General features: G+C 64.0%; 49 protein-coding genes (2 of these 49 cut by a window edge). 34 read left to right on the top strand and 15 right to left on the bottom strand.

Features of this window, described 5'->3' with window-relative positions; all coding sequences use genetic code 11:
• On the bottom strand, positions 1–1011 hold the 5' portion of the coding sequence (locus IGS58_RS16500) for a carbohydrate binding domain-containing protein (RefSeq protein WP_230522069.1). The gene continues 798 nt to the left of window position 1, outside the view; the window shows 1011 of its 1809 coding nt (coding positions 1–1011); its start codon is at positions 1009–1011; the stop codon falls past the left edge of the window.
• A 182-nt stretch (positions 1012–1193) separates the two neighbouring features.
• Positions 1194–3428: a TonB-dependent siderophore receptor gene (locus tag IGS58_RS16495; RefSeq protein ID WP_230522068.1), complete on the bottom strand. Its 2235-nt coding sequence runs from the start codon at positions 3426–3428 to the stop codon at positions 1194–1196.
• Positions 3429–3765: 337 nt separating this feature from the next.
• Here IGS58_RS16495 and IGS58_RS16490 point away from each other — a divergent pair, with 337 nt between their 5' ends.
• Complete coding sequence (locus IGS58_RS16490) at positions 3766–4635, top strand: hypothetical protein (RefSeq protein WP_230522067.1); 870 nt, start codon at positions 3766–3768, stop codon at positions 4633–4635.
• A 3-nt stretch (positions 4636–4638) separates the two neighbouring features.
• Here IGS58_RS16490 and IGS58_RS16485 read toward each other — a convergent pair whose 3' ends face one another.
• The 4 genes from IGS58_RS16485 to IGS58_RS16470 all read right to left on the bottom strand — a co-directional run bounded on the left by IGS58_RS16485 (position 4639) and on the right by IGS58_RS16470 (position 8511).
• Entirely contained in the window at positions 4639–5037 is a 399-nt protein-coding gene (locus tag IGS58_RS16485) for a bacteriohemerythrin (RefSeq protein ID WP_034786005.1), read from the bottom strand.
• Between the two features lie 298 nt (positions 5038–5335).
• Entirely contained in the window at positions 5336–5491 is a 156-nt protein-coding gene (locus tag IGS58_RS16480) for a hypothetical protein (protein WP_161789600.1), read from the bottom strand.
• A gap of 162 nt (positions 5492–5653) precedes the next feature.
• Positions 5654–5839, bottom strand: coding sequence for a hypothetical protein (locus IGS58_RS16475; protein ID WP_099387374.1), 186 nt, complete (start codon positions 5837–5839; stop codon positions 5654–5656).
• A gap of 137 nt (positions 5840–5976) precedes the next feature.
• Complete coding sequence (locus IGS58_RS16470; protein ID WP_230522066.1) at positions 5977–8511, bottom strand: PepSY domain-containing protein; 2535 nt, start codon at positions 8509–8511, stop codon at positions 5977–5979.
• A 217-nt stretch (positions 8512–8728) separates the two neighbouring features.
• Between IGS58_RS16470 and IGS58_RS16465 the strand changes: the two genes are divergently transcribed.
• From IGS58_RS16465 to IGS58_RS16430, 8 genes are all read left to right on the top strand, one after another.
• Positions 8729–9292: a sigma-70 family RNA polymerase sigma factor gene (locus IGS58_RS16465; RefSeq protein ID WP_230522065.1), complete on the top strand. Its 564-nt coding sequence runs from the start codon at positions 8729–8731 to the stop codon at positions 9290–9292.
• Positions 9282–10295, top strand: coding sequence for a FecR domain-containing protein (locus IGS58_RS16460; RefSeq protein ID WP_230522064.1), 1014 nt, complete (start codon positions 9282–9284; stop codon positions 10293–10295). The genes IGS58_RS16465 and IGS58_RS16460 overlap by 11 nt, the downstream gene beginning before the upstream one ends.
• 83 nt (positions 10296–10378) lie before the next feature.
• Positions 10379–12775 (top strand): TonB-dependent siderophore receptor, encoded by a 2397-nt coding sequence (locus IGS58_RS16455; protein WP_230522063.1) that lies wholly within the window; start codon positions 10379–10381, stop codon positions 12773–12775.
• Positions 12776–12881: 106 nt separating this feature from the next.
• Entirely contained in the window at positions 12882–15218 is a 2337-nt protein-coding gene (locus IGS58_RS16450; protein WP_230522062.1) for a TonB-dependent receptor, read from the top strand.
• Positions 15219–15352: 134 nt separating this feature from the next.
• Positions 15353–15817 carry a Fur family transcriptional regulator gene (locus IGS58_RS16445; RefSeq protein WP_230522061.1) on the top strand — a complete coding sequence of 155 codons (465 nt, stop codon included), beginning with the start codon at positions 15353–15355 and terminating at the stop codon, positions 15815–15817.
• Between the two features lie 151 nt (positions 15818–15968).
• Positions 15969–17069, top strand: a complete 1101-nt coding sequence (locus IGS58_RS16440; protein WP_092610671.1) for a branched-chain amino acid aminotransferase — start codon at positions 15969–15971, stop codon at positions 17067–17069.
• A 70-nt stretch (positions 17070–17139) separates the two neighbouring features.
• The gene (locus IGS58_RS16435; RefSeq protein ID WP_230522060.1) at positions 17140–17856 is read left to right on the top strand and encodes a ribonuclease T2 family protein; all 717 of its coding nucleotides are present in this window, start codon (positions 17140–17142) and stop codon (positions 17854–17856) included.
• 73 nt (positions 17857–17929) lie between these two features.
• Entirely contained in the window at positions 17930–19345 is a 1416-nt protein-coding gene (locus tag IGS58_RS16430; protein ID WP_230522059.1) for an MFS transporter, read from the top strand.
• Positions 19346–19355: 10 nt separating this feature from the next.
• Here the strand turns inward: IGS58_RS16430 and IGS58_RS16425 are convergent, their stop codons facing one another.
• On the bottom strand, positions 19356–20990 hold the full coding sequence (locus IGS58_RS16425; RefSeq protein ID WP_230522058.1) for an acyl-CoA synthetase: 1635 nt from the start codon (positions 20988–20990) through the stop codon (positions 19356–19358).
• A gap of 112 nt (positions 20991–21102) precedes the next feature.
• Between IGS58_RS16425 and IGS58_RS16420 the strand changes: the two genes are divergently transcribed.
• The 12 genes from IGS58_RS16420 (at position 21103) to bla (ending at position 32337) form a co-directional block, all read left to right on the top strand.
• A complete protein-coding gene (locus IGS58_RS16420; RefSeq protein ID WP_230522057.1) occupies positions 21103–21804 on the top strand; it encodes a Crp/Fnr family transcriptional regulator in 702 nt (233 codons plus the stop codon).
• Positions 21805–21866: 62 nt separating this feature from the next.
• The gene (locus IGS58_RS16415) at positions 21867–22490 is read left to right on the top strand and encodes a hypothetical protein (RefSeq protein WP_070258971.1); all 624 of its coding nucleotides are present in this window, start codon (positions 21867–21869) and stop codon (positions 22488–22490) included.
• Positions 22491–22510: 20 nt separating this feature from the next.
• Complete coding sequence (locus tag IGS58_RS16410; protein ID WP_230522056.1) at positions 22511–22897, top strand: DUF2946 domain-containing protein; 387 nt, start codon at positions 22511–22513, stop codon at positions 22895–22897.
• 62 nt (positions 22898–22959) lie between these two features.
• Complete coding sequence (locus tag IGS58_RS16405) at positions 22960–23556, top strand: SCO family protein (RefSeq protein ID WP_070279155.1); 597 nt, start codon at positions 22960–22962, stop codon at positions 23554–23556.
• A gap of 18 nt (positions 23557–23574) precedes the next feature.
• The gene (locus tag IGS58_RS16400; protein WP_230522055.1) at positions 23575–24057 is read left to right on the top strand and encodes a copper chaperone PCu(A)C; all 483 of its coding nucleotides are present in this window, start codon (positions 23575–23577) and stop codon (positions 24055–24057) included.
• Between the two features lie 122 nt (positions 24058–24179).
• Positions 24180–24836 carry a CerR family C-terminal domain-containing protein gene (locus IGS58_RS16395; RefSeq protein WP_099387382.1) on the top strand — a complete coding sequence of 219 codons (657 nt, stop codon included), beginning with the start codon at positions 24180–24182 and terminating at the stop codon, positions 24834–24836.
• Entirely contained in the window at positions 24833–26041 is a 1209-nt protein-coding gene (locus IGS58_RS16390) for a multidrug effflux MFS transporter (RefSeq protein ID WP_151094513.1), read from the top strand. Before IGS58_RS16395 ends, IGS58_RS16390 begins: the two co-directional genes overlap by 4 nt.
• Positions 26042–26163: 122 nt before the next feature.
• The gene (locus tag IGS58_RS16385) at positions 26164–27510 is read left to right on the top strand and encodes a DUF3422 family protein (protein WP_230522054.1); all 1347 of its coding nucleotides are present in this window, start codon (positions 26164–26166) and stop codon (positions 27508–27510) included.
• A 104-nt stretch (positions 27511–27614) separates the two neighbouring features.
• Positions 27615–29105, top strand: a complete 1491-nt coding sequence (locus tag IGS58_RS16380; RefSeq protein ID WP_230522053.1) for a hypothetical protein — start codon at positions 27615–27617, stop codon at positions 29103–29105.
• 64 nt (positions 29106–29169) lie between these two features.
• Positions 29170–29562: a BlaI/MecI/CopY family transcriptional regulator gene (locus tag IGS58_RS16375; RefSeq protein WP_034757543.1), complete on the top strand. Its 393-nt coding sequence runs from the start codon at positions 29170–29172 to the stop codon at positions 29560–29562.
• Positions 29559–31316, top strand: coding sequence for a M56 family metallopeptidase (locus IGS58_RS16370; protein ID WP_230522052.1), 1758 nt, complete (start codon positions 29559–29561; stop codon positions 31314–31316). The genes IGS58_RS16375 and IGS58_RS16370 overlap by 4 nt, the downstream gene beginning before the upstream one ends.
• 79 nt (positions 31317–31395) lie before the next feature.
• The gene (gene bla, locus IGS58_RS16365; protein ID WP_230522051.1) at positions 31396–32337 is read left to right on the top strand and encodes a subclass B3 metallo-beta-lactamase; all 942 of its coding nucleotides are present in this window, start codon (positions 31396–31398) and stop codon (positions 32335–32337) included.
• Between the two features lie 24 nt (positions 32338–32361).
• On the opposite strand, the gene IGS58_RS16360 is transcribed toward bla, so the two are convergent.
• Complete coding sequence (locus IGS58_RS16360) at positions 32362–32667, bottom strand: tetratricopeptide repeat protein (RefSeq protein ID WP_230522050.1); 306 nt, start codon at positions 32665–32667, stop codon at positions 32362–32364.
• A 71-nt stretch (positions 32668–32738) separates the two neighbouring features.
• Positions 32739–33725: a zinc-dependent alcohol dehydrogenase family protein gene (locus IGS58_RS16355; RefSeq protein WP_230522049.1), complete on the bottom strand. Its 987-nt coding sequence runs from the start codon at positions 33723–33725 to the stop codon at positions 32739–32741.
• 126 nt (positions 33726–33851) lie between these two features.
• On the opposite strand from IGS58_RS16355, the gene IGS58_RS16350 reads away from it, so the two are divergent.
• From IGS58_RS16350 to IGS58_RS16340, 3 genes are read left to right on the top strand one after another with little or no spacing between them, the layout of a single operon-like run.
• Positions 33852–34763, top strand: a complete 912-nt coding sequence (locus IGS58_RS16350; RefSeq protein ID WP_070258952.1) for a LysR family transcriptional regulator — start codon at positions 33852–33854, stop codon at positions 34761–34763.
• Between the two features lie 54 nt (positions 34764–34817).
• Entirely contained in the window at positions 34818–36920 is a 2103-nt protein-coding gene (locus IGS58_RS16345) for a TonB-dependent siderophore receptor (protein WP_230522048.1), read from the top strand.
• 9 nt (positions 36921–36929) lie between these two features.
• The gene (locus IGS58_RS16340) at positions 36930–38087 is read left to right on the top strand and encodes a DUF1624 domain-containing protein (RefSeq protein ID WP_230522047.1); all 1158 of its coding nucleotides are present in this window, start codon (positions 36930–36932) and stop codon (positions 38085–38087) included.
• Between the two features lie 123 nt (positions 38088–38210).
• Here IGS58_RS16340 and IGS58_RS16335 read toward each other — a convergent pair whose 3' ends face one another.
• From IGS58_RS16335 to IGS58_RS16325, 3 genes are all read right to left on the bottom strand, one after another.
• Positions 38211–40082, bottom strand: coding sequence for a carboxypeptidase-like regulatory domain-containing protein (locus IGS58_RS16335; protein WP_230522046.1), 1872 nt, complete (start codon positions 40080–40082; stop codon positions 38211–38213).
• A gap of 106 nt (positions 40083–40188) precedes the next feature.
• Positions 40189–40719, bottom strand: a complete 531-nt coding sequence (locus IGS58_RS16330) for an isochorismatase family protein (protein WP_230522045.1) — start codon at positions 40717–40719, stop codon at positions 40189–40191.
• Positions 40720–40769: 50 nt separating this feature from the next.
• A complete protein-coding gene (locus IGS58_RS16325; RefSeq protein ID WP_034788899.1) occupies positions 40770–41687 on the bottom strand; it encodes a LysR family transcriptional regulator in 918 nt (305 codons plus the stop codon).
• 121 nt (positions 41688–41808) lie between these two features.
• On the opposite strand from IGS58_RS16325, the gene IGS58_RS16320 reads away from it, so the two are divergent.
• The 3 genes from IGS58_RS16320 to mmsB are packed head-to-tail and all read left to right on the top strand — an operon-like array spanning position 41809 to position 45483.
• Positions 41809–43026 (top strand): ABC transporter substrate-binding protein, encoded by a 1218-nt coding sequence (locus IGS58_RS16320; RefSeq protein ID WP_070258944.1) that lies wholly within the window; start codon positions 41809–41811, stop codon positions 43024–43026.
• A 26-nt stretch (positions 43027–43052) separates the two neighbouring features.
• Complete coding sequence (locus tag IGS58_RS16315; protein WP_230522044.1) at positions 43053–44579, top strand: CoA-acylating methylmalonate-semialdehyde dehydrogenase; 1527 nt, start codon at positions 43053–43055, stop codon at positions 44577–44579.
• Positions 44580–44589: 10 nt separating this feature from the next.
• On the top strand, positions 44590–45483 hold the full coding sequence (gene mmsB, locus IGS58_RS16310) for a 3-hydroxyisobutyrate dehydrogenase (protein WP_230522043.1): 894 nt from the start codon (positions 44590–44592) through the stop codon (positions 45481–45483).
• Here the strand turns inward: mmsB and IGS58_RS16305 are convergent.
• The gene (locus IGS58_RS16305; RefSeq protein WP_230522042.1) at positions 45480–45869 is read right to left on the bottom strand and encodes a DUF1090 family protein; all 390 of its coding nucleotides are present in this window, start codon (positions 45867–45869) and stop codon (positions 45480–45482) included. The two genes, mmsB and IGS58_RS16305, sit on opposite strands and share 4 nt — an antisense overlap.
• Before the next feature lie 134 nt (positions 45870–46003).
• Here IGS58_RS16305 and IGS58_RS16300 point away from each other — a divergent pair, with 134 nt between their 5' ends.
• The 4 genes from IGS58_RS16300 to IGS58_RS16285 all read left to right on the top strand — a co-directional run bounded on the left by IGS58_RS16300 (position 46004) and on the right by IGS58_RS16285 (position 50056).
• Positions 46004–46846, top strand: coding sequence for a tetratricopeptide repeat protein (locus IGS58_RS16300; RefSeq protein WP_230522041.1), 843 nt, complete (start codon positions 46004–46006; stop codon positions 46844–46846).
• Positions 46843–47844 carry a tetratricopeptide repeat protein gene (locus tag IGS58_RS16295; protein WP_230522040.1) on the top strand — a complete coding sequence of 334 codons (1002 nt, stop codon included), beginning with the start codon at positions 46843–46845 and terminating at the stop codon, positions 47842–47844. The genes IGS58_RS16300 and IGS58_RS16295 overlap by 4 nt, the downstream gene beginning before the upstream one ends.
• Before the next feature lie 68 nt (positions 47845–47912).
• A complete protein-coding gene (locus tag IGS58_RS16290; RefSeq protein WP_230522039.1) occupies positions 47913–49127 on the top strand; it encodes an AGE family epimerase/isomerase in 1215 nt (404 codons plus the stop codon).
• Positions 49124–50056 carry a carbohydrate kinase family protein gene (locus IGS58_RS16285; RefSeq protein WP_070253666.1) on the top strand — a complete coding sequence of 311 codons (933 nt, stop codon included), beginning with the start codon at positions 49124–49126 and terminating at the stop codon, positions 50054–50056. The genes IGS58_RS16290 and IGS58_RS16285 overlap by 4 nt, the downstream gene beginning before the upstream one ends.
• A gap of 29 nt (positions 50057–50085) precedes the next feature.
• On the opposite strand, the gene IGS58_RS16280 is transcribed toward IGS58_RS16285, so the two are convergent.
• Both IGS58_RS16280 and IGS58_RS16275 read right to left on the bottom strand, forming a co-directional pair.
• Positions 50086–51165, bottom strand: coding sequence for a LacI family DNA-binding transcriptional regulator (locus tag IGS58_RS16280; RefSeq protein ID WP_230522038.1), 1080 nt, complete (start codon positions 51163–51165; stop codon positions 50086–50088).
• Positions 51149–53062: a glucokinase gene (locus tag IGS58_RS16275; protein WP_230522037.1), complete on the bottom strand. Its 1914-nt coding sequence runs from the start codon at positions 53060–53062 to the stop codon at positions 51149–51151. The genes IGS58_RS16280 and IGS58_RS16275 overlap by 17 nt, the downstream gene beginning before the upstream one ends.
• Before the next feature lie 346 nt (positions 53063–53408).
• Between IGS58_RS16275 and IGS58_RS16270 the strand changes: the two genes are divergently transcribed.
• The 3 genes from IGS58_RS16270 to IGS58_RS16260 form a co-directional block, all read left to right on the top strand.
• Positions 53409–54707: a maltoporin gene (locus IGS58_RS16270; protein ID WP_081345412.1), complete on the top strand. Its 1299-nt coding sequence runs from the start codon at positions 53409–53411 to the stop codon at positions 54705–54707.
• A gap of 244 nt (positions 54708–54951) precedes the next feature.
• Positions 54952–56205, top strand: coding sequence for an ABC transporter substrate-binding protein (locus IGS58_RS16265; protein WP_230522036.1), 1254 nt, complete (start codon positions 54952–54954; stop codon positions 56203–56205).
• A gap of 115 nt (positions 56206–56320) precedes the next feature.
• Positions 56321–56766, top strand: partial view of a carbohydrate ABC transporter permease gene (locus IGS58_RS16260; protein WP_034777935.1) — the 5' portion only. 439 nt of this gene lie beyond the right edge of the window; only the first 446 of its 885 coding nucleotides appear in the window; it begins with the start codon at positions 56321–56323; its stop codon lies beyond the right edge, outside the window.

Genomic DNA, 56766 nt, shown 5'->3' with positions numbered 1-56766 from the left:
CGCGGGATTGCGCCGTATCGTATGGGCCAGGCCGATCTGTTTGATGTCCAGATCATCGAGCCAGACGGCGCCAGCCTGCAGCAGATTCACTTTCCAGCTGCCAATATACAAATACGTCAGGGGATTATTCCCTGTATTGAAGTCCAGATTATATTGTTTCCAATCCTGCGTGCCAGCCAGTGTGTTGCCGCTGCCATTCCAGGCGCCATTTTGCGTACCCCAGCCCAGCCCGGCGTTGGCATTCGAATACATTGGCGCCTTTGCCGTGGGATCGGTAATCTGTATCCTGAATGCGGCGTCGGGATGGTAGTTTTCAGTCTTGATCCAGAACGATGCGCGGTAAGCGGTGTTCGGGCGCAGGTTGCTTAACTTGCGGTGCAGCCGGGCCATATTGCTGTCTCCAGCCTTGCTGAATTTAATCGAGCGCTGGCCCGTGTGCGCGACCGTATTGTCGACAACGCTGTTGCCTGCCGTTTTTTCAAACAATTCCCATGCCGGGCTGCTGTTTTCAAAACCGGGATCGTCAATGGCAGACAGGCCAACAGGCACCGCGCGCCTGCCTTGTACGATAAACGGCGTATCGATGGCCGGCAAGGCCTCGATCAAGTCCGGCGCGGCACTGACGGGGACTTCCGGGCCGCCGCCGACCGGTATCAATTCGATGCCGTTATCCTTGGCCGCCTGCACCACTAGGGCGAAATTGGGGAAGTAATTGGGATATTTTGCCGCCGTGGCGGGATTGAGCATGGCCACATAGGAACCGCTGCCGCCCGCATTGAGGGCGATGCCGTTATAGCCCTCCGCCTTGGCGACATGAATCAGCTCGATGACCTTGTTGAAACTGGCATCGGCCGTGGAGGCTGCTGCCGTAATATTGCCGCCGTAATAAATCCAGCGTTTTTCAAAGCAGTTCGTGCAAGCTGGCGCTGCCGCGTTTGCGGAAAGCACCGGCAGCACGCCGGCGCATAACAGCACCAGTGCCGTCCAGACAGCCGTCTTTTTCATTTCCATCAGATATCCCTGTTTTAAATTTTTGATAATATCAAAAAATCATTAACGCAAGGACGTGTTCATGGCTGATTGTTGCCTATTTCAATTCCATATCAATGAATGCGCTATCGCGCAGATCATTGCCATTCACGGCACGGCGGACAGGGCTTCGTCCGCCGTGCTGGCGCCCGCGATGCGCTTATTTAAAACGCCGTGCGCACGGCCAGGCTGATGTTGCGCGGTTCGCCCCAGAACACGCCGTCGAAGAAGCCCACGTTGCGGTAGTACTTTTTATCGAGCAAGTTATTCACGTTCAACTGCACGCTGGCATGCTTGCTGAGCGTATAGCTGGCCATGGCGTTGACCAGTGCATAGCCGGCCTGCGGGATATCCGTGATCGTGCCCGATGGCGGGCGGCCGTACCACGATTCACTGTAGGTGGCGCTTTGCGCCGTCATGCTGGCGCCCGCTTTCAGGCCAGCCAGGCTGCCGTCGAAGCGGTAGCTGGTGGCCAGGCGCAGCAAATGGCGCGGCTGCGTGGTGGCGGCGCGTCGGCCATCTGCCTCGGCCGCGTGCAGGTAGGTATAGCCGCCGCTCGCTTCCCAGGCGGGCGTGATCTGGCCTGAGACGTCGAATTCCACGCCCTTGGCCGTCACGCCGGCGCCATTGGCCACCATGGCCTGGCCGCCGTCGGGCAGCAAAAAGCCGGGCGGCACCGTGCGGTCGAGTTCCGCCAGGTTCTTTTTCTTCGTGTGGAACAGGGCGGCCGACGCATTCAGCTTGCCTTCATAGAATTCGCCCTTGATGCCCAGTTCCGCATTGTCGCCCGTTTCCGGCGCCAGGAACTGGTTGTTGCGGTCCTTGCTCGATTGCGGGTTGAACAGCTGCGTGAAGCTGGCGTAGGCCGAAAATTGCTTGTTGATGTCGAACACGGCACCCACATACGGCGTGACTTCATTGCGCGTTTCCACGAAGTCGCTATTGTCCGTGTGCACGCCTCGCGTATCGTAGTTGCGCGTATCCGTACGGTACGTGCTGCTGCGCGCGCCGATGATCAGGTGCAGCGGGTCGGCCAGGCTCAAACGCGTGGCCACATAGCCGCCCGCCAGGCGCGTCACGGTTTCCGTGTGCGAGCCGTCCGGGTGGAACACGGGACGGGGAATGTTGCCCGTCCAGCTGCGGTAATCGGGGATGAAGTCCGGGTAATTGATTTTCGCTTCGCCGCCCAGCGAGCGCGAGCGCTGGTTGCCGCCGTTCCAGCCGACGATGGCCGTGTGCTTGCGTCCCAGCAAGGTGAAGGGACCGCTGGCGTACACGTCGAAATTGTCGCTGTTCTTCTTGCCTGCGCCCCAGGCGCCCGTCCACAGGCGCATGCCTTCACCGGTAGCCGGGTCGGGATGGCCCGCGCCCGCATAGGCGACGGTGGTGCGGTTCGTGCTTTCCGTGCGCGCATAGCCCAGGTGCACATTCCAGTTACCGGGCAGGCGCTGGTCCAGCGATGTGAATAGCGTGTGCTGCTTGTTGGCCCAGGTGCTCCATGGCGTCGTGAAACTGGTGTTGCGCGGCAAATTGGCCAGGCTGCCATCTGCGTTCCAGTACGGCACGGCGCCCCAGGTGGCGCCCGTGGGTTTGTTGTCCTGGAAATCGACGCCGGCAGTCAGCAGGGTGCCGGGGCGCACGTCCGCCTCGACGATGACCATGCCGACCGTCTTGCGCTCGTGATACATGTCCAGGTAGGAATCGCGTTTTTGCCAGGCCAGGGCTGTGCGCGCCCGCACGCTGCCCTCCGCGTTCAGCGGCGTGGAGAGGTCGGCCTCGACGCGCTGGTCATCCCAGCGGCCCATGATCAGGCCGGCGCTGGCCTGGAATTCCTTCGTCGGCCGCTTGCGTATCATGTTGATGGTGGCCGACGGGTCGCCCGTGCCGCCCATCAGGCCGGTGGCGCCGCGCACGACCTCGATGCGGTCATACAGGATCGTGTCTTGCAATGGCGCATTGCCGCCGCGCGCCATGCCGTCGATCTGGATATTGTCGATGCCGAAGCCGCGCGCATAAAAGGTCGTGCGCTCCGTATCGTTCTGGCCCACCTGGATGCCCGTCGTCTGTGCCAGCGCCTGATCCAGGCGCACGGCGCCCAGGTCGTCAAGCAGCTGGCGCGTGATGACGCTGACCGATTGCGGCGTTTCGCGCAAGGACATGTCCATGCGCGTGGCGCTGCGCGCTTCGCCCGCCGTGTATGACTGCGTGCCTTCCGTGGTAGCCGTCGACTGGCCCAGCACGGTGACGGCTGGCATGGTGACGTCGGCCGCAGCGGCGTCGGCAGCCTGTGCCGGCAGGACCACGCCGGCGGCAAGGCTCAGCAGGGCGATGTGCAGCAGGCGGGGGAGGGGGCGCAAGGCGGGCTGGTGCGAAGAAGAAAATACGGTAGTCGATTGCATCATTGTCCTGGAATATTGTAGTCGTGTGTTTTCCTATCTCGTCTGGCGAGGTGCGCAGTAGCTGGGGGGATGGCGTGATGCTGGCCCGTGGTCTGGCTTGGATAGCAGTTCCACCGCAAGGCCCGGCGCGGTCGGGCAGTGGAAAAGAAGGGCGCGCGATTCCCGTCACTTTCGTGAATAAGAATCATTATCAATATAGGCGATATTTGCCAAATAATCAAGCGCGTGCACCAAAAGAGTGCAGACAGGAGTGCAGGCAGACCCGGGGCGGCGCATCGGCGGGCCTTCTGCGATAATGCAGGCGCTGATAAAATATTTTCCTCATTGAAAGAAATGCATGCGTACATGGATCGCTTGTGCCGGATGGTTGTGTGTCGTGTCGCTGGGCCAGGCCCAGGAACACGCGCCGCCGCCGGCTGTTCCCGCGCCGCTGCAGAGCGCCAGCGTGCCCGCCGCCGTATCGCCACCCCTTGCGCCTGCCACGCCTGTCATACCCGCCGCGGCACCGGTATCGGCACCGGCGCCAGCGGCGAGCGCAGACGAAGCCTTGCCACCGCAAATGGTGACGATCACGGCCAGCAGCGACGCCAAGGCGCCGCGCATCCGTTTCACGGCTTACCGCGAAAGTTATCTGACGGCCAGGAAAGTGTGGCAAGTGTCGAGCGGCAGCGTGGTCATGGCCCTGCGCCTGATTCCTGCCAAGCTGAGCGCCACCATCGACGACGTGCGTGTGGCCTTGCAAGGCAATGGCGCGCCTGTGCCGATCAAGGTCTCCAGCGGCGGGGTGTTTGTCGTGCCGCTCAACGATGACATCGCCGCGCAGGACGGCACTTTCCTGGTGAACAAGGGCAGGGGGGAGCTGACGGCGAATATCGTCCTCCAGCCGTCTGTGGCGCGCGATGCCTGGAACGTCACGCGCGTGGGGCAAGTCTTGCAGGACGCCAGGCGCGCCGTGCGGGCCATCACGCCATGGTACAAGCGGCCGTTCGCCAGCGATGTGCAATCGCTGGCGTTTTGCGCGGCCGAGCGGGGCAGCGCCTTGCAGTTGATGGATGGCGAGCAACTGATCGCCACCTTGCCCATGAACGAGTCGGCCGTGAACGACATCAACCAACCCGTGTTCTGCAAGATTTTCGACGGCGAAGACAAATACCCGGGACACTACCGCGTCGTCATGCCCGAGCAAGCCACGGTGCTGCTGCTGTAGAGGTTAGTTTGGCTGGCGCTGCACCATTTCCAGCGCCGCCGCCAGGGCCAAGTCCATCGTGGCCTGGTGGAAGATCAGCCATTGCGGCAAGAGCGACAGCGCATGGCGGCCCTGTTCCAGGTCGCCTTCATCGACGGCGGCCCAGGCATGGTGCAAGCCGCTGAGCACGCGCGCATGCTGTTCGCGGTGGTTGGCCAGCGAAGGAAAGGCGATCTGCTCCATCAAATCCTCTTCCTCGCGGAAGTCGCGTTCGACGGCCGCGATCAGTTCGCGAAACGCCACGCTGAAATGCTGGTCGCCCAACTGCTGCAGCCGCGCCAGCTCCTGAAACAGCGCCTCATGCGCCTCGTCGATGACGGGAACCCCCAGCGCCATCTCATCCTTCCAATGCGATTTACCCATGCCGATGCTCCAGGTTAAGTCCGTCACGGTGCGAAGCGGACTGTTCCAGTTTGGGCGCAGCAAAGGTGGAAATCCATGATCTGGATCAAAAATACGGCGAAGAGGGGGGAGCAAATCAAGGCAAAAATAAATGGGCGGAGAGAACAAATCCCCACCCGCAATTAAGCGGTTTTCATCGATGCGACGTGTTACCGAGCGCCGCTGAAAAACGCCGCTGGCAAGGCGCCGCGCCGAAGGCAGTACGAATGTACGACGAGGCACGGCAACGCAGTCAGCGACGTTTTCTCAGCCGCGCGTCTTATTGCTTGGGCCAGTGGGCCCACATGCCTTGCGCATCGACATTCGGCACCTGCAATTGCTGCCCGGCGGACGTTTGCATCGTATCCCTCAGCACGAGGGGCACGAGCATCAAGGCCGACAGGGCAAGGCAGGCCAGCACTTTGAGCGTCAACATGGTCGTCTCCTGATGAGCCGGTGGCGGCGCGGGGTTGCGGCGCCTGCCGGTCACTTCAATCGCGTACGCATATCTTTATTCTATGCTTGCAGTTTAGCCCACCTGGTCGTAACTTCAACTTATTGCTGTGATGCACTGCACCAGTTCGTCTGCTGCCAGGGGCTATTTCGCCTTGCGCCCGCGCCGTGGCTTGCCTGCCGGGGGCAGGAAGGAATCGAACCACACTTGCGTCAATTGCCGCGTATTTTTCGCCGCTTCGCGCTTGACGGCGGCCGTGGCATGGCCTCGCGCCGTGTTGGCGATGCGGTTGGCGGCGCTCAGGTACATGCTCATCCAGGGGTTTTTCATGGCTAGCCTCGCAGACTGTGGGTGGGGCGGCGCGGATATGTCTCCATGCCGCTATGCCGCTACTGTAGTCCGATGGCAGGCGCTGACTGTGCGCCTGCCCACATAGCCGGGCGGCGCCGGGGGCGGGCTGATGTAGATCAATACACGTCGCGACGGTAGCGTCCGGCCGCCAGCAGGGCATCGAGTCCCTCCTGGCCCAGTACTTCTTGCAGTACAGCATCGATTCCTGTCGCCATGCCTTGCAGGCTGCCGCACACGTAGACGATGGCCCCTTGCGCCAGCCAGTCGCGCAGTTCGCCGGCGCTGGCGCGCAGACGGTCCTGCACGTATTGTCGTGTTTCACCATCGCGCGAAAAGACACGGTCCAGGCGCGCCAGGTGGCCAGCGTCCAGCCAGCCTTGCAACTCTGCGCCGCAGATACTGTCAAAAGCTTGCTGGCGCTCGCCGAACAGCAGCCAGTTGCGGGCCAGTCCCGCCCGCTGGCGCGCGCGCAAATGCGCACGCAAGCCGGCCAGGCCGGAACCGTTGCCGATGTAAATGCAGGGCACGTCGACCAGGGCGGGCGCGAAGGCGGGATTGGCTTGCAGGCGCAGGCGGATGGGGGTGTCCAGCGGGGCGAAGCGCGTGAGCCAGCCGGAACAGACGCCATAGCCCTGGTTGTCATCGCCCGCATGGCGCTCTTGACGCACGAGCAATTGCAGTTCGCCATCGGATGGCAGCGAAGCGAGCGAATAGCTGCGCGGCGCGTGATGGGCACTGCCTGCCTCGCCATCGCTGCCGTCCGCATTACATGGGATGATTTCCGCCAGCGCGCCCGCTTCCCAGGTGGCATCGGCGGGGCCCGTCAAGGTGATTTCATGCAGTTCGCCGCCCAGGCTGCCCGGGTTGAGCAGCACGCGGCGCGCCAGGCGCCACTCGGCATATGATGCTTCTTCCTGCATGCCGATGGCGTCGATGGCGCTGCCGCTGCAGCGGGCCAGCGCTGTGGACCAGCTGGCCAGGGCGGCGGGGTCGTGCTTGTCCACTTCGATCAGCGGGAACAGGGGCGTGGCGCCCAGCGCCTGCAATTGTTGCGCCAGCGCATGGCCGAAGCCGCAGAAGGCGCTGTAATGGCGGTCGCCCAGGGCCAGCATGCCGAATTCCAGGCCCGCCAGCGGCGTGCCGGAGGTGGCTTGTAGCAGGCGCACGAAGCGGCGCGTACCATCCGGCGCCTCGCCTTCGCCAAAGGTGCTGGCGACGATCAGGGCCCGTTCGTACTGGCGCAATTGCGCGGGATCAAACTGGTCCAGCGATTGCACGTCGACGGCTACGCCCGCCTGCTGCAGGGCGCGCGCGCTTTCCAGGGCCAGGCGCTCGGCCTGGCCCGACTGGCTGGCGTAGGCCACGAGGGTGGGCAATCCCGTGTTCGCCTGGTCCGCCGCACCGGCGCCCAGCATGGCGCGCTGCGCCCGCACGGCCTGTTTTGCCTTGCGGCGGCCCAGGTACAGCATCCAGCCCGTGATGGCGAACAGGGGCAGGCCCAGGCTGGCCAAGGTGACGATGATGCGGCCCGGCAAGCCAAAATACGTGCCCATGTGCAGCGGATAAATGATGTTGACGAGGCGCGAACCCAGGGCCTGCTGGCTGTACGGTTCGTTTTCCGTCACCGTGCCGTCGGCCGGCAGGATGCTCATGCGGCTGCGCGCCCGCTCATGCGGCGCATCGCTGGCCAGCCACGTGAATTGCACGGCTTCGCCGGCGCGTGCCGGCAGGCGCACGCTGGCCAGGGTCCAGCCGGGGGCATGCTGCTGGAAGCTGCTCCAGGCCAGGCTGATGTCGACGGCCGGCGCTTCCTTCTTCTCCTTGGACTGGCTTTTCTTGCCGGGCGCCTGCGCCATCCTGGGCGGCTTGCCGGCCCAGGCGTCGATATTGTCGCGCACCACGTCGTAGCTCCAGTAAATGCCCGTCAGGGTCAGCGCCACGTAGACCACCAGGCACCAGGTGCCGGCCACGGCGTGCAGATTCCACAAAAAGGAGCGGCCCTTCAGGGCGGGATCGAAGGTCAGCCAGGTGCGCCAGTCCAGCGGCCGGCGCGGCCAGCGCAGGTACAGGCCGGACAGCGCCAGGCCCAGCAGGCACAGGGCCAGCGCGCCCGCTACTTGCCGGCCCGGATCGCGGGGCAGCAGCAGCCAGCGGTGCAGCGATTCCGTCCACTCGAAAAAGCCCGCCCCCGTCAGTGCCGGCCGGGTCGCTCCCGTGTACGGGTGGACATAAATGGATTCGCCGCGCCGCTGGCCATTCTTCGGCGCGAAGAACAGGCGTGGCGCCGCGCCCGCCTCCGCATACATGGTGATCGAGGCGACGCGCTGGCCGTGTTCGGCAGCGGCAATGTTGCCCAGTTGGGCCGGCGTCAGCGGCGCGCGTGTTTCCACGGCCACATGGCGCACGCCGGGATTTATGACATCGAGCAATTCATCCTTGAAGGCCAGGGTGGCGCCGCTCAGGCCAATGATCACCAGCACCGTGCCGGCCGTGATGCCGATAAACCAGTGCAATTGAAACCACACCTGCTTCCAGCTCCAGTGCCAGCGCCGCTCTTCAGGCGTGGCGGCAAGCTGGCGCTGCTGGCTGGTTTCCGGCGCCTCGTCGGCGCTGGCGCGCAGCTGGGGTTGTGGAAAGGAGGAGGTCGTCATGGCGGCTTTCGATGGCGCCGCCATGCAGGGCGTCAGGCATGGCGGGGAAGAAGGAAGGCTGACATATTATCGCAAACGAGAATCATTCGCAAATGATGGCGCGGCGGCATGTGTTGCGCAAAAGGCCCATGCCGTGCAAGGATGATGGTTTTGATAATTTACATCGTCGTGAAATTGTGTGAAAATGAAAATCATTCTCATTCGTGATCATGATGCAATGCTGACCCACTTGACCGGCAAGTTTGGCAGCCCCTTTGTCTGTTTGCCCGTGTCCTCCATTTCTCCTTCCCTCGATAGCTTTAGCGACCTGTACAGCAGCCACCATGGCTGGCTGTACAACTGGCTGTGGCGCAAGCTGGGCTGCCGCGATGGCGCAGCCGACCTGGCGCAAGACACTTTCGTGCGCATGCTGGCCACGCAGTCGGCGGACAGCCTGCGCGAACCGCGTGCCTACCTGAGCACGGTCGCCAATGGCTTGCTGGTCAATCACTGGCGCCGGCTGACCCTGGAACGCACTTTCCTTGCCGCCCTGGCCAGCGGTCCCGAGCTGACGGCGCCGTCGCCCGAAGAGCGCGCCCTCGTGGTGGAAGCGCTGTACCGCATCGACGCCATGCTCGATACGCTGTCGCCGCGCGCGCGCCAGGCATTTCTATTGGCGCAGCTCGACGGCCTGACGTATGCGCAGATTGCCGTCCAGCTGGAAGTGTCCGAACGGATGGTCAAGAAATACATGGCGCAAGCCATGCTGCAATGCATGCTGTGCGTGGACGATGCCGCCTGAATCCGCCATGCCGCCGGCCGACTACGCCATCTTGCAGGAAGCGGCCGAATGGTTCGCCGTGCTGCGCGGCGAAGACGCCGATCCCGCCGACCAGCAAGCCTGGGAGCGCTGGCATGCCAGCTCTCCCGCCCACCGCGCCGCCTGGCGCCGGGTGGAAGCCGTCAGCGCCGAATTTCGCCAGCTGCCCGGCGAACCGGCGCGCCAGGCGCTCGACGCTGCCGGGCCGCGCCAGAGCGATGCCCAGCGTCGCAGCCTCGTCAAGGGTTTGCTGGCGCTGTGCCTGACTGGCGGCCTGGGCGGCACCGTGCTGCTGCGGCGCGATACGCGCAGCTGGGTCGCCAGCCTGAATGCGGCCGAAAAGACGCCGGTCGGCGCGATACGCCAGCTGGCGCTGGCCGACGGCTCGCAGCTGTGGCTCAATACGGCAAGCTCCCTCGACATCGATTACAGCGATCAGTTGCGCCGCATAGCCCTGCATGGTGGTGAGATTTATGTCAGTAGCGCGCGCGACAGCCGGCAACCGGCGCGGCCGCTGGTGGTCGATACCGTGCATGGCCGCCTGCGCGCGCTGGGCACGCGTTTCAGCGTGCAGCCGCAGGGCGATGCGACCTTGCTGGCCGTCTACGAGGGCAGTGTCGAGGTGGCGCCCCGCGATGGCGGTGCGCCGCGCATCGTGCCGGCCGGCCAGCAAGTGCGTTTTGGCGACGGTTTCATTGGCGAACCGTTCGCCGCCGACCCGAACGCGGCTGCCTGGATCGAATACCGCTTGCAGCCGGAGCAGATGCGGCTCGATGATTTCCTCGCGCAACTGTCGCGCTACCGCCGCGGCCACCTGGGCTGCGCACCCGACGTGGCCCATTTGCGCCTGGTGGGCAGCTATCCGCTGGCCGACACGGACCGCATCCTGGCGGCGCTGGAAGCGACCTTGCCCGTCAGGATCAACCGCGTGCACGACTGGTGGGTCACGGTGGAAGCCCAGTTGCCCAGTCAAAACAGTAAATAAGAATATTTCTCAAAACTGGTTCCCTTTTTGAAAAGTTGTTTGGCAAGGTAGAAGTAACTTGCTCAACATCAATAAGGAATGCCGTGCCGTCGTACCCCATCTCCCTGCCGTTTGCCCGCCGTCTGCTGCCGCTGTCCCTGGCCGCCGCGCTGCTGGCCGTGCCTGCCACGGCGCCGGCGGCGGAAGAGGCGGTACGCAGCTTCCGCATCGCCGCCGCGCCGCTGGGCCAGGCCCTGCGCCAATTTGCGGGCCAGGCGGGGATCTTGCTGTCGGCCGAAGGCGGCTTGACGCAGGGCAAACGCAGCGGCGGCGTGAATGCCAGCTTGTCCATTCCCCAGGGCTTGCAGCAATTGCTGGCAGGCACGGGCCTGGTGGCCGTGCAGTTGCCGGACGGAAGTTACATCGTGCGCCTGGCGCCCACGCCCCTGCGCGCCGACCTGGACGGGGAGGGCGCGGGCCTGCAAGTGCTGGCGCCCGTCACCGTGCAGGGCAGCGGCGACGATGGCTACCGCCGTGCCAGCTCCGCCGCCGCCAGCCGCAATGACACGGCCTTGCGCGACACGCCGCAAGCCGTCAGCGTGGTCAGCGGCGAACTGATACGCGACCAGGACATGCGCGCCCTGGCCGACGCCATGCGCTACATGCCGGGCGTGGGCACGGCCGCGGGCGAGGGCAACCGCGATACGGCGGTGATGCGCGGCAACAGTTCGACCTCGGATTTCTATCTGGACGGCATGCGCGACGACGTGCAGTACTACCGCGATTTCTACAATATCGAAAGAGTCGAAGCCATCAAGGGGCCGAACGCCATGGTCTTTGGCCGCGGCGGCGGCGGTGGCATCATCAACCGCGCCACCAAGCAGCCGCAATGGACGAACGACGGCGAAGCGAGCGTGAGCCTGGGCGCCTGGCGCAACCGGCGCGCCGCGCTCGATGTGCAACAGGTCTTCGGCGGCGATGTCGCCGTGCGCGTCAACGCCATGGCGGAAAACAGCGATTCTTTTCGCCAGGGCGTCGACGTGCGCCGCAGCGCCATCAATCCCGTGCTGGCCTGGCGCTTGTCGCCGCGCACCAGCGTGGTGGCCAGCTATGAACATTTTCGCGACGACCGGGTGACGGACCGGGGCCTGCCTTCTTACCAGGGGCGGCCGTTCGAGACGGATCCGTCCACGTTTTTCGGCATCGCCGGCAGCAGCCCGTCGTGGGCGTATATCGATGCGCTGGGCGTGACCTTCGAACATGATCTGGGCGGTGGCGCAAGCCTGCGCAACCGCACGCGCCTGGCCGATTACGACAAGCTGTACCAGAACGCCTTTCCCGGCCCCGTCAGCGCCGATGGCGGGAACGTGACCGTGCTGGCGTACAACAGCGCCACCAGGCGGCGCAACCTGTTCAACCAGACGGACGTCGAGTGGACGGTGGCGGCCGGGACCGTGCAGCACCGGTTGACGGCGGGCCTGGAACTGGGCCGCCAGACGACGGACAATCTGCGCAACACCGGCTATTTCACTACCCTGGGCGACAACGTCACCCACATCAGCCTGCCTACATCGCATCCCGTGACGGACTTGCCCGTGACTTTCCGCCCCAGCGCCACGGATGCGGACAACCATGGCGTGGCCGATACGGCCGCGCTTTATCTGCAGGACCAGCTGCGTTTCAGTGCCCGCTGGCAGGTGGTTGCCGGCATGCGCTACGAGCGCTTTGCCGTCGATTTCGTCAACAAGCGTACTGGCGCGCGCATCGCCCGCACGGATGCGCCGTGGTCGCCGCGCGCCGCCCTCATTTACCAGCCCGTGCCCGCGCTGTCGCTGTATGCCAGCGTCAGCCAATCCTTCCTGCCGCGCGCGGGTGAGCAGCTGGCATCGTTGACGCCCAGCAATGCCGTCTTCGAGCCGGAGCGTTTCCGCAACGTGGAGCTGGGCGTCAAATGGGAGGTGACGCCGCTACTTTCCGCCAGCGCGGCCGTGTACCGCCTGGAACGCAGCAATGTGGCCGTCACCGACCCCGCCGATACGACGCGGGCGATGCTGGTCGACGGCCAGCGCAGCGAAGGCCTGGAACTGGACGTGAATGGCAAGGTCCAAGCTGGCTGGAGCATCGCCGGCGGCTATGCGTGGCAGCGTGCCGTGCTGACGGCCACGCAGGCGACGACGGCCGTGGAGGGTGCCACGGTGGCGCATGTGCCCAGGCACAGCCTGTCGCTGTGGAACCGCTACGATTTTTCGCCCGCCTGGGGCGCCGGCCTGGGCGTGATCGCCCGCAGCGCCGTGTACGCCTCGGTGTCGAATACGGTGGTATTGCCCGGCTTTACCCGTGTCGATGGCGCCGTCTACTTCAAGCCGCAGGGAAATTTTCAGCTGCAGCTGAACATGGAAAATTTATTCAACAAGAAATATTACGCCTCCGCCCACAGCAACGACAACATCGCGCCCGGTTCGCCCCGGGCCTTGCGCATGACGGCGCTGTGGCGGTTCTAGTTTCGTAGTCGCCAGGTTTGCATTACCCAAGCAATCAACGAGCCAGCCAACTGCCGGGGGGCAGTAGCCAGCCAATTTATTCCATCCGATACATTGAAAGATAGCGATGACATCGAAAGACAAAGCGGGCGTTACCATCCGCAGCCGCAAGCACCACACCACTTCCACGCCGCGCATGCATGGCACGGCCCTGGCCGCGTTTGCCACCCTGGCCATGCCGCTGGCGCTGCACGCGCAAACGACGGACAAGCCGCAGCAGTTGCAGGAAGTCAAGGTCGTGGGCACGGCTGACCGCCTGATCCAGGCGCCGGTCAAATCGGCCAGCGACAAGCTGACGGCGCCGCTGCTGGACACGCCCAAATCCGTGACCGTGATTCCTGCTGAAATCATTTCGCAAACGGGCGCCGTCTCGCTGACGGATGCGCTGCGTACCGTGCCGGGCATCACCATCGGCGCCGGCGAAGGCGGCAACCCCGTGGGCGACAATCTGTTTATCCGCGGCTACAACGCGCAAACGGATACGTATATCGATGGCATCCGCGACACGGGTTCGCAATCGCGTGAAATCTTTGCGCTGGAACAAATCGAAGTCGTCAAAGGCCCGAACTCGGCCTACGGCGGCCGCTCGTCCGCAGGCGGCGGTGTCAACCTGATCAGCAAGACGCCGAAGGCGGAAGACTTCACCAACGCCACCGTCGGCCTGGGCAGCGCCAAGTACCGCCGCGCCACGGCGGACGTGAACCGCGTCATCAGCGATGACGTGGCCGTGCGCCTGAACGTGATGGCGCACGACGCCCACGTTGCCGGCCGCGATTTCATCAATGGCGACCGCTGGGGCATCGCGCCATCGATCACCTTCGGCCTGAAATCGGCCACGCAGGCCACCCTCAGCTACTACCACATGCAGTCGAGCGAATTGCCGGACACCGGCTTGCCGTTCAACAACCCGTTCTCTTCCGGCGCCAATGTGGCGAAAAATGGCAACGGCACGCCCGTCAACGTGCCGCGCGACACCTTCTATGGCCTGGTGAACCGCGACTTCCGCGATACGCAGAGCGATATCGGCACCATCGACGTGCGCCACGACTTCGGCAATAAATTGATTTTGCGCAATGTGACCCGTTACGGCAAGACCAGCAACGACTACGTGTGGACCCAGCCCGACGATTCCAAGGGCAATACCATGCTGTACGGCACCGTCTGGCGCCGCGCCAACACGCGCACCACCGATACGGATGCGCTGGCCAATGCGACCAGCCTGGGCGGCGAATTCCTGGCCGGCGGCGTCAAGCACACCTACACCGTCGGCCTGGAAATCGGCCGCGAAGAAACGGACCGCAGCTCCTACCTGTTCAGCCCGGGGACCAACAACCCGCTGGAAAAAGTCGGCTCCAGCTGCCCGACCTATGGCGCGGCCACCCTGTACAACTGCGCACCGTTGCTCAACCCGAACGCCAACGACCCATGGGTCTACACGCGCACGGTGTCGCCGGCCCGCACGAACATCGTCACCAACACGCGTTCCGTGTACGGTTTCGACACCATCGAGTTCACGCCGCAATGGCTGCTCAACGTGGGCATCCGCTGGGATGACTACAAGAGCTCGCTGAACACGCCGCAATACACGCTCGACGGCAAGACCACGGCCGCCACCAGCGCCAATGTGCATGCCACGTTCGCCAGCTACCAGGCGGGCCTGGTGTACAAGCCATCGACCAACAGCAGCGTGTATATTTCCTACGGCACCTCGTCCACGCCGCCGGGCAATGACGGCGGCGACGGCATCGACGGCCTGTCGGTCGCCATCCAGAACCTGAAGCCGCAAGAAAGCAAGAGCTTCGAGCTGGGCACGAAATGGGAAGTGCTGCCGGGCGGCCGCCTGTCCGTGAGCGGCGCCTATTTCCAGAGCGACATGAACAATGCGCGCGTGACGGCGCCGGACGGCAGCACGCAAAACGTGGGCGACAAGCAAGTCAAGGGTATCGAGCTGGGCGTGAGCGGCAATATCACCAAGGAATGGTCGGTCTTCGGCGGCTACACGCACCTGAACGCCATCGTGGAAAACAATGGCTATGTCACGAATGGCGTGATCAATGGCGTGACGCAATACGCGCCGTCGCCGTACAACGGCAACCAGTTCCCCACCACGCCGAAAAACAGCGCCTCGCTGTGGACCTCGTACCTGGTCACGCCCGCCATCACGGTGGGTGGCGGCGTGAACTACGTCGATAAAGTCTATGCGAACGTGGCCAACAACAAGTTTGCCCCGGCTTACACGCGCTTCGACGCCATGGCCAGCTATGTGGTCAACCGCAACGTGACCCTGCAGCTGAACATCCAGAACCTGACGAACAAGCTGTACTTCGACAAGGTTTCCTCGCCGCACTACGCTGGCGTGGCCCCTGGCCGTTCCGCAACCGTGACGGCCAACATCAAGTTCTGATGTCCGCCCGTTTGATGTAGCACAAGGCGCCGCACCCGGCAGATCGGGGCGGCGCTTTTTTTCATTTCCCTGTTCCCTTTTGACGTTCTCGCTTGGCAAGGTAGGGAGAGCAGAACGCACAAGCGGAGAATCCCATGCAAGACATTCAATACCAGGGCGATGGCCGCGTGTTCGAGCGTTTGCGCGCCGTGCGCCTGCGCCCGACCAGCGCGCGCATCTGCATCTTGCAAGTGCTGGCCGGCACGCAGCGGCAAGCGATGAATGCGGAAGGCATTTATCAGCAACTGCTGCACATCGGCATTGCCGTCAGCCTGGGCACGATTTACCGCGTGCTCAAGGAAATGGAGCTGGCCGGCTTGCTGCTGCGCGAGCGCGAAGCTAGCGCCAGCGGCAACAAGGCGCGCTACCTGATCAAGCCGGACCAGGTGGAGACGGACAGTTGCTACCTCGTGTGCAGGGTCTGCGAGCGCAGCGTGCTGGTGCAGGATGCGGCGCTGGTGGAACAGCTGCGCCAGACGGCGGTGGCGCACGGCATGGACATCGGCGCCAACGTGATTTCCGTGCAGATGCGCTGCAGCCAGTGCGCTGAAGAAGCGTAGGCAGGGCGGGGCAAGCCCTTGCGGGTTAGCTGACGGCGCCACCCTTTGATGCGGCGCAACAATGGGCGGCGGGCCATCCTCCTCCTCGCCGCGCGCATTAGGCGCTACAATAGGGAATCTCTTTATTCTCCCTGACTCGTCTTCTGCTGCCATGACCACTTCCACACCGAATCTCGTCGTCACCCCATCCGCCCACCCCCTGTCCGACGCCGAGCGCGCCGCGCGCATGGTCAATCCCGCTTTCGGCCGCATCTTCACCGACCACATGGTGGTGATTCCTTACCGCGACGGCAAGTGGCAGCAGGGCGAATTGAAGGCCTACGGCCCTTTGACGCTGGACCCGTCCGCGTCGTCCCTGCATTACGGCCAGGCCATCTTCGAAGGCTACAAGGCGTTTGCCCAGCCCGATGGCAGCATCAAGACCTTCCGTCCTGAACAGAATGCCGAGCGCTTCAACCGCAGCGCCGCGCGCCTGGCCATGCCGGCCATTCCGGTCGAACTGTTCCTGGAAGCGGGCGACGCGCTCATTTCGCAAGACCGCAACTGGGTGCCGAAGAACACGGGCGAGAGCCTGTACATGCGTCCGCTGATGATCGCCACCGACCCGTACCTGGGCGTGCGTCCATCGGAAGAATACCTGTTCGTGCTGTTCGCCTCGCCAGCCGGCGCCTACTTCCCGAAAGGCGTGAAACCCGTCACCGTGTGGATCAGCGAAGACTTCGTGCGCGCCGCGCCGGGCGGCACCGGTGAAGCCAAATGCGCGGGCAACTACGCGGCCAGCCTGATGGCCCAGTCGCAAGCGCAAGAGAAGGGCTGCGACCAGGTCGTGTGGCTGGACGCCGTGCACCGCGAATTCATCGAGGAAATGGGCGGCATGAACCTGTTCTTCGTTTACAAGGATGGCGAGAAAGTCACCGTCGTGACGCCGGAATTGACGGGCACCTTGCTGCCAGGCATCACCCGCCGCAGCCTGCTGGAAATGGCGAAAGACCTTGGCTATGCGACGGAAGAGCGTAAATTGTCCGTCCAGCAATGGCGCGACGACATCGCCTCGGGCCGCATGACCGAAGTGTTCGCCTGCGGTACGGCCGCCGTCATCACGCCCGTGGGCGTGGCCAAGGCCAATGGCTTTGAAATGACCATCAACAACAATGAAAATGGCGCCGTTACCCTGGCCCTGCGCGAAGCCCTGCTGGGCTTGCAGCATGGCACGGCGGCTGATACGCACGGCTGGATGCATAAAGTTTGCTAAGTTGATGGTGTAATTTCCATACCGCGCCGGCACTCAGTTGCCGGCGTTTTTATATCTTGAAGGAAGCTCGATGAAAATCCGCTCTGTCTTGCCCGCGCTGGCCGCCGTGTTCCTCAGCCTGTCTGCCGGCGCCGTCCACGCGGCCGACGCCACGTGCGCCATTCCCCGCAACGTCAGCTACTACGATTACGACGTCAAGCCGTCGGACGAGAAAAACACGTGCTACAAGCAAAGCACGAACGTGCCCACCGATTACTTCATGCTGGCGCTGTCATGGTCGCCAGGCTTTTGCGACAGCCAGCGCCGCCGTGGCGCAGTGTCGAAAAAGGCCGCCTTCCAGTGCGCCGAGAGCAACCAGTTCGGCTGGATCGTGCATGGCTTGTGGGCGCAGTCGGCCAATCCGGCCAGCTGCGAAGACATTTCCGTGACGCCGCCGCGCAAGACGGAACTGCATCCGCGTTACTGCAAGGGCAATCTGCCGAAGCTGGCGCCGTCCGACATCCTGCCCTACATGTGCATGCAGCCGGGCGAAGCCTTGCTGCAGGGTGAATGGGAAAAGCATGGTGCCTGCGATTTCGATACGGCCAAGGAATATTTCGAAAAGGAACGCGAACTGTTCCAGGCTTTGAAGTTGCCGGATTCCACCATGCCAAAGAACGAGCTGTTCCAGTGGATGAAGCAGCATAACCCGCAACTGAAGGGCCGCTGGCTCGGCTATGAAAAGCACTCGGGCGAGTTGCGCATCTGCTATTCGAAAGACTTCAAGGTCATCGACTGCCAGAAGTAAGCTGGCCTCTCCTGCAGGTTTCTTACATACATGTTAGTGTATTGTCCGGATCAGCAAGATGAACAGGTAGTGTATGCAGCAGTCTAGGCGGCAGCAAACGCAAGCCGTGATGGTGGGCGAGGACGGCTTGCCGCCCGGCGCCCGTGTATGGGCCATGCTGGCGCTGGCCATCGGCGTGGGCATGGCCTCGCTCGATACGGCGATTGCCAACACGGCCTTGCCGGCCATCGCCGGCGAGCTGCACACGACGCCGGCCGCTTCCGTCTGGATCGTCAACGTGTACCAGCTGGCCATGGTGGCGACCTTGCTGCCGTTTTCCGCCCTCGGCGAAATCGCCGGCTACCGGCGCGTATTCATCTCCGGCATGTTTTTATTTACCCTCGCTTCGCTCGCTTGCGCACTGGCCTGGTCCTTGCCCTCGCTGGTGGTGGCGCGCCTGTTCCAGGGCGTCGGCGCCAGCGCCATGATGAGCGTCAATACGGCGCTGCTGCGCGCCCTGTACCCTAAACACTTGCTGGGACGCGCGTTTGGCAACAATGCGCTGGTGGTGGCTGTCGCGTTTGCCATCGGGCCCACGGCTGCTTCCTTGATCCTGGCGACGGCGTCGTGGCCGTGGCTGTTCGCCATCAATGTGCCGCTGGGCGTGGCCGGCTTCTTCCTCGCCAGCCGCATGCTGCCGGCGACCAAACTTTCCGGGCATACCCTCGATGCGCGCACGGCGCTGTACAACGTGGGCGCTTTCGGCTTGCTGATCCTGTTGTTTGGCGATGCGGCCCATCACGCGGCCCTGTCGACCTTGCTGCCGGAACTGGTGGCGGTAGTGATCTTCTTTATTTTGCTGCTGCACCGCCAGGCGGGGCACGCAGCTCCGATGCTGCCGATCGACCTGTTTCGCCGTCCATTATTCCTGCTGTCGTCGCTGACGGCCATCTGCACGTTTGCCGCGCAGGGCCTGGCCTTCGTCTCGCTGCCCTTCTATTTTGAAGTCACGCTGGGCCGTTCACCCGTCGAGACGGGCTTCCTGATGACGCCGTGGGCCGTGCTGGTGGCCGTGATGGCGCCTGTCGCCGGGCGCCTCAGCGACCGCTATTCGCCGGGCGTGCTGGGCGGCATCGGCCTGGCGGCGCTGGCGGGCGGCTTGCTGACCCTGGTGTGGATACCGGCCCATCCCAGCGTGTTCGATATCGGCTGGCGCATGGCCCTGTGCGGCATCGGTTTCGGTTTCTTCCAGGCGCCCAATCTGAAAGCCATCATGGGCAGTGCGCCGCCCGAGCGGGCCGGCGGCGCCAGCGGCGTGGTGGCCACGTCGCGCCTGATCGGGCAAGCGACGGGCGCGGCGCTCGTCGCGTATTGCTTCACGGTTTCCGCCACGCGTGGCACGACGTATGCGCTGTGCCTGGCGGCAGGCTTCGCCGCCGTGGCCAGCATCGCCAGCTTCTCGCGCCTGGTGGTGGCGCAGCCGGCGTGGTTGCAAGGCAAGCGCGACTGACAGGTACAAATCAGACGTCGATGGCCTTGTCCGACTGCATGCGTTTGCGCAGTTCGAACTTCTGGATCTTGCCCGTCGACGTGCGCGGCAGGGGGCCGAAATAAATGGCTTTCGGCACCTTGAAACCGGCCAGGTTGTTCTTGCAAAAGGCGATCAATTCCGCTTCCGTCACCGTGCCGCCTTCGCGCAGCTCGACGAAGGCGCATGGCGTCTCGCCCCATTTCTCGTCGGGCTGGGCAATGACGGCGGCGGCCAGCACCTGCGGATGGTGGTACAGCGCGTCTTCCACTTCCACGCTGGAAATGTTTTCTCCGCCGGAAATGATGATGTCCTTGCTGCGGTCCTTCAGCTTGATATAGCCGTCCGGATACATGACGCCGAGGTCGCCCGTGTGGAACCAGCCGCCGGCGAACGCTTCCTGCGTCGCTTTTTCATTTTTCAGATAGCCTTTCATGCAGATATTGCCGCGGAACATGATCTCGCCGATCTGTTCGCCGTCGGCCGCCACCGGCTGCATGGTCTCCGGGTCCAGCACGGCCACGGCGCTTTGCAGGTGGTAGCGCACGCCCTGGCGCGACTTCAATACGGCGCGTTCTTCCTGCGACAGGGCCGCCCACCCATCCTGCTCGGCGCAGATGGCGGCCGGGCCGTACACTTCCGTCAAGCCATACGAGTGGATCAAGTCGAAACCCATGGCTTCGATCTTCGCCACCATGGCGGCCGGCGGCGGTGCGCCTGCCACCATGCCGCGCACGGTCCAGTCGATGCCGTCACGCCAGTTGGCGGGCGCATTGGCCAGCGCTGCATGCACGATGGGCGCGGCGCAATAGTGGGTGATACGCAATTCGCGCATCAGGTCGAACACGAGTTTCGGTTCGAACTTGCGCAGGCACACGTTGACGCCGGCCCGCGCGGCCACGGTCCACGGGAAGCACCAGCCATTGCAGTGGAACATCGGCAAGGTCCATAAATACACGGCATGCTTGGGCATGTCCCACTCTAATATATTCGACAGGGCGTTCAGGGCCGCGCCGCGGTGGTGGTAGACGACGCCTTTCGGGTCGCCCGTGGTGCCGGACGTGTAGTTCAAAGCGATGGCATCCCACTCGTCCGCAGGCGGCTGCCAGTCATAGTTGGGGTCGCCGCTGGCCAGCAAGCTCTCATAGTCGAGCTCGGCAAATGGCTCCACTTCCGGTCCCAGCACGTCGTTGACCTGGATCACGCGCAAGCCGGGAATCTGCGCCGCCATCTGGCGCGCCAGTTCGGCAAATTCCGTGTCGGCCAGCAAGACCTTGGCTTGGCCATGGCGCAGCATGAAGGTCAGGGAGGCCAGGTCGAGGCGGATGTTCAGGGCGTTGAGGACGGCGCCGGCCATCGGGACGCCAAAGCTCGCTTCCACCATGGCGGGCGTGTTCGGCAACATCACGGCCACCGTGTCGCCCGTGCCCACACCCAGCTTGATGAGGCCGGAGGCGAGGCGGCGCGTGCGCGCATAGGTTTCGCCCCACGTCTGGCGCACGGCGCCATGTGCAATTGCCAGGCGATTGCCATATACTGCCGCTGCCCTGGCGATATAGTCGAGCGGGGTGAGGGCGGCGTAGTTGGCGCTGTTTTTGCCGAGGCCGGTGTTGAAATCAGCTGTCATGCTTGTCTCCTGGTAAAAGAATCTTGTAGCTCCCTGTTTCGGGATTGATACCGGTTAGCATAGCACCGGCGTTGGAAAATCACTGTCATCTTAGTGACAACTGAAGGATGGAATGGATAGCAACGATAGTGTAGACCGTGCCGTGCCCGAACTCGACAGCCACGATTGGTTCACGGCCCTCGATACCGGGCATCAGGCCCTGTTGCGCGCTGGCAGCGTGATCCGGCATTTCGAGGCGGGCGCCTTCATCACGCGGCGCGGCGAACCGTCGGCGCACTGGATCGGCGTGCACACGGGCTTGATCAAGTTGGCCGTCTACAATGCCGATGGACGCGGCGCCACGTTTTCCGGCGTGCCGGCCGGTGGCTGGTGCGGCGAGGGCAGCGTGCTCAAGCGCGAACTGCGCCGCTACGACGTGGTGGCCGTGCGCGCATCGCGCATCATCCTCGTGCCGGTGGACCTGTTTCACCTGCTGCTGGCCGAGAGCCTCTCCTTCAATGCCTTCGTCATCCGCCAGCTGAATGAACGCATGGGGCAATTCATCGCCACCATCCAGAACCAGCGCCTGCTGGCCGTCGACGCGCAAGTGGCGCAAGCCATCGCGCAACTGTTCCACCCCATGCTATACCCGCGCACGTCCAGCGTGCTTGAGCTGTCGCAGGAAGAAATCGGCTTGCTGACCGGCATTTCGCGCCAGCGCGTCAACCAGGCACTGGGCCATCTGGCCGAACTGAACCTGATCAACATTGCTTACCAATCCATTCGCGTCGTCGACCTGGACGGCTTGCGCCGTTATGGCGTGGCGTCGCTGTGATGACAGACCGGACGCGCGATGTGTGGCATGCTGGCGGCTCGTTCACCACCTTGACCTGACGCATGGCCCTCGTTTCCGATCATCCATTGCACCTGCTGGGCTTGCGCTTTCCGCTCCGGTTGCGCGTTACCGTGCGCCAGGGCTTTGTGACCTTGCACAATGAAATCACCACCAAGAAACTGGCCAGCGGCGACAGTTTCGTCGTGCCTGCTTTCCTGCGCTTTGCCTGCGACGTGATGCCGGGGCGGGGCAAGCCGGCCGTGTTCACCCTGGCGCTGGAAGGCGATGAGCCCGATGGCGGACACGGCGGCGGCAAGCGCTGGAGCCAGGCGCTGGCGCAGCACATCTTTGATACGCCGCAAGGTAAGTGGACGGCTGCGCGCCTGGCGGCCCTGTGGCAAGTGACGCCGCACAAGGCCAGGGCGCGCCTGTTTTCCGAAGGCGAGGCATTGCTCAGCCTGGTGCGCGAACAGCGCCTGGCGCACGCGCTGCACACGGCGGCGCAAGCGGATGCCGAGGGCGGGCACGGCGAGCGCGACCTGGCGCAAGTGGCGGCCGGCTCCGGCTTTGCCTCGATCCCCGCGTTTTGCGATGCCTGCGTGGACGTGGCGGGCGTGCGCCCCAGCCTGTTCCTGCGTGGCCAGGCGGGCGCGCCTGCGCAACGCGATAGCCAGACTCCGTTATAATCGGGGCCATGGGATCATTATTGAAGCGCAAACAGTGGCATATGTGGTTCGCCTGCCTGGCGATACTGCTCAATGCGCTGTCGCCATCCCTGTCGTATGCGTTTGCTTCGCTGCATGCGAACGCGAACAATGCCGCCGTCGAGATTTGCTCGGCCAGCGGCGCCGTCTACACGCAAGCGGACCTGGCGCCAGCCGCCAAATCCACCACTGATTCCGTGCTGCACCACATCGAGCATTGCCCGTTCTGCATGAGCCATGCGGGCAGCGCGGGTTTGCCGCCGTCGTCAGCATCGCCGCTGCCCGTGATCACGGGCCACGACCTGTATCCGCCATTGTTTTACCAGGCGCCGCGGGCCCCGTTCGCCTGGCTGGCCGCCAGCCCGCGCGGCCCGCCTCTGGCTGCCTGAATACACCCGTCACGCCTTCCACGTCTTAACTGTATCCACTACGCCCATCGGGCCAGAATGCCATGAAACGTCGTCTTTTTCTTCTCGCCGGTACGGCGGGATTGCTCACGCTTGCCGCTTGCGAACCAGCGCCGAAACCCCATTACAACGGCCTCGACTTGACGGGAGGCGATTACAAGCCCGACTTCAAGTTGAGCGGCCCCGACGGCAAGGTCTACACCCTGGCCGATTTCAAGGGCAAATATGTGATGGTCTTCTTTGGCTTTACGCAATGCCCGGACGTGTGTCCGACAGCCCTGTCGCGCGCGCTGGAAATCCGCCAGAAACTGGGGCCGGATGCCGATAAGCTGCAAGTGATCTTCATCAGCATCGACCCCGAGCGCGACACGCCCGAGCTGCTGGGCGAATACATGCGCGCCTTCGACCCCAGCTTCCTGGGTTTGCGCACGGACCCGCAGGCGACGGCGCAGACGGCCTTCAATTACAAGGTATTCTACCGCCGTGTGCCGAGCGGCAGTTCCTACACGATGGACCATACGGCCATCAGCTATGTGCTCGATGCCGAGGGACGCATGCGCCTGGGCCTGAAGCACCAGTTGACGGGCGACGAGTGCGTGCAGGATATCAAGACCCTGATGAAATCGAAATACACCTTATAACCATACCTAGGAATGATCATGACCCATTTGAAAACCCTGCTGGCCACGGCCACGGCCCTGGCCGTGCTGTCCTTCTCCGCCGCTGCCCAGACTTCCGTGCAGATTACCGACCCGTGGGTGCGCGCCACCGTGCCGCAGCAAAAAGCCACGGGCGCCTTCATGCAGATCACGGCGCCGAAAGCCATGCGCCTGCTGGAAGTGCGCTCGCCCGTGGCCGGCGTGGCGGAAATCCATGAAATGAGCATGACGGACAATATGATGCGCATGCGCCAGGTCAAGGAAATCGCCTTGCCAGCCGGCAAAGCCGTCGAACTGAAACCGGGCGGCTACCACGTGATGCTGCTGGAACTCAAAGGGCAGGTGAAGGCGGGCGACAAGATCCCGCTGACCCTGGTCGTCGAAGGCGAGGACAAGCGCCGCGAAACGATCGAAGTCAATGCCGTGGCCCGTCCGCTGGGCGCCACCTCGACGTCATCCGCGATGCCGGCGATGAAACACTAAGCTAGAGCAATACCCTTGCAAAGCCCGGTTCGCCGGGCTTTTTTGCGTCCATTTGAAAATTAAACAGCTGTTTGATACAATGCTGAATAATATTAAACAGCTGTTTAAGTGATGGGAATGGCATGACAGAAGAAGTCGAAACGGCGCGCACGCGCATCCTGCAGGCGGCGGTCCAGCTGTTTGCCGACGAAGGCTACAAGCTCGCGTCCGTGCGCAGGATCTGCGAGGCGGCCCACGTCAACGTGGCGATGGTTAACTATTATTTTCATGGTAAGGAAGAGCTGTACCTGGCAGCCTTCGACCATGCGCGCGCGCTGGCGCGTGCCTCGGCCGCTGCCGCGCCGGAGGCAGGCCCGGCGGCGGCCGTGGCGCCCGTGGAACAGTTGCGCCTGGCGATAGAAGCGATGGTCTTCGACATGCTGCGTCCGGGAGCGGCTTCGCTGTTCAGCCGCCTGGTGGCGCGCGAATTGATCGAACCCACGTCCGCCATCCACATGCTGGCAGACCGCGATGTGCGCGCGCACCATGCCCTGTTTACAGGATTGATCCGTGGCGTGGTGGGCGAGGCCATGCCGGCGGACGTGCTGCAGAAATGCGTGTTCAGCGTGATCGGCCAAGCCGTGTTCTATGCCCGTTCGCGCATCGTGCATGAACTGGTGGCGCCGGAAATTACCTATGACGAGACTGGCACTGCCAGCATTGCGCAGCATGTCGCCGCGTTCTCGCTGGCGGCCCTCGACGGCTTGCGCCGCCAATATGCTGTGCAGGCGGGCGCATGAAAGCGCGCAACCTGACCCTGGTGCTGGCCGGGCTGGCCATGCTGGGCCCGTTCGCCACCGATACCTTCCTGCCGTCATTTCCCGCGATCGGCACGCATTTCGACGTCAGCAGCGTGCTGGTGCAGCAGACCCTGAGCGTCTACCTGGCCGCCTATGCCTTCATGACCTTGTTCTACGGCACCTTGTCCGATTCGTTTGGCCGCCGTCCCGTGATCCTCGCTTCGCTGCTGATCTTTGCCGTGGGCTCCATCGGCGCCGCGTTTGCCCCCAGCTTTGGCTGGCTGCTGTTCTTCCGCGGCATGCAGGGCGCCTCGGCGGGGGCGGGCAGGGTCATCGGCCAAGCCATCGTGCGTGACAGTCTGTCGGGCGCGGCCGCACAGAAGATGCTGGCCAATATCATGATGGTGTTCGGCATCGCGCCCGCCATCGCGCCCATTATCGGCGGCTGGTTGCACGTGGCGTATGGCTGGCAATCGACGTTCGTGTTCACCTTTTCCGTCACGGTGCTGCTGTTGCTGGCCTGCCTGAAAGGCTTGCCAGAAAGTTTAGCCGTCGAGCAACGTCAACCTTTTCACCCAGGCAACATCGCGCGCAATTACTGGCTGGCCTTACGCCACCGGGCGTTCCTGCTGCGTTCGCTGGCCGTGGCCTTTGCGTTTGGCGGCTTTGCCCTGTACATCGCCTCGGCCCCGCATTTCATCCTGGAACTGCTGCACCTGCCGGAAACGGCCTTCGGCTGGATGTTCATCCCCATGGTGGCGGGCCTGGTGGGCGGCTCGGCGCTGTCGGGCAAGCTGGCCCATGCGGTGAAAAGCGCCGTGCTGGTGCGCTGGGGCTTGCTGGCCATGGCGGCCACGGGCGCGCTCAACATTGCCTACAACCACTGGTTCGCGGCGAGCATCCCGTTCGCCGTCGTGCCCGTGATGCTGTACGCGTTCGGCATGTCGCTGGCCTTGCCGGGCATGACCATGTCGACGCTCGACATTTTTCCGCAGATGCGGGGCCTGGCTGCCTCCTTGCAAAACTTCGTGCAAATGCTGGTGTTTGCGCTCGTGTCCGGTTTTGTCGCACCGTTGCTGTTCGACAGTGCGTTCAAATTGGCGCTGGGGCAGGCCTCTGCCGTGGCGCTGGCCGCGTTTTTCTGGTGGCTGGGCACGCGCCAGGACGCGGCGCAGGGTGTGATGAGTATTGCCAAAACGGCATGATCGGAGTTTGAAAAGGTAGGCATGCTTCCTGCTTTGTTACACTGTGACAATCAGACCCACGCTGCGGGCACAGCAGCACGCGCGCGGGTCTAAGCAGTTTTGCAACTTTACCTTTGGCTATCATGCACTTGATTAACTCCAGTTTGAACCACGCATTGCGCGTGCCGCTGGCGGCGGAAATCCATTCGCGGCCGTTTTTGCAGCTCGATGCGCCCGAGCTGATCACCCATCTGGCCGTGTACAAGGATGACAGCGCAGCGCCCGGTGCGTCGAATATGGCCGCCCAGCATGCCACCCTGGCGGCCCTGTGCACGCATTTCGGCGTCACGCCCCCGGCTGCCGAAGCCAAGTATTTTTATTACGACTTTGGCCGCTTCCGCCTGAAATGGGAATGCCACACGGAATTTGCCACGTTTACCTTCGCCGAGCATCCGGGACAGGCCTTGCCCCTGGAACAGGCGTTCGAGCGCATGCCTTTGGCGCAATTGCCGCAGCAGTGGCTGGTGGGCTTGAAGGGCAAGCTGATGGTGGCCGCGCACGTGGTGCTCGAGCAGGCGACCGAACCGGCCGAGATATTCATGCAGGGCTTGTCGCGCGTGTTCGAGGGCAATACCCTGGCCGGCAGCAAGGTGCTGCAAGGCGGCGAATTGTGGACGGATTTCACCATCCAGTCCGATGGCTTCAGCCGTTTCGTCATCCGCGATGCGGGCATGCGCTCGCAGCAGTCGGGCCGCCTGGTGCAGCGCGTGCTGGAAATCGAAACCTACCGCATGATGGCTTTATTGGGCTTGCCCTACGCCATGCAGGCGGCGCCATCCTTGAATGCCATCGAGAACGAACTGGCCACCCTGGCCGCCGCCATGGTCGACACGGACGACGCCCCGGGCCTGGTGAAGGCCGACGAGGGTGTTGCCGAGCAAGCCTTGCTCGACCGCATCACGCGCCTGGCCGCCCGCATTGAAAAGCTGTCGCTCGACAATAGCTACCGTTTTTCCGCCTCGAAAGCCTACATGGGCCTGGTCAAGGCCCGCATCGACGAGTTGCGCGAAGTGCGCATCGAAGGCATACCCACGGTCGAGGAATTCATGGACCGCCGTTTGACGCCCGCCATGAACACGTGCGAAGCCATGGCCAGCCGCCAGGAAGCGATGGCGCAGCGCATCGCCAACACGAATGACTTGCTGCGCACGCGCGTGGGCATCGTGCAGGAATTGCAGAACCGGCAAATCCTGCAATCGATGAACGCCCGCGCGGCGCAGCAGCTGCGCTTGCAGCAAGCGGTGGAAGGCTTGTCGGTGGCCGCCATTTCCTATTATGTGATCGGTCTGTTCAGCTACACGGGCAAGGCGGCCAAGGTGATGGGCTTGCCCGTGAATCCGGAAATCCTCGTCGGCGCGCTGGTGCCGTTCGTGGCGGCCGCCGTGTGGCTGGGGCTGCGCCGCATGCACCACAAGCTGCACGCGGACTGAACAGGACGACATCGCGCTGTCATTTTTGCTATCTTTCAACATTCGACCGTCAGGTGTTTTGAAAAGGAAGTTGCGTGCTAGCGAATGTTGGAGATGTTTACAGTGTGTTTTCGTCCGAGCTGCAGCAGTATGTGGCTTGCCAGGTCACCCGCATCAAGGATGCATCCTCGTCCAGGCCCGTAGCTGCCGTGCTGGAGCTGGACTGGACCGGTGACGCCTTGCCCGATGCGGCGGCCGTGCAAGCCATGCGGCCGCTGCTGTGCGATTATTTCTTCTGGAATAATCGCCACGATCACTGCTATGCCACGGCGAACGTGCCGCCTGGCTATACGCTGGTTGGCAATATCGCGCCGCTGGTGGATGTGGAAGTCAATAGCTACCGCAGTGCCTGGTACGTGGGCGACAGCGTGCTGCGCCAGCGCAACTGGGAGCGCATCGATCCGCTGCGGCGCCAGCGGTTCAAGGCCGCGTCGGACAAGCGTGAAGTGACGCTGGGCGGCCAGGTCTTCCGGCAGGACGCGACGAAAATCAATGACAGCGTCTTGCAGGCGCTGGGCGACGTGTCCGAGCTGGAGCAACTGCCTTGCCTGATGTCGATCGAGACTGGCAACGGCACGCAAGCCTTGATGGAGTTTATCCAGGGCAATCCCTTCATCAATGAGCTGGACTGGCAATCATCGACGGTGCATGCGCTCGACTTCAGCGGCAGCGGCTTGAGCCGCCTGATCCTGCAGCCCGATGGCGTCACCAGCCTGGTCTTGAACGAAGGCTTGAGCCTGCTCGCGCTGCGCAGCGCGCCATCGCCGGCGCTGCGCATCGACGATGGCGCGGACGGCCGCCACCTGACACTGCAGTGCACGCACGCGCTGCCGCCGTTCCACGGTCTCGACCAGTTGGGCGGCCTGTCGCTGATCGGCATGAAGGACGTTGATCTGGCGCACGTAGCGCAGCGTTTTCCCCATCTGACATCCTTGCGCATCTGGGGCAAGCCGGGGATGGCGTCGCAGATGGCCAGCCTTGCGCGGCTGACCGAGCTGCGGACGTTCACCGCCTATGACCTGTTCGGTTTCACGGCGGAGGAATTTCCATCGGCCGCGCAATTGCCGAAGCTGTCGGCCTTGTGGCTGACCAGCTTGCCAGCGGATGTCGCCAAGGCCATCAAGGCCGGCTACAAGACAGCGGCGGCGCTGGGACTGGACTTGTCGGTGACCAAGGCACGCAAGCCGGAATGGCTGGCGGATAACCTGCTCAACCCGTTCCGCGATTGGGATGGCCGCGAGCATATTTCCCCCGCGTATGCGAAAAAGGCGGCGCTGGCCTACAAGAACATGCTGGCCGTGACGCGCGGCATCGATGCCGCCATGCAGGCGACGGCGGCGGCCGCCGCGCTGGAAACGATGGTCGCCGCCTATGTGGATGCCTTCAACAAGATCGAGCGGCGCACGAGCATCATCGAGACGGTCGAGCGCGAGGAAATCTACACGGTGCTGGCCGAGCTGCTGGCCCAGCTGCGTGGGCAGCTGGGCGGGCAGGGCGCCACGCTCGTCGATGAGGCGGCCTTGCTGGCGCTGTTCGACCGCTTGCGCGAATTCTAGACCAGTCCAGCAGTCTAGAAAAAAAGTTCTAGACATTGAGTTCTAGACTGGGTATTCTAGCGGCATGTTAAAAAATACCTCCACTCCCCATCCCACGGCCGCCGAACTGGACCTGCTGCGCATCCTGTGGCAGCGCGGCCCGTCCGACGCCCGCGCCGTGTATGACGCGCTGGCCGCTGAGCGTGCCGACGCCAGTTACGCCACCGTGCTGCGCCAGTTGCAACTGATGCATGGCAAGGGCTTGCTGAGCCGCGATGAAAGCCAGCGGCCGCAGCTGTATGCGGCCGTCGAAGCGCAGGAAAAGTTGCAAACGAGTTTGCTCAAGGACTTGATCGGCAAGGTGTTTTCCGGTTCCGGCAAGGCGCTCGTGCTGACGGCGCTGCGCGAACACGTGAGCGACGCGGAACGCCTGGAAATTGAAAAAATCCTGCGCAGCAAGGATGGCGGCGCGCCATGAACCTGGACCTGGGCATAGAGTTGGGCAACCTTGTCCCTGCGCTGGGCTGGGTCTTGCTGTATTTTGTCTGGCAGGGCTTGATCGTCGGCGCCGTCTCCGCTGTATTGCTCTGGCTGCTGCGCCACGCCAGCGCGCGCTGGCGCTATGCCGTGTGCGCGCTGGCGCTGCTGCTGTGCCTATGCATTCCCTCGCTCCACCTGCTGTCTCTGCTGTCGGGCACATCGCCGGCCCAGCTGCCGATGGCTGCGCCGCCCGCCTGGCGCGCCGCGTTGCAAGCGTGGATGCCGGCCCTGGTGCTGGCCTGGAGCGCCGGCGTTGGCCTGATGAGCTTGCGCCTGTGCCTGGGCCTGGCCTGGGTCGGCAGGCTGCGCCGCCAGGCTGTGGCGGCCCCCGCCATCTGGCAGGCGCGCCTCGATGCGTTGGCGCTGCGCATGGGCTTGCGCGGCAGTCGGTCAGTGCCGCTGAAGCTGCATGCAGGCCTGGCCAGTCCCGTGACGGTGGGTTTCTGGCGCCCCGTCATCCTGCTGCCGGCCGCCTTGCTGAGCGGCATGCCCGTCGCCCTGCTCGAAGCGCTGCTGGCGCATGAACTGGCGCATGTGCGGCGCTGGGATTACCTGGTCAACCTGTTGCAAAGCGTGGCCGAGGCGCTGCTGTTTTTTCACCCCGTCGTCTGGTGGCTGTCGGCGCGCATGCGGGCCGAGCGGGAACAGGTGGCCGATGCCCTGGCTGCGCAGGCGCTGCAAGACCCGCAGCAGCTGGCCACGGCGCTGCATGCGCTGTCCCTGCACACGGCTGCGCCGCAGCATTCCCGCTTGCTGATGTCGGCACGGGGCGGGGCGTTGCTGACGCGCATAGAACGCCTGATGGCGCCTGGGCTGGATACTGCCGGCTGGAAACTGGCCGTACCCGCCTTGCTGCTGGCCTGCGCCACCCTGTTGCTGCAGACGCAGGAAAAGCCCGCAGTCAGCGGGGCGATGCTGGCCGAGGCTGCCGCCGGCATGCTGGCCTTGCCCGTCAGCGCGAAACACATGCTGGTATTCGATGACGCCAGCGGCAAGGTGTTGATGGCGAAAGATGCGGATGCCGTCGTGCCCATCGCCTCGATCACCAAGCTGATGACGGCCATGGTGGTGCTCGATGCGGGACTCGATCCCGATGAACAGTTGCGCATCGTGCGCGCCGACGGCGATGCGTCGTTGCAGCGCCACAGCCTGCTGGCCGATGGCGTGGCCGTGTCGCGCGGCGCGCTGCTGCAACTGGCCCTGTTGCCGTCCGAAAACCGCGCCGCCGCCGCGCTGGCGCGCACCTATCCCGGCGGCAACACTGCCTTTGCGCAAGCGTTGCAAGCGAAGATCCGCCACCTGGGCTTGCGCCGCACCACCTTGACGGACCCCGTCGGCAGTTCTCCCGCGAATATGTCCACTGCCAGCGAAGTGGCGAAGATCGTCGCGGCGGCCGCGCGCTATCCGGACATCGCGCGCATCACCAGCCACCCGCAGGCGAGCGTGGCCGTCAATGGCAAGACGCGCACCCTGCACAACACCAATCCGCTGGTGGGCGGCAAGGGCTGGGACATTCTGCTGTCCAAGACGGGCAGCAGCAACGAGGCGGGCAGTTGCCTGACGATGCGCATGCGCAGCGGCGGCAAGCACGTCACGGTGGTGCTGCTGGACGCCGACGGCGCGCAGCGGCGCTCGCTCGACGCCGGACACATCCGCGACACCCTGGCCGGGAGCCCAGGCCGCATGCATTGATACCCCCCCCCGGGCGCGCCAGTGCGGGCGCCCACCTTTTTACACTCTGGAGATGAAGATGACACTATTGGCGAAGTTGATGCTGGCTACGGTTGCGACCATGGCGGCTGGTTCGGTGCAGGCGAAGACCCCCGCACCCATGCAGGATAAACCTGTCGATTGCGATAATTGCAAGGAATGGAACGCGCCCGTCAAGCCGTTCAATATCTATGGCAATAGCTGGTATGTGGGGACGGCCGGCCTGTCCGCCGTGCTGGTGACGAGTCCGCAGGGCCATATCCTGCTCGACGGCGCGCTGCCGCAGTCGGCGCCCCTGATCGTGGCGAATATCAAGACGCTGGGCTTTCGCATCGAGGATGTGAAAGTCATCCTCAATTCGCACGCCCATTGGGACCATGCGGGCGGCATTGCCGCGCTGCAGCGGGCCAGCGGCGCCACCGTGATGGCCAGCGCAGCGGCCGCTCCGGTGCTGCAAAGCGGCACCAATGGCAAGGATGATCCGCAATACCAGGCCAATCCCGTCGTGCATGTGGCCAAGGTGCGCAAGGTCAGCCTGGTGGGCGAGGGCGATACCGTCAAGGTGGGCCCAGTGACCTTGACGGCCCACATGACGCCGGGCCACACGCCGGGCGGCACGACGTGGACGTGGACCTCGTGCGAAGGCGACCGCTGCCTGGACGTCGTGTATGCGGACAGCCTGAACCCGTATGCGAGCGGCGATTTCCGCTATACAGGCAAAGGCGCGGGCAAGGGTGGCACGCCTGACATTTCGGCCTCGTTCGAAGCGAGCATCGCCAAGGTGGCCGCCTTGCCATGCGACATCATCATCCCGGTCCATCCGGGCACGACGGACGTGCTGGGCAAGGCCGCCAAGCGCAGCGGCACGGACAATCCCCTGATCGATGCGAATGCTTGCCGCGCCTATGCGGCCGAAGCGGGCGGCTTGCTGGCCAAGCGCCTGGCGAAGGAACGGGGCGTCGCGCTGCCTCTTGAGGCCAAGGGCGCGGCGCACGCGCATTAAACGGTTTTACCCTGACGCCTGCCGCTATTTTTGCAGGCGTTTCAGGAACACCGTCATTTCCTTGACGGCTTGCAGGTCGCCTTGCTGCTGGGCCACTGTCACGCCCGTGGTCCAGGCCGCCTGCGCTTCGTCCAGCCGGCCAAGCTGGTGCAAGGCTTTGCCCAGCAGCTTCCAGGCGGCGGAATAGCCGGGCTGCTGCACGGTGGCTTGCGCCAGGTGCAGGGCCGCTTGCTCGGCGTCATTGTCTTTCAGGCAGGCGTCGCCCAGGCCAAAGCGCAGCAGGGCGTTGTCGCGCCCCTGCGCCAGCAGTTTTTCCAGATTTTCACGCATTCCCGGCCTCATCAATATGCAAGTTTATTCTTGCATATTAACGCTTCGGCGCGCGGGAAACAAGCCGGCGTTCAATCCTCCACATCCACCACCAGCTTGCCGCGCGCGCTGCCATCGATTTGTGCCGCATGCGCATCGTGCACCGTACGCAAGGTAAAGCGGCGCGGGTCGAGCCGCACCTGCAGCTTGCCAGCCTCGATCAGCTTGTTGGCTTCGCGCAGGATGGCGCCATGGCGCGCATGGCCCTGGCCGCTCAACAGGGGCAGCAGGGTGAACACGCCCGAATAGCTGGCCGCGCGCGCCGTCAGCGGGCTCAGCGCGAACGTGCCCCAGCCGAGGCAGCTGACGACGTGGCCGCCATAGATGCGTGCCGCCTTGAAACTGGCGTCCAGGGTAGCGCTGCCCACGGTGTCGTAGACGATGTCGAAGCCGGCGCCGCCCGTGTGTTCGGCCACGTAGTCATCCACCGTGCTGGTGCGGTAATCGATGAAGCGGGCGCCCAGCGCCTCGATGGCATCGCGGCTGGCCGCGCTGCCCGTGGCATACACCGTGGCGCCAAGGGCGACGGCCAGCTGCACGGCCATATGGCCCACGCCGCCCGCGCCGCCATGCACGAGTACGCTGTCGCCTGCCTGCACGTGGGCGCGGTCGACCAGCCCTTCCCAGGCCGTGATGAAGACGAGGGGCAGGGCGGCCGCTTCGCGCATGCTCAGCGCTGGCGGCACGGGCGCCAGCAGCGCTGCGTCGAAGACGCCGTACTCGGCCAGCGAGCCCTGGATGCCGCCGATGCCGCCCGCCATGCCATAGACTGTTGCGCCAACGTGAAAAGTCGTCACGCCATCGCCGATGGCCGCCACCGTGCCGGCCATGTCGATGCCGAGGATGGCGGGCAGGCGGGGCCGGGCGTGTGGGGCGGCGCCGGCGGCGATCTTCGTGTCCAGCGGATTGACGCCGCTGGCGGCGATGCGCACGAGGACTTGGCCGGGGCCGGGCTGCGGCACGGGCAGGTTGGCCATGCTCATGGGGGCGGCAAAGGTGTTGAGGATGAGGGCTTGCATGGGATTCTCCGGTGGTTGATGCCCCAGTCTAGGCGGGGACGGTCCAAAGAAAAATGGGGCGCATCCCGATGCACTATTTCAGTATCGTGGATAATCGCCGGAATCAAAGAATTACAGGAGACTGGCATGGACAGGCTGGAAGCAATGCACGTGTTTTGCGCCGTGGTCGAGGCGGGCGGCTTCAGCAAGGCGGCGCAGCGCCTGGGTATTTCCACGTCGTCCGTGACGAACCAGGTGGCGGCGCTGGAAAAGCACTTCGGCGTGCGTCTCTTGCAGCGCACCACGCGCAGCATGTCGCTCACGGCCGAAGGCCGGCAGTGCCATGCGCAGGCGCGCCAGGTGCTGGCCGACATGGCGGCGCTGGAAACGAGCTTGCTGCAGGCGGCCGAGCGGCCATCGGGCAGCTTGCGTGTGGACATGCCCAGCAGCATCAGCCGCAACCTGGTGGCGCCCGCCTTGCCCCGCTTTACCGCCGCCTATCCCGACATTTCCCTGCGCCTGACCGTCAGCGACCGCCTGGTCGACATGGTGGAAGAGGGCATCGACGTGATGCTGCGCATCGGCGCACCGCAGGATTCATCGCTGGTGGCGCGCAGCCTGCTGAACATGGATTATCTGTGCTGCGCCTCGCCCGCCTTTGTCGCCCGGCATGGCACGCCGCGCACGCCGCAAGAACTGGACCAGTTTGCCTGCCTGCATTTTCTGTACCCGAAATCGCGCCAGGTGCGGCCCTGGCTGTTCCAGGCCGGCGAGGGCGATGCGGCGTATGCGCACACGCCGCCGGCCGCCCTGGCCTTCGACCATATCGAATCGATGATCGCCGCCGCCCAGGCCGGCTGCGGCGTCGTCCAGGCCCTGTCCGTCTCCGTGTTGCAGCCCTTGCGCGAAGGGACTCTGGTGCCCGTGCTGCAACCGTTCCGCACGCGGGGGCCGGATCTGTGGGCGCTGTTCCACCCGCGCCAGCTGCGCGCGGCCAAGGTGCAAGTGTTTGTGGAGTTCCTGGCGCAGATTTTTCACGAAGGCTTTAATGAGAATTGATTATCAATTATAATGCAAGCCTATTGCATTGAATTGTCCATTGTCAGGAATCCCATGTCCGTGTTTTTACGCCGCCCCGTGGCGCTGTTGCTTGCCGCCACCAGTCCCCTGACGCTGGCAGCTGACCCCGCTGCCGACAAGCCTGACGCGCAGGACGTTGTCACCGTCAAGGCCGAGCGCCAGCATTACCGCAGCCTGTCCGCCACGGGCGCCACCAAGACGGATGCCTTGCTGATGGATTTGCCGCAAAGCGTGCGCGTGCTGACCGGCGACTTGCTGCGCGACGCCGGCGTGACGACCCTGGCCGGCGCGCTGGACCTGGCCAGCGGCATCGCGAAGCAAAGTCCGCTGGGCGGTTTGTGGGACAGCTATGCCATGCGTGGCTTTACGGGCGACCCGAATTTCGGCTCCGACTACATGGTCAACGGTTTCAGTTCCAGCCGCGGCTACAACGGCATGCGCGACGGCGGCAATACGCAGGCTATCGAAGTGCTGAAAGGCCCCGCGTCGGCCCTGTACGGCCGGGGCGAGCCGGGCGGCACGGTGAACATCACGACGAAGAAGCCGAAATTCGCGCCCGAGTACAGCGCCGATGTGTCGTTCGGCAGCTTCCAGACGCGCCGCGCAGCTTTGGATTTGACGGGACCGCTGAGCGCCACCATCGCCTACCGCCTGAACGCGGCGCATGAAGAAGGGCACAGTTTCCGTGATACCTTGAAGGTCGAGCGCAGCCTGTTTTCTCCCTCGTTTCTCTGGCTGCTGGGCGAGCACACGACCGTGTCGTATGAAATCGAAGCGGTGCGCCAGCGCGCGCCGTTCGACCGCGGCGTGGTGGCCGTGAACGGCCAGCTGGGTCTTGTCCCCGTCTCGCGCTTCCTGGGCGAACCGGGAGACGGGCCCATGACGGTCAAGTCGCTGGGGCAGCAGCTGTTCATCCACCACGCGCTGTCGGAAGACTGGACGGTGCAGGCAGGGGCTTCCTACCGCGACAGCGAATTGAGCGGTTATTCGACCGAGGCGAACAAGCTGCTGGCCGATGGACGCACCCTGAACCGCCAGCGCCGCCACCGTGATTTCTCCGCCACCGACGTGTCGGCCCGCGTCGAAGTGCTGGGCAAGTTCAGGACGGGCGCGCTGGCGCACGAGGTGCTGGCCGGTATCGACGCCTATCATTTCGACGACCACCGGGTGCAGCTGCGCCGCAATCCTTCGGCCGCGAATGCCTATGCCATCGACATCTTCAATCCCGCGTATGGCGGCAAGGCCGATCCGCTGGCCCTGTCCATCGACACGCAGGAAGGACAAAAGGCGCGCGGCCTGTATGCGCAGGATCAACTGGATCTGGGCGCGCAATGGAAGGCGCTGGTCGGCGTGCGCCACGATACGTACACGCAGGACGTGACGAACAATCGCCTGAACGTGAGCAACCGCCAGTCGCTGTCGGCCACGAGTCCCCGCGCGGGCCTCGTCTACCAGCCGTCGACAATGTGGTCGCTGTATGCAAGCGCGGCCAAGGGCTTCCGCCCCAACAGCGGCATCAGCATCGCCAACCAGGCTTTCCCGGCAGAGCGCAGCCGCTCGTATGAACTGGGCGCCAAGCTGGAAACGGGCAAGCTGACGGGCACCGTGGCCGTGTACGACATCCGCAAGAGCAATGTGCTGACGACGAATCCCGCCAACACGGATTTCGCCATCGCGGCGGGCGAAGTGGGCAGCCGGGGGCTGGAACTGGACGTGTCGGGTGAAGTGGCGCGCGGCTTGCGCGTCTCGGGCGCCTATGCGTACACCAACGCCACCGTCACGCGCGGCGACAATACGATCGTGACGGGCAGCCGCTTCGCCAACGTGCCGCGCCACAGCGCCAACCTGCTGGCCACCCAGCAATTTGCGCTGGACACGGGCACGGCCAGCGTGGGCGGCGGCGTGCAATATGTGGGCGAGCGCCTGGGCGACGTGGCCGTCAGCAGCCAATTTACCCTGCCGGCCTATACGACGGCCAGATTGCTGGCGTCGTATTCGCCCAACGCACAATTGCGCCTGGCCCTGAACGTGGAAAACCTGTTCAACCGCAGCTACTATGCGAGTTCGTATAGCCAGCTGTGGGTGGCGCCGGGTGCCGAGCGCACGGTGACCTTGCATGCCCATTACCGTTTTTAAGCAATTACTATGACATCGACTTCTTCTGCCACCCTGCGCACCCGCATCGCCGTCATCGACGTGCTGCGCGGCCTCGTCATGCTGATCATGCTGTTCGACCATGTGCGTGAAACTGTCTTTTTACACCACCAGGTCAGCGACCCGATGGATGCAGCCAGCGTCGATCCGGCCCTGTTCTTCACGCGCCTGGCCGCCCACGTGTGCGCGCCCATGTTCGTTTTCCTGACGGGCTTGTCCGCCTGGCTGTATGCGCATCCGGCCGCCGGGCCCCGCAGCGCCACGGGCTTCTTGTTCAAGCGGGGCTTGCTGCTGGTGGTGCTGGAATTGGTGTTCGTCAATTTCGCCTGGAGCGGGGCGTTTCCGCCAGCCGTGCTGTATCTGCAGGTGATCTGGGTCATCGGCCTGGCCATGATGGCGCTGGCCGTGCTGCACCAGTTGCCGTTGAAAGTGCTGGCACTGTTGGGCGTGGCGATCATCGCGGGCCAGCATTTGCTCACGGGCTTGCGCGCGGAAGAGGGCAGCTTTGGCTATTATTTGCTGACGGTGCTGCTGCAACGGGGGTATCTGGTGGCGGACGGCGCCATGAAGATCAAGGTCAGTTATCCGTTGCTGCCGTGGATAGGCGTGATCGTGCTCGGCTATGCGGCCGGGCCCCTGTATGCGCGCAGTCGTTCGCCGGAGGGGCGGCGGCGCCTGCTGCTGGCGCTGGGCGCAGGCAGCTTGCTGTTGCTGGCCGTGCTGCGCGGTTGCAATATCTATGGTGAAACCCTGCCGTGGGTGGCGGGCGACACGGTCTTGCGCACGGCCATGAGCGTGCTGAACTTCACGAAATATCCGCCATCGCTGGACTTTTTGCTGTTCACCCTGGGCCTGGGTATGCTGGGCCTGGCCTGGCTGGAGTCGCTTGACAACTGGTTCACGCGGGCTTGCGCCACCTTTGGCGGCGCGCCCATGTTTTACTATCTGCTGCATTTATACCTGCTGCTGGCCATCGGTCTCGCCTTGACAGCCGTGCTGGGCGCCAACCACGGTGCCCGGTATGGCGTCGAGCATGTCTGGCAAGTGTGGCTGATCGCGCTGGCCCTGATGCCCGTGCTGTACTTTCCCTGCCGCGCGTTTGCTCGCTACAAGCGTTCGTCGCAGCAGGCGTGGGTGCGCTATTTCTGATCAAGAATAACGCTTTAAAAACCGTAGCGAGCGGAAGTGAATTGTGGCCTCGGCGCGGAACTGTGCAAGAGCACAGTGAGCACCGCAGGCCGCAAGTCGCGACGCACAGCAGGTTTTTACGCGTTATTTGCAATACAGCCTGTCAATGCTGTGCGACGACGCCAGGTAATGCCGCGTTTGCCAACCGATGGCCACCCTGTAGGCGCACGGCGGATCGAGCGCCACGTTGACGGGGAAGCCGCCATTGTTGCCTGATAAATGCGGCCCGCCCGCGCCGCCGCGGAACAGATAATTGCTCGGTGGTGGCGGCGGCGTGAAGCTGGCGGCCGGCAACGGTGGTGGCGGATGCTGGATGCCGTTGTTGTTGGAAATCGTGATATTGAAAAAGCGCAGATGCGGATGGTCGATCGTGTACAGGATATGCACGAGGCCGCCCGCGATGGGGTTGCAGGCATTGCTGCGCAGCTCTTCCAAGTCCAGTGCCACGATGACGGGCGAGTTGTCGAAGACGATGGAATCGAGCCCGTCCGTCGCCACCAGCGCCATGGTATTGCCATCGCGCACCTCGAAGCCCAGGCGGTAGCGGCGTATCGGTTCGCTCTCGGCGGCCGTCAGGCTGCGGCCCGCGTCGAGGATGGGCAAGCCGCCCGGCAGCTTGGCCGGATGCAGGCTGGTGATGGCCGGCGTATTCACGGTCAGCAAGTCAAACGTGCGCAGGAAGATGCTGGGCGCCACGTTGACGACGGCCGTCGTGCCGTCGCGCATGTCCACGGTGACGGGCTTGCCGTCCACCCGTATCCAGCCGCCAGGCTGCAGATCGCCCGCGTCGATGATGACGGGCGCCGAATCGCCGAGACCCAGTCCGTTTGTATAAAACACATAGCCGACGTGCGTGCCGAGGATTTGCGTGAGCGGCGCCAGGCTGGCGGGTGCCACCGTGGGGATGGCTGCCGGGTCGTCGCTGCCGCCGGGCCAGGACCATTCGCCGATCAGGAAACGGTATTCCAGCGGGTTGGCGGGAATGGCGCTGTTGCGCAGCGGGCAATTGCCCTTCAAGGTGACACCGCCGGCGAACACATACGAGGCTCCGGCGCCGCCCGCATAGCCTTGCGCGGAAAAGCCGGACAGCGAGGGAAACGGGTGGATGTCGAAGATTTCCACCTGCTGCCAGTGGGGCACGCCTTCCACGTCGGGCGGCAAGACGTCTTTCGAACACAATTCCACGCAGAAGCAGTGGCCCACATTTTCGCGCCCCGGCTGGCGTCCGTTGGCTTGCGTTTCCGACAGGATCGTCACGCTGCCCAGCTGCGCCGTGAAATACACGTCTGGCCCGCTGGCGAATTCCACGTTGATGAATGGCGAGAAAGGCGTCAAGGTGAAGTCCGACGTCAGGTAATCGATGCGGAAGCGCCCGCTGGCGTCCGTCACCGCCACTCCCAGCGCATCGTCCTGCAGCCAGTCCGCGTCGAACGCCCGCACGGTGGCGCCGGCGATCGGCGCGTGGGGAGCGTCGCAGGTGCGCAGCCGGCCGCAGATGGTCCAGGCGCCGAAGCGGGCGCGCACCAGGCACCAGAAGCGTTGCGGCAGGCAATAATCCCAGACGGCGAGGAAATCGTTCTCTACCTGGCGCCAGCGGGGCTGGATGGTGGTGATGGAAAACTGCAGCGGCACGGGGTCTTTCGGCCCCGGTTTCAGATGCGGCACGGTGGGGCACAGGATATCGACTTCGACGGCCTCGCCCCGATAATCGTCTTCCAGGGTAAAACTGTAGTTGCCATTGTCATCCGTGCGCGCTTCGGCCAGCAGGAAGGGCGCTTTCGCCTGCACTTCCTCGTCCGTGAGGATGGCGAAGGTTTCCTTGGCGCTGGCCACGGCCAGGGCCGTGACGTTTTGCGACTCGCGCGGCCGGTACAGGCGCACGATGACGTGGGATAAGGCTTCAGGACACTCGGCACAGATCAAGCCGCACAGCTTGCCCCGCAGGATATAGGCCATGATGGCTCCCTTGCTGATGTGGACGGCGCACCGCTCGGAATGGCGGCGCTGTTACCAAGCTAGCAAATGGGCGGCCGACAGGATTGATCTGGCTTAAACCTGCTTTCTATTTAATCAGCGCCAATACTTCGCGGAAACGCGGATGCTTGCAATCGCGCAACCATTCGAAGGCCAGCATTTCCACCGTCACCAGATGGGCGCCCAGCTTGCCCAGGCGGGCCAGCGCCGCGTCGCGGCTGGCGGCCTGGCGCGAGCCGACGGCGTCGATGGCGATGATGACCTCGTACCCCAGTTCCAGCAAGCCGATGGCCGTCTGCAGCATGCACACATGGGCTTCGCAACCCGTGATGACGATTTGTTTGCGTCCAGGCGGCAGGATGGCCTGCAGTCCGTCGGCACAGGCGCCGAAATGCGTCTTGTGCAAGGTCCGTTCGCACAGGGCGGCGATCTCTTCCACGTTCGGCCCCAGCCCCTGGCGGTTCTGTTCCGTGCCCAGCACGGGCACGTCGAGCAGTCGGGCGATCTTCGCCAGGCGCAGGTTTTGCGCCAGCACGAGGCCGGCATCGTGGATGGCCGGCATCAAGCGACCTTGCAGGTCGACAATGACCAGTACGGCCTGGTTCGCATCCATCAGCATGGCGTTCTCCTCATTAGTATGTGGCGACAGTGTAGCGCGCCGCAGTTTGCTCAAGTTGGCCAGCTGGGCACGGCTGTTTCGCCCATCAGGTAGCCATGATTCAAATCGACGGCGGCACGCAAGTAGTTCCACAGGGCGCTGACCCTGGCAATATTGCGCCGCTCGCTGGGCGAAATCATCCAGAAGGCGCGCAGCAGGTCGATCTCGCCATCGAGCACGGGCACCAGTTCGTTCGACTGCTGGGCCACGAAGCAGGGCAGGATGGCCAGCGCCTGGCCCGCGCGCGCCGCGTGATACTGGGCGATCACGCTGGTGCTGCGAAACGCGCGCAGGGAATCGGGCGCCACGTTGTCCATGTAGCGCAGCTCCGAACTGAAGACCAGGTCGTCCACGTAGCCGATGATGGGGTGCTGCGCCAGTTGGGCCACGCTGGTGATCGGCGCGTGGCGCGCCAGGTAGGCGGGCGTGGCATACAGTTTCAGGCGGTAGTCGGACAGCTTCGTCACCACGTAGGGGCCGGACTGGGGGCGTTCGACGGAAATGGCCACGTCCGCCTCGCGCTTGGACAGGCTGACAAAGCGGGGCACGGCGATCAGGTCCACGCTGATGTGCGGGTATCGCCCGCAGAACTGCGCCAGGTGGGGCGCCAGCACGATGGCGCCGAAGCCTTCCGTGGCGCCCAGGCGCACCTGGCCTGACAACAGGCGGTTGTGCTCGCCCAATTCCTCGGTGGCGGCGAACACCGTGCTTTCCATGGTTTCCGCGTATTCCATCAGGCGGTGGCCTTCGGGCGTCAGCTGGTAGCCCACGTAGTTGCGGTCGAACAGCTGCGTGCCCACCTGCTCCTCGAACTTGCGCATGCGCCGCGACACGGTGGAATGGTCGATGCCCAGCTTTTTCGCCGCATCGACGAGGCCGGCGCTGCGCGTCAGTTCCAGGAAGACCCGTACATTGTCCCAATCGAGCATGGCAAACCCCCTCTGTGCATTTTTGCAAAGGAATTATGCATTAATTTCACTTGAGTGCATATTTTTACACATGCAGAATGCATCTAAACATATAAGAAAACCCATTCACCTGGAGACACGCATGAAAAAAACCGTTCTGGCCATGGGCGCGCTGGCGCTCACCCTTTCCTTTGGCGGCGCGCACGCGCAAATTTCCGATGGCGTCGTCAAGGTCGGCATCCTGACCGACATGTCCGGCCCGTATTCGGCCATGGGCGGGCGCGGCTCCGTCGTCGCCAGCCAGATGGCCGTCGAGGATTGCCTGAAGGCCGAATGCAAGGGCATGAAGATCGAAATCCTCTCGGCCGACCATTTGAACAAGGCCGACATCGCCGCCTCCAAGGCGCGCGAATGGATAGACCGCGACAAGGTCGACGCCATCGCCGACCTGACCAATTCCTCGGTCGCTCTGTCCGTGCAAAAGCTGATGAAAGAGAAGGGCGGCATCGCCATGTTCAGCGGCCCGGCCACGGGGCGCCTGACCAATGAAGACTGCTCGCCGAACGGCTTCCACTGGATGTTCGACACGTATTCGCAGGCAGCCGGCACGGCGGCGGCGCTGACCAAGCTGGGACAGAAATCCTGGTACTTCGTCACCGTCGATTACGCGTTCGGCCATTCGCTGGAAAAGGACGCCAGCGATGTCGTCAAGCGCAATGGCGGCACCGTCGTGGGCGCCGTGCGCCATCCCCTCAACGCGTCCGATTTCTCGTCCTTCCTGGTGCAGGCGCAAGGCTCGAAAGCGCAGGTGATCGGCCTGGCCAATGGCGGCGCCGACACGGTATCGGCCATCAAGCAGGCGCGCGAATTCCGCATCGGCAGCGGCAAGGACCAGCGCCTGGCCGCCTTGCTGGTGTTCCTCTCGGACGTGCATGCGCTGGGACTGGATACGGCCCAGGGCCTCGTCTACGCGGACGGTTTTTACTGGGATTACGATGAGCGCAGCCGCGCGTTTGCGAAACGCTTCGAGGCGCTCAACAAGGGCGCCAAGCCGACCATGGTGCAGGCGGGCGTGTATTCCAGCGTCTACCACTACCTGAAGTCGGTGGCGGCCGCGAAGAGCGACGACTCGAAAATCGTCGCCGAAAAAATGCGCCAGCTGCCCATCAAGGATTCCGTGATGAACAACGCCTCGATCCGCCCCGATGGCCGCGTGATCCACGACATGTACCTGGTGCAGGTGAAGACCCCGGCCGAATCGAAAGGCGCGTGGGATTACCTGAAAGTGCTGTCCACCATCCCCGCCGACCAGGCGTTCAAGCCGATGGATGCTGCGGCGTGCAATCTGGTCAAGAAGTAATCAACGAACACCTTACGGAGCATCACATGAACCAAGCCCTCACCCACGCAGTCACCCCGGTCCCTGCCATCCCCCTGCACATCGGCGGCAAGCACCATGCGTCAAGCAGCAGCGAATGGCGCGACGTCGTCAACCCGGCCACGCAGGAAATCGTCGCCAAGGTGCCGTTTTCCACGCCGGACGAAGTCAACCTGGCCGTCGCCACGGCCAGGGAAGCGTTCAAGACCTGGCGCAATACCCCGCTGGCCGCGCGCATGCGCATCATGCTCAAGTACCAGCATCTGATCCGCGAAAACATCGGGGCCTTGGCCGAACTGATCACGCGCGAACACGGCAAGACCCTACCCGACGCGGAAGGGGAAGTCATGCGCGGCCTGGAAGTGGTGGAGCACGCGTGTTCGATCGCCACCCTGCAGCTGGGCGAGATTGCGGAAAATGCGGCCACCGGCGTCGATGTCTACAATATCTACCAGCCGCTGGGCGTGGGCGCCGGCATCACGGCGTTCAATTTTCCCGTCATGCTGCCGTGCTTCATGTTCCCGATCGCTATCGCCTGCGGCAATACGTTTGTGCTGAAACCGTCGGAACAGGACCCGTCCTCGACCATGTACCTGGTCGAGCTGATGTACCAGGCGGGCTTGCCGGCCGGCGTCCTGAACGTCGTGCACGGCGGCGCCGACGTCGTCAACATGCTGTGCGACCATCCCGACATCAAGGCCGTGTCCTTCATCGGCTCCACCCATGTGGGCACGCATGTGTACCGCCGCGCCAGCGAATCGGGCAAGCGCGCGCAATCGATGATGGGCGCGAAAAACCATTGCGTGGTGCTGGCCGACGCCAACAAGGAGCAGGCGATCAATAACCTGATCGGCGCGGCCTTCGGTGCGGCTGGCCAGCGCTGCATGGCCAATTCCGTGGTGGTGCTGGTGGGCGAGGCGCGCTCCTGGCTGCCGGAAATCGTCGCCCGCTCGCAGGCGCTGAAAGTGGGGCCGGGCAGCGACCGCGATGCCGACCTGGGACCGATGGTTTCCAAGGCGGCCATGCAGCGCGCGGAAAAGCTGATCCAGGCAGGCGTGGACGAAGGCGCGCAGTTGCTGCTCGACGGCCGCGGCCACAAGGTGGCAGGCTATGAGGGCGGCAACTTCATGGGCCCGACGATTTTCTCCAAGGTCCAGGCATCGAACTCCGTCTACACGCAGGAAATCTTCGGCCCCGCCATGTGCGTGGTCGAAACGGACACGCTGGACCAGGCCATCGCCTTCATCAACGCCAACCCGAACGGCAACGGCACCTCGATCTTCACCTCGTCCGGCTGGGCCGGGCGCAAATTCCAGAACGAGATCGATGTGGGGCAGGTGGGCATCAACGTGGCTATTCCCGTGCCCGTCGCGTATTTCAGTTTTACGGGGTCGCGCGCGTCGAAGCTGGGCGATCTGGGCCCGAACGGCAAGCAGGCGCTGTACTTCTGGACGCAGACCAAGACCGTCACGGCGCGCTGGTTCGCCCCGGACGACGGCGGCAGCGGCGTCAATACCACCATTGCGATGAAATAAGGGGAAGGCCATGGGCACCAATATCGTTTTCATCGGCCTGGGCAATATGGGCTTGCCCATGGCGCAGAACCTCGTGCGGGCCGGCCATGCGGTGACGGGCTTCGATTTGCTGCCGGCCAGCGTGCGGCAGTTTGCCGACGGCGGCGGCCTCGTGTCCGATGACCAGGCGGCGGCGATCGGCCAGGCCGATATCGTCATCACCATGCTGCCGGCCAGCCGCCATGTGCTGGGGGCCTACCTTGGGGACGCGGGTATTTTGGCGCAGGCGCGGCCCGGCACCCTGCTGATCGATTGTTCGACGATTTCCACCGAGGCGGCGCGCCAGGTGGGCCGCGCGGCGCAGGAGAGGGGCATGCCGATGCTGGACGCGCCCGTTTCGGGCGGTACGGCGGGCGCCACCAACGGCACGCTGACTTTCATGGTGGGCGGCGAAGAATCCGCGCTGGCGGCGGCGCGGCCCTACCTGGACGTCATGGGCAAGGCCATCTTTCACGCGGGCGGCTCCGGTTGCGGCCAGACGGTCAAGATATGCAACAACATGCTGCTGGGGATACTCATGATCGGCACCAGCGAAGCCATACGCCTGGGCGTGGCCAATGGCCTCGATCCCAAGGTGGTGTCCGACGTGATGGCGAAAAGCTCGGGCCGCAACTGGACCCTGGACGTCTACAACCCGTGTCCGGGCGTGGCCGAGAATGTGCCCGCGTCGCGCGGCTACACGGGCGGCTTTGGCGTCGACCTGATGCTGAAAGACCTGGGGCTGGCCGTGGAAAGCGCGCTGGCCAGCGGCGCTTCGGTGCCGCTGGGCGCCTTGTCGCGCAATCTATATAGTTTGCACAGCAAGGCGGGATCGGGCGCGCTGGATTTCTCCAGCATTTATCAGCTGCTGGGCGATAAAGTTTAAGGTTGCTGCGCCTGCAGGGTGGCCAGTTCCGCCCTGGCTTTTTCCAGCTTGCCTTCCAGCTTGGCGATCTTCTTCGGTTCCTTGTTGGCTTCCTGGGCCAGGCGCAGCGAGCGCTCCGTCTGGTTCACCTTCGCCTGCGCCTTGACGATCTTCTTGTTGTGGCGTTCGACCAGGGTACTGTCGCGGCAGTGGGCGTTGACTTCGTCGAGCGCGCGCGTGAGGCCCGCGACCTTGTCGGACAGGCCCTGTTCCTGCGCCTGGCGCAATTCGCTGCGGATGCTTTCGCGCTTGGCGGCGCAGCCGGCCAGCTGGGTGTCGGCGGCGCTGGCGCCCACGGAGGCTGCGGCGAGCAGCAGGGTCAAGGCGGTTGTGGCGAGGCGGTTCATGGCGTTCCTGTGTAAGTGGTGGGCTCGTGCAATGTAAGCCTGCCGGCTTGCCCTGTCAAACTTCTTGTGCAGTGCGCGCCTGTCTGGCGTGGCATCGGCTACCATGCGTGTTTTCTTCTTCCCGACACCGCCGCATGCCCAAGAAATTCCTCTTGCTGATTCCTTTCCTGCTGCCGTTGCCGCTCCTGGCCCAGACCTCGCCCACCTTGCTCGACCTGCAGCTGCTCGCCATCAAGGCGAGGGCTGATGCGGCTAGCCATAGCCCGGAAAGCATCGCCGAGTTTGAGCAGGCACGGCGCGCGGCCGAAGCGGGCGACGTGGAGGCGCAGCTGGACCTGGCGCGCATGCTGCAGCTGGGCGTCGGCACGCCGCAAGATACGGCGCAGTCGATGGCCTGGATACGCAAGTCGGCCGAAGGCGGCTATGCGCCGGCACAGTCGGCTTTTGGGGTGGCCTATACCTTGGGCGGCAAGGTGCCCATCGACCGCGTGCAGGGCGAATACTGGCTGCGCAAGGGCGCGGCGCAGGGCAATGCAGAGGCGCAAACCATCCTGGCGCTGGAATTCATCGATGGCGACAGCAGCGCCGAAGAGCAGGCGCTGGCCATCACCTGGCTGAAGGCGGCGGCGAACGAGCAGCACTTCGTGCCCGCCTACAATGCGCTGGGCGAGCACCTGATGCGCGCAGCCGTCGATGAACAGGATCGCGCCGAGGCTTTCCACTGGTATTCCAGATCGGCGCGTGAAAAGGAGCCGGCCGGCATGCGCAACCTGGCCCGCGCGCACGAGCTGGGCCTCGGCGTGGCGCAGTCGGACAAGTGGGCCCTGGTCTGGTACGAGCGGGCGGGGTGGAGCGGCGACGTGCCCGCGATGCGGCGCATGATCGATGTGTATGTCAAAGGCGAACTGGGACAGGCTGCGAATGCCGAAGACGCGGCCGAATGGCGCGGCAAGCTGGCCGAGAAGGAAAAGAAATGAAGACCATGCTGTTTGTATTGAGCCTGGCCCTGGCGCAGCCCGTGCTGGCGCAGCCGGCGTCCACCAAGGAACCGCGCCAGCATCCGGCGCTGGCCGAATTCGATATGTCCGGCCTCGACGACATGCGCGCAAGGGTGCGGGCCGTGATCGACCGTCCGGCCGACCTGTCGCCGGACAAGGTGGCCGCCTTCGGGAAGGCGCGCCTGGCTGCGGAAGGAGGAGATACGGCCTCCCAGCTGGAGCTGGCGCAGATGCTGCACGGCGGCGAAGGCACGCCGCGCGACGTCGACGCCGGCCTGGCGTGGATGCGGAAATCGGCCGAAGGCGGCTATGGTCCGGCGCAGGCTTTCCTCGGCGTGGCCTACACGCTGGGGCAGGGCATGGCCATCGACCGCAAGCTGGGCGAATACTGGTCGCGCAAGGGCGCCGCGCAAGGCGTGGAGCTGGCCAACTTCACGCTGGCCATGCACTTTGAAAATATCCACAGCAGCCCGGCAGAACAGGCGCATGCGCTGCACTGGCTGAAGTTCTATGCCGAAAACGGCTTTATCTATGCCTACAATGAAATCGGCTACCGCCTGATGATGACGGCCGAGGACGAGGCGCAGCGCAAGGAAGCGTTCACCTGGTACATGAAGGCGGCCAAGGCGCTCGACCCGCCCGGCTTGAATAATGTCGCGTACTCGTATGAAGTGGGGCAGGGCGTGCCGCAGAGCGACGAGGCGGCCCTGGGCTGGTATGAAATGGCCGCCATCGCCAAAAGTCCGCCGGGGCAGACGGGTTTTGCGCGGCTGCTGGAACAGGGCCGTGGCGGCCCCACCCGGCAAGGGCCGGCGCCCAAGCCTTTCGCGCTGTACCTGTTGGCGGCGAAGCAGGGCGACGCGGAAGCCATCGAACGACTGATCAAGGTGTACGATAAGGGCGAGCTGGAACAGGCGGCCGACCCGGCGCAGGCGGCACTGTGGCGCGAAAAGCTCAGGCTGGCCAAGACTCCCTGAGCGGGCATGACGGAGTCAGGACGGCATGCTATCATCATTGTTATCGATAACAATATCATGAGAGACCCATGAATCCCGATTTCCGCTCCAAGGCGACGCTTGAAAAGCATATCCTGCACACGATGAATTTTTATCACCCGCGCGCTGTTGACCCGAGCGGCGGCTTCTATCACTTCTTCCTCGATGACGGCACGGTGTATGACGCCAGCACGCGCCACCTGGTCAGCAGCACGCGCTTCATCTTCAATTACGCCATGGCATACCGCCACTTCGGCGGCGACGATTACCAGGCGGCCCTGCGCCACGGCGTGGCCTTTTTGCGCGACGTGCACCGCGACCCGGCCACGGGCGGCTATGCCTGGCAACTGTCGTGGAAGGATGGCGTCAAGCAGGTCGAAGATGGCGCCAACCACTGCTACGGCCTGGCCTTCGTGCTGCTGGCCTATGCCCACGCCTTGCAGGCGGGCGTGCCGGAAGCACGTGCGTATCTGGACGAAACGTTTGAGCTGATGGAGCAGCGCTTCTGGCTGCCCGAACACGGCCTGTATGCGGACGTGGCCAGCGCCGACTGGTCCACCCTGGACGGCTACCGGGGCCAGAACGCCAACATGCACGCCTGCGAAGCCATGCTGGCAGCGTTCGAGGCGACGGGCGAAGCGAGATATCTGCACCGCGCCGAAACCCTGGCGCACAACATCACGGTCCGTCAGGCGGGTCTGGCGAACGGCATGATCTGGGAACACTACACGCCCGACTGGTCGATCGACTGGGACTACAACCTGCACGACAAGAGCAATATCTTCCGTCCGTGGGGTTACCAGCCTGGCCACTTCACGGAATGGGCCAAGCTGCTGCTGATCATGGAGCGCCACAGCCGGTTCATGGCCGGCCCGTCCGACTGGCTGCTGCCGCGCGCGCGCGCGCTGTACGACATGGCCCTGGCCAAGGCATGGGATGGCGCGCATGGCGGCATCCACTACGGTTTCGGCCCGCAGGACGAGATCTGCGATGGCGACAAATACTTCTGGGTGCAGGCGGAAAGCTTCGCCGCCGCCGCCGTGCTGGCCGCCCGCACCGGGGACGAGGCCTACTGGCAAAGCTATGACAAGATCTGGGACTACAGCTGGACGCATTTCGTCGACCATGAACACGGCGCCTGGTACCGCATTTTGACGCCGGAAAACGGCAAGATCAGCAACGAGAAAAGCCCGGCCGGCAAGACCGATTACCACACCATGGGCGCCTGCTATGAAGTGCTGAACGTGATTGGCGGTGCCGCATGAGCGCCACCGCTTTTCCCTCTTTCCCCGCTTTTGTGTCGGCCGGCGAAGCGTTGACGGACATGCTGCGCACGGGCGCGGACTCCTGGAACAGCCAGGTGGGCGGCTCGACCTGGAACGTGGCGCGCGTGATGGCGCGCCTGGGCGTGCCCAGCGCCTTTGCGGGCGGCGTCAGCCTCGACGTCTTCGGCGACGCTCTGGCGCAGGCGACCGACGTGGCGGGCCTGGACATGCGTTTTTTGCAGCGCCATGCGAAGTCGCCGCTGCTGGCCATCGTGCATGAACTGCATCCGCCTACCTATTACTTCATCGGCGACGACAGCGCCGACCTGCATTTCGACGCATCGCTCCTGCCGGCCGGCTGGATGCAGGGGGCGCAATGGGTGCATTTCGGCGGCATCAGCCTGGCGCGCGAACCGCTGGCGGGCAAGCTGGTGGCGCTGGCGCAGGAGCTCAAGGCGGCTGGCGTGAAGATCAGCTACGACCCGAACTTCCGCATCATGATGGATGAACGCTATGACGCCACCCTGCGCCGCATGACGCAGCTGGCCGACGTGATCAAGGTGTCCGATGAAGACCTGGCGGGCCTGTTCCGCCATGACGACATCGATGGCGCGTTTGCCATGCTGCGCAGCTGGAATCCGCAAGCCACGTATTTGTATACGCGCGGCGCGCAGGGTGCGGCGCTGTACCAGGGCGAACAAACATGGCAGGCGGCACCGCCCGTCATCGAGGTGGTCGATTCGGTGGGGGCGGGCGACGCCAGCATCGGCGGCTTGCTGTACAGCCTGATGTACCGGCCCGATGCCAATGGCGGCCAGCACTTGCGTTTTGCCGTCGCGGCGGGCGCGGGCGCCTGCCTGGCGGCTGGTGGCTCGCCGCCCTCCGTGGAACTGGTGGAATCGCTGGCGGCGCGCACGGTGCTGCGCTAGCAGTACCAGCCCGGCGGTAAATGCCGGAGTCAGGCCCGGCGGGTCTGACCCCGCGTAACGGGTCCCGTCGACGCCCGCTCCATCAAGGTAAACGCCATCAAATGATGCGTGGCGGTGGCCGGTTCCCCCGCGCGGCGCTGGCGGATTTCGTCGATGACGAGATTGACGGCGGCGCGCGCCATGTCGGCGATGGGCTGGTGGATGGTGGTCAGCTCGGGCCAGACGGTGGTGGCGACGGGCGTGTCGTCGAAGCCGCACACGCTCAATTCCGCCGGCACCTGCAGGCCCATGCCGTGCACCACGGCCAGGGTGGCGGCGGCCATGTCGTCGTTGCTGGCGAAGATGGCGCTCGGGTGCGGTTTCTGCGCCAGCAGCCGGCGCGCCGCGTCGAGTCCCGAGCGATACGTAAAATAGCCTTGCGCCACCCTGTGCGGCGGCACCTGCAAGCCGGCTTCCCGCATGGCGTCCTCGAAGGCCTGGCGGCGCAGCAGGGCGGGTGTATGCGCCGGATCGCCTTCGATGAAGCCGATGTCGCGATGGCCCAGCGCGAGCAGGTGGCGCGTCATGGCCAGCGCGCCTTCGTAGTCGTCGATGCGCACGGCCGAGACGCCGGGCGAGGGGCGCGCCGTGGCCACGGCGATGGCCGGGATACCCATCCGGTTCAGTTGCGCCAGCACTTCCGGCGAATCGCACAGGGGCGGCGGCACGAGGATGCCATCCACGCCGGCCGCCACCAGGCAATCGATGCCGGCGCGCTGGCTGTCCAGGTCTTCGCAGCGTTCCAGCAGCAACTGGCCGCCGCCCTGGCGGCATTGATCCATGGCGCCAACTAAAAATTCGCTGAGGAAGGCTGCGCTCGGATTGCTGTACAACAGGCCGATGCGCAGGGTGCCCGTGCGGGCCGCCCTGGCCGCCAGGTTGGGCTGATAGCGCAGGCTGGCGATCGCCGCCTCGACCTTGTCGCGCGTGGCCGAGCTGACGCTGCTGCGTCCATTGATCACGCGCGATACCGTCATGGCCGATACGCCGGCCACGCGCGCCACGTCATGCACGGTGGCGCCGCTGGCGGTATCGGGGGCGGCGTGCGCCGCCTTATTCGAGGTGGCCACCGAACTTCAGCTTGCCGCTGATGCGCATGCCGTGCAATTGGCCTTCTTCCAGTTCGGCGGCGCTGGTGCGCTGCGCCGTGTCGCGCCGCGCCAGTCCCACGGACAGGATATCGAGCATCATCAGCTGCAGCAGACGCACGATCATGGGCACGAAATTGAGATTGCCTTCCGGGTGGTTCAAGGTCAGCAGCACGTCGGCCAGCCTGGCCAGCGGCGAACCGCTGGCCGTGATCGCCAGCACGCGCGCGCCGCAGCCCTGCGCCACCTTGACGGTGCGCAGCAGGTCGGGCAGGGCGCCCGAACGGGAAATGACCAGCGCCACGTCGCCCGGTTTCAGCATGGCGGCGCTCATTTCCTGCGCCTGCGGATCGGCAAAGAAGCTGCTGACGATGCCCAGGTTGAGCAGCTTGTGCTGCATGTCGTCGGCCACCACGCGGGCGCTGCCCACGGCCAGCAGCTCCACGCGCTGCGCGCCGCGCAGCAGTTCGATGGCGGCCGTCAGCGCCTTCACGTCGAGCATGTCGCGCAGGGCCAGCGCGGCCGAGGCGTTATTGCCCAACACCTTGCGCGCCAGTTCGGCGTCGGAGTCCGAGATCTCCACGTGGCAGTGGGCTACCGTAATGGCGCCGCCCGTCAGGCCGGACGCCAGCTTCAATTTGAAGTCGGCCAGGCCCTGCACGCCGATCGAGCGGCAAAAGCGCATCACGGTTGGCTGGCTCACGCCGACCCTCTGGGCGATTTCCGCGATCGGCAGGGTCAGCATGGCGTTCGGCTCCTTCAGCACCCAGTCGGCCACCTTGCATTCCGAGGGGCTCATGCGCCCGCGCGCCTGGCGCACGGATTCGAGCACGGGCGCGCCGGAATGGGCGCGCTTGAGCTTTTGCGCCAGGATGGCGGCGATACCGAGGAACGTCGGCAGTTCGGCCGTGATCAGAAAGGTGGGGATCTGCGCCAGGTAGTCGTTCAGGCGGCCCTTTTGCTCGAAGCGGGCGCGGAACTGCGACTGCTCGAACAGGGGGCCCAGGCGCGGCACGATGCCCCCGCCTATATAGATGCCGCCCAGCGCGCCCAGGGTCATGGCCACGTTGCCGGCGATGGAGCCGAGGATGGCGCAGAAACAGTCCACCGCTTCAAGGCACACTTCGCATTCATTGTTCAGGGCGCGGCTGGTGATTTCGGCTGCCAGCAGCGGCAGCGCGTCGGGCTTGCCGGCGCGTTCGGACAGGGCACGGTAGATCAGTTCCAGGCCGCGCCCGGAAGCGAGGCGTTCGGCCGAGACGTGCGACAGTTCGCGCCAGGCGAAGGACAGCACGTCCATCTCGCGCTGGTCGCAGGGCGCGAAGCTGACGTGGCCCCCTTCGCTGCCCAGCGCGATCCAGCGGTCTTCTGCGGGGATCATGCCCGACACGCCCAGGCCCGTGCCCGAACCGAGCAGGCCGATGACGCTGTCGGCGCGCGCCATGCCGCCGCCGATCTGCAGGCGCTGGTCGGGCCGCAGATAGGGCAGGGCCATGGCCAGCGCCGTGAAGTCATTCACCACCAGCAGGGTGTCGAGGCCCAGCGTGGCGCGCATGGCCTCGATCGAGAAGAACCAGTGATGGTTCATCATGCGGATAGTGTCGTCGTCGATGGGATTGGCGATGGCGATGGCCGCATGGCGCACGCGGGCCGAACCGGCGGCGCGCGCCTCGCTGCTATCCATATACGCGGTGATGGCGTCGAGCAGCGAAGCGTAGTCGTCGCAGGGCAGCACGGCCACCGCTTCCAGGTGGCCCTGGCGCGTCTCAAGCACGAAACGGGCATTGGTGCCGCCGATGTCGGCCAGCAGGCGCGGCCCTTCACTGAATCGCTCCGCCGGATCGCTGCCTGCTACTTCCATTTTTTCATCAATTTTCATGGCGGTGCCTAGTCTCGTTTGCGTGCGCTGTCATGGCGGCGCACTGTCGTTATGGCAAAAACCAAGGATTTTAATTCGTATACGTGCCGCGTGCCGAAAAATGCGGGGCACCCGCGCAAATGCTTGCACGCAGCGCCGGAAACGGGCGGCGCCAGCTGAAAAATCAGGGCGGTCAACCGGCAAATCCCTGCGCAAATAAAGTGTCGCAGAGTAGTCGTAGGATTACAACATAATATGTTGATATTTGTTCGTAGTATAGTTACTATGTCCCTGCTGGAAAGAATTCTGGCCAGTACATTCGGCCACGAATGACTAGATAAAAAATAAATTACTGAGGAGACTTACCATGCTGCATCGCACCATGTTGAAGGCCGTGTTGAAGACACTGCCAGCTGCCATCGTCTTGGCCATCGCCAGCGGTTCCGCTGCCGCCGACCCAATGTACCCATCCGACTCCGAAGGCTTCCACGGCTACCTGCGCGCTGGCGCCGGCAGCAATACGTCGAGCGACGGCGGTTCGCAAGGCTGCTTCGGCCTGGGTGGCAATACCATGAAATATCGTCTGGGCAATGAGTGCGACGCCTACACGGAATTCGGCTACACCAAGTCTGTTGCCAAGTCCGGCGGCGTGAACTACCTGGCCACCATCTGGGTCAACGCCTACGCGCCAAACTCGGATTTCGGCGACAACAAACTGGGCATCGTCAAGGCCTATGTCGAAGCGCAGGGACTCGATTTCCTGAACGGCGGCACGGCTTGGGTCGGCAAGCGTTTCTACTACCGTCCTGACATCCACATGCTGGATCTGCAATACATCAACATGAACGGCACCGGCGCCGGCCTGGACCGCATTCCTGTTGGCCCGGGTAAATTCTCGTATGCCTTCTTCAAGGACAACGACATCAATGCCCGCGATAAGAACACTGGCGCCATCACCGGCACCCGTTCCGCCGTGCGCCAGAACTTCATCTACGGCGAAATTCCCGTCAATGAAAATGGCACCCTGGACCTGGCCGCGACCATCATCACGGCCGAAGGCAAGGACAACGACATCTACGGCCCGAAACATAACGGCTGGCAACTGTCGGCATTCCACCGTCAAGGCAAAGTCTTCGGCGGCGGCAACACCTTCGGCGTGCAGTACGGCGTCGGCCCTGGTGTTGGCGGTGACGGCAACGGACAGTTCGGCGCCTCGGGCAGCACTTCCTACGGTTCTGACCGCAAGCGCACGCGCGTCTTCAATGACATGGCGATCCAGCCGATGGAAAACTTCGGCATGGAATTCGTCGCCCTGTGGCAAAAAGACGAATCGACCGCCGCCGGTTCCTCGACCTGGACCTCGGTCGGCGTGCGTCCTGTGTACGCATTCACCAACAACTTCAAGCTGGTGGGCGAACTGGGCACGGACCGCGTGACGCAATCGGGCGGCCAGCCAGCCAAGCGCCTGACCAAGCTGACCATCGCACCGACGATCTCGGCCGGCCCTGGCCTGTGGTCGCGTCCTGAACTGCGCGCTTTCGTGACGTACGGCAAATGGAACGATGCGGCCACCGCCTCGGTCAACGCGTCGAACAACGGCGGCCCGATCTATAACAACAACACCAGCGGCACGTCGTATGGTTTCCAGGTGGAAACCTGGTTCTAAGTTGGCAGGCGTTGTAAGTCTAAATCAACCTGGCGCATCCTTCGCGGATGCGTTTTTGGCGCCGTCCCGTGATATAAATGCAATGTAGTCGTTCATGGATCACGGCGCCGTCTTTTCACTGAAGATGATGCCCGTTTGCAAGCGGGTCTGAGCACAAGAGCGCCGGTACAGGCGCAGATTTCACCTTTTTCGGCCCCCGTATGCCGAAGCCCCCTAAAAGCTTGATCAAAAAAGGAATGTGGAGATGAAACTGAAATTCAAGATTACCCAACTGGCCGCGTTGACCACCCTGGCATTTGCCGGCAACGCCTTTGCGACCGACGTGGAAGTGTTGCACTACTGGACCTCCGGCGGCGAAGCGAAGTCCGTGGGCCAGTTGCAGCAAATCGTGAAAGAAAGCGGCTTCGGCTGGAAAGATTTCGCCGTGGCCGGTGGCGCTGGCGAAAACGCCGCGACCGCGCTGAAAACCCGCGTCATTTCCGGCAATCCGCCAACGGCTGCCCAGCTCAAGGGCCCATCGATCCAGGAATGGGGCGCAGAAGGCGTGCTGGCGAATATCGATGATGCCGCCATTCCAGGCAAATGGGATGCCGTGCTGCCGAAAGTCGTCGCCGACATCATGAAATACAAGGGCCACTACGTCGCCGCTCCCGTCAACGTCCACCGCGTCAACTGGATGTGGGTCAATCCGGAAGTGCTGAAAAAAGCCGGCGTGGCCACCACCCCGACCACCTGGGATGCGTTCTTCGACGCGGCCGAGAAAATCAAGAAATCGGGCGGCATCGCGATCGCCCACGGCGGCCAGCCTTGGCAGGACGCCACCGTGTTTGAATCCGTCGCGCTGGGCGTAGGCGGCACGGAATTCTACAAAAAGGCCATCCTCAAGCTGGACCAGAAGGAATTGACCGGCCCGACCATGCTCAAGGTGTTCGACACCCTGGGCAAGGTGAAAACCTACATCGACAAGGATGCGGCAGGCCGCGACTGGAACCTGGCCACCGCCATGGTCATCAACAACAAGGCCGGCTTCCAGTTCATGGGCGACTGGGCCAAGGGCGAGTTCACGGCCGCAGGCAAGGTGCCGGGCAAGGACTACCTGTGCGTGGCAGCTCCTGGCACGGACAAGGCCTACACCTTCAATATCGATTCGTTTGCCATGTTCACGCAAAAGGATGCGAATGCGAAGAAGGGGCAGATCGCCCTGGCCAACGCCATCATGAATCCGAAGTTCCAGTCGATCTTCAACCTGAACAAGGGTTCCATCCCTGTGCGTTCCGGCGTTTCCAAGGACAAGTTTGACGCTTGCGCCCTGAAATCGATGGAAGACATGGACGCCACCAACAAGACCGGCGGCCTGGTGCCATCGTTCGCCCACGGCATGGCGCTGCCATCGGCCACGCAAGGCGCCGTGACCGACGTCATCGCCAAGTTCATGAACACCAACATGAGCTCGAAAGACGCGGTTGCAGCATTGGCCAAAGCGGCAAAAGTGAAGTAATCACGACGGCGCCGGCACTCCCGCCGGCGCCCGCTGCATCGCATGCATCGCAGGCGTCCGCCCTGGCGCTCGACCAGGCCGGCGCCACACGCAGTTCTACTTCTACGGCTGTCCTATGTCCATACGCAAGCAATTCGACCGATGGATACCGCAGATGGTGTTGGGCCCCACGCTCATCGCCAGCTTGGTATTCGTCTATGGTTTTATCTTTTTGACCGGTTGGCTGTCGCTGACCGAATCGCGGCTGATGCCGAACTACGAGTTCGCCGGCCTGGTGCAATACTACGAGCTGTTCGATAATGAGCGCTGGTGGACCTCGCTCAAGAACCTCGGCATCTTTGGTGTCCTGTTCATCGGTTGCAGCATCGCCATCGGCCTGTTCCTGGCCATCCTGCTGGACCAGAAAATCCGCGCCGAAGGCGCGCTGCGCGCCATCTACCTGTATCCGATGGCGCTGTCCTTCATCGTCACCGGTACGGCCTGGAAATGGATGCTCAATCCCAGCCTGGGCCTGGAAAAGGTCATGCACGACTGGGGCTGGACCTCGTTTACCTTCGACTG

This window comes from Janthinobacterium sp. EB271-G4-7A (assembly GCF_020858075.1).
Taxonomy (GTDB): Bacteria; Pseudomonadota; Gammaproteobacteria; order Burkholderiales; family Burkholderiaceae_D; genus Janthinobacterium; species Janthinobacterium lividum.
The sequence above is the reverse complement of the archived record's forward strand: the minus strand, read 5'-3'. Positions and strand labels throughout refer to the sequence as shown.

What these genes read in the sequence shown, in the direction of transcription:
- IGS58_RS16495 (WP_230522068.1), bottom strand. Translation starts at nt 3,428, where the DNA reads ATGCAATCGACTACCGTATTTTCTTCTTCGCACCAGCCCGCCTTGCGC.
- IGS58_RS16490 (WP_230522067.1), top strand. Translation starts at nt 3,766, where the DNA reads ATGCGTACATGGATCGCTTGTGCCGGATGGTTGTGTGTCGTGTCGCTG.
- IGS58_RS16485 (WP_034786005.1), bottom strand. Translation starts at nt 5,037, where the DNA reads ATGGGTAAATCGCATTGGAAGGATGAGATGGCGCTGGGGGTTCCCGTC.
- IGS58_RS16480 (WP_161789600.1), bottom strand. Translation starts at nt 5,491, where the DNA reads ATGTTGACGCTCAAAGTGCTGGCCTGCCTTGCCCTGTCGGCCTTGATG.
- IGS58_RS16475 (WP_099387374.1), bottom strand. Translation starts at nt 5,839, where the DNA reads ATGAAAAACCCCTGGATGAGCATGTACCTGAGCGCCGCCAACCGCATC.
- IGS58_RS16470 (WP_230522066.1), bottom strand. Translation starts at nt 8,511, where the DNA reads ATGACGACCTCCTCCTTTCCACAACCCCAGCTGCGCGCCAGCGCCGAC.
- IGS58_RS16465 (WP_230522065.1), top strand. Translation starts at nt 8,729, where the DNA reads ATGCTGACCCACTTGACCGGCAAGTTTGGCAGCCCCTTTGTCTGTTTG.
- IGS58_RS16460 (WP_230522064.1), top strand. Translation starts at nt 9,282, where the DNA reads ATGCCGCCTGAATCCGCCATGCCGCCGGCCGACTACGCCATCTTGCAG.
- IGS58_RS16450 (WP_230522062.1), top strand. Translation starts at nt 12,882, where the DNA reads ATGACATCGAAAGACAAAGCGGGCGTTACCATCCGCAGCCGCAAGCAC.
- IGS58_RS16445 (WP_230522061.1), top strand. Translation starts at nt 15,353, where the DNA reads ATGCAAGACATTCAATACCAGGGCGATGGCCGCGTGTTCGAGCGTTTG.
- IGS58_RS16440 (WP_092610671.1), top strand. Translation starts at nt 15,969, where the DNA reads ATGACCACTTCCACACCGAATCTCGTCGTCACCCCATCCGCCCACCCC.
- IGS58_RS16435 (WP_230522060.1), top strand. Translation starts at nt 17,140, where the DNA reads ATGAAAATCCGCTCTGTCTTGCCCGCGCTGGCCGCCGTGTTCCTCAGC.
- IGS58_RS16430 (WP_230522059.1), top strand. Translation starts at nt 17,930, where the DNA reads ATGCAGCAGTCTAGGCGGCAGCAAACGCAAGCCGTGATGGTGGGCGAG.
- IGS58_RS16425 (WP_230522058.1), bottom strand. Translation starts at nt 20,990, where the DNA reads ATGACAGCTGATTTCAACACCGGCCTCGGCAAAAACAGCGCCAACTAC.
- IGS58_RS16420 (WP_230522057.1), top strand. Translation starts at nt 21,103, where the DNA reads ATGGATAGCAACGATAGTGTAGACCGTGCCGTGCCCGAACTCGACAGC.
- IGS58_RS16415 (WP_070258971.1), top strand. Translation starts at nt 21,867, where the DNA reads ATGGCCCTCGTTTCCGATCATCCATTGCACCTGCTGGGCTTGCGCTTT.
- IGS58_RS16405 (WP_070279155.1), top strand. Translation starts at nt 22,960, where the DNA reads ATGAAACGTCGTCTTTTTCTTCTCGCCGGTACGGCGGGATTGCTCACG.
- IGS58_RS16400 (WP_230522055.1), top strand. Translation starts at nt 23,575, where the DNA reads ATGACCCATTTGAAAACCCTGCTGGCCACGGCCACGGCCCTGGCCGTG.
- IGS58_RS16395 (WP_099387382.1), top strand. Translation starts at nt 24,180, where the DNA reads ATGACAGAAGAAGTCGAAACGGCGCGCACGCGCATCCTGCAGGCGGCG.
- IGS58_RS16390 (WP_151094513.1), top strand. Translation starts at nt 24,833, where the DNA reads ATGAAAGCGCGCAACCTGACCCTGGTGCTGGCCGGGCTGGCCATGCTG.
- IGS58_RS16385 (WP_230522054.1), top strand. Translation starts at nt 26,164, where the DNA reads ATGCACTTGATTAACTCCAGTTTGAACCACGCATTGCGCGTGCCGCTG.
- IGS58_RS16375 (WP_034757543.1), top strand. Translation starts at nt 29,170, where the DNA reads ATGTTAAAAAATACCTCCACTCCCCATCCCACGGCCGCCGAACTGGAC.
- IGS58_RS16370 (WP_230522052.1), top strand. Translation starts at nt 29,559, where the DNA reads ATGAACCTGGACCTGGGCATAGAGTTGGGCAACCTTGTCCCTGCGCTG.
- bla (WP_230522051.1), top strand. Translation starts at nt 31,396, where the DNA reads ATGCTGGCTACGGTTGCGACCATGGCGGCTGGTTCGGTGCAGGCGAAG.
- IGS58_RS16360 (WP_230522050.1), bottom strand. Translation starts at nt 32,667, where the DNA reads ATGCGTGAAAATCTGGAAAAACTGCTGGCGCAGGGGCGCGACAACGCC.
- IGS58_RS16355 (WP_230522049.1), bottom strand. Translation starts at nt 33,725, where the DNA reads ATGCAAGCCCTCATCCTCAACACCTTTGCCGCCCCCATGAGCATGGCC.
- IGS58_RS16350 (WP_070258952.1), top strand. Translation starts at nt 33,852, where the DNA reads ATGGACAGGCTGGAAGCAATGCACGTGTTTTGCGCCGTGGTCGAGGCG.
- IGS58_RS16345 (WP_230522048.1), top strand. Translation starts at nt 34,818, where the DNA reads ATGTCCGTGTTTTTACGCCGCCCCGTGGCGCTGTTGCTTGCCGCCACC.
- IGS58_RS16340 (WP_230522047.1), top strand. Translation starts at nt 36,930, where the DNA reads ATGACATCGACTTCTTCTGCCACCCTGCGCACCCGCATCGCCGTCATC.
- IGS58_RS16335 (WP_230522046.1), bottom strand. Translation starts at nt 40,082, where the DNA reads ATGGCCTATATCCTGCGGGGCAAGCTGTGCGGCTTGATCTGTGCCGAG.
- IGS58_RS16330 (WP_230522045.1), bottom strand. Translation starts at nt 40,719, where the DNA reads ATGCTGATGGATGCGAACCAGGCCGTACTGGTCATTGTCGACCTGCAA.
- IGS58_RS16325 (WP_034788899.1), bottom strand. Translation starts at nt 41,687, where the DNA reads ATGCTCGATTGGGACAATGTACGGGTCTTCCTGGAACTGACGCGCAGC.
- IGS58_RS16320 (WP_070258944.1), top strand. Translation starts at nt 41,809, where the DNA reads ATGAAAAAAACCGTTCTGGCCATGGGCGCGCTGGCGCTCACCCTTTCC.
- IGS58_RS16315 (WP_230522044.1), top strand. Translation starts at nt 43,053, where the DNA reads ATGAACCAAGCCCTCACCCACGCAGTCACCCCGGTCCCTGCCATCCCC.
- mmsB (WP_230522043.1), top strand. Translation starts at nt 44,590, where the DNA reads ATGGGCACCAATATCGTTTTCATCGGCCTGGGCAATATGGGCTTGCCC.
- IGS58_RS16305 (WP_230522042.1), bottom strand. Translation starts at nt 45,869, where the DNA reads ATGAACCGCCTCGCCACAACCGCCTTGACCCTGCTGCTCGCCGCAGCC.
- IGS58_RS16300 (WP_230522041.1), top strand. Translation starts at nt 46,004, where the DNA reads ATGCCCAAGAAATTCCTCTTGCTGATTCCTTTCCTGCTGCCGTTGCCG.
- IGS58_RS16295 (WP_230522040.1), top strand. Translation starts at nt 46,843, where the DNA reads ATGAAGACCATGCTGTTTGTATTGAGCCTGGCCCTGGCGCAGCCCGTG.
- IGS58_RS16290 (WP_230522039.1), top strand. Translation starts at nt 47,913, where the DNA reads ATGAATCCCGATTTCCGCTCCAAGGCGACGCTTGAAAAGCATATCCTG.
- IGS58_RS16285 (WP_070253666.1), top strand. Translation starts at nt 49,124, where the DNA reads ATGAGCGCCACCGCTTTTCCCTCTTTCCCCGCTTTTGTGTCGGCCGGC.
- IGS58_RS16275 (WP_230522037.1), bottom strand. Translation starts at nt 53,062, where the DNA reads ATGAAAATTGATGAAAAAATGGAAGTAGCAGGCAGCGATCCGGCGGAG.
- IGS58_RS16270 (WP_081345412.1), top strand. Translation starts at nt 53,409, where the DNA reads ATGCTGCATCGCACCATGTTGAAGGCCGTGTTGAAGACACTGCCAGCT.
- IGS58_RS16265 (WP_230522036.1), top strand. Translation starts at nt 54,952, where the DNA reads ATGAAACTGAAATTCAAGATTACCCAACTGGCCGCGTTGACCACCCTG.